This is a genomic window from Roseibium sp. AS2, from assembly GCF_038900065.1.
GTDB lineage: Bacteria > Pseudomonadota > Alphaproteobacteria > Rhizobiales > Stappiaceae > Roseibium.
This window is the reverse complement of the sequence record NZ_JBBMQN010000002.1, coordinates 682,545-738,913: the sequence shown is the minus strand read 5'-3', so window position 1 is coordinate 738,913 and position 56,369 is coordinate 682,545. Positions and strand designations below refer to the sequence as shown.

General features: G+C 60.6%; 59 protein-coding genes and 1 pseudogene (1 of these 60 only partly in view). 13 read left to right on the top strand and 47 right to left on the bottom strand.

Going from position 1 to position 56,369, the window contains the following annotated elements; translation table 11 throughout:
* Positions 1-41 precede the first annotated feature (41 nt).
* On the bottom strand, positions 42-2,054 hold the full coding sequence (locus tag WNZ15_RS08515) for an acetyl/propionyl/methylcrotonyl-CoA carboxylase subunit alpha (protein WP_342892518.1): 2,013 nt from the start codon (positions 2,052-2,054) through the stop codon (positions 42-44).
* Between the two features lie 192 nt (positions 2,055-2,246).
* On the opposite strand from WNZ15_RS08515, the gene WNZ15_RS08510 reads away from it, so the two are divergent.
* From WNZ15_RS08510 to WNZ15_RS08500, 3 genes are all read left to right on the top strand, one after another.
* Positions 2,247-2,723, top strand: a complete 477-nt coding sequence (locus WNZ15_RS08510) for a hypothetical protein (RefSeq protein ID WP_342892517.1) — start codon at positions 2,247-2,249, stop codon at positions 2,721-2,723.
* A gap of 121 nt (positions 2,724-2,844) precedes the next feature.
* Positions 2,845-3,315 carry a hypothetical protein gene (locus WNZ15_RS08505; protein ID WP_342892516.1) on the top strand — a complete coding sequence of 157 codons (471 nt, stop codon included), beginning with the start codon at positions 2,845-2,847 and terminating at the stop codon, positions 3,313-3,315.
* A 157-nt stretch (positions 3,316-3,472) separates the two neighbouring features.
* Positions 3,473-3,787 (top strand): hypothetical protein, encoded by a 315-nt coding sequence (locus WNZ15_RS08500; protein ID WP_342892515.1) that lies wholly within the window; start codon positions 3,473-3,475, stop codon positions 3,785-3,787.
* 66 nt (positions 3,788-3,853) lie between these two features.
* On the opposite strand, the gene WNZ15_RS08495 is transcribed toward WNZ15_RS08500, so the two are convergent.
* Complete coding sequence (locus tag WNZ15_RS08495; RefSeq protein ID WP_342892514.1) at positions 3,854-5,386, bottom strand: acyl-CoA carboxylase subunit beta; 1,533 nt, start codon at positions 5,384-5,386, stop codon at positions 3,854-3,856.
* A 437-nt stretch (positions 5,387-5,823) separates the two neighbouring features.
* Between WNZ15_RS08495 and WNZ15_RS08490 the strand changes: the two genes are divergently transcribed.
* The 6 genes from WNZ15_RS08490 to WNZ15_RS08465 all read left to right on the top strand — a co-directional run bounded on the left by WNZ15_RS08490 (position 5,824) and on the right by WNZ15_RS08465 (position 12,108).
* A complete protein-coding gene (locus WNZ15_RS08490) occupies positions 5,824-7,248 on the top strand; it encodes a circularly permuted type 2 ATP-grasp protein (RefSeq protein ID WP_342892513.1) in 1,425 nt (474 codons plus the stop codon).
* Between the two features lie 168 nt (positions 7,249-7,416).
* Positions 7,417-8,367: an alpha-E domain-containing protein gene (locus WNZ15_RS08485; RefSeq protein WP_342892512.1), complete on the top strand. Its 951-nt coding sequence runs from the start codon at positions 7,417-7,419 to the stop codon at positions 8,365-8,367.
* A 187-nt stretch (positions 8,368-8,554) separates the two neighbouring features.
* Positions 8,555-9,376: a transglutaminase family protein gene (locus WNZ15_RS08480; protein WP_342892511.1), complete on the top strand. Its 822-nt coding sequence runs from the start codon at positions 8,555-8,557 to the stop codon at positions 9,374-9,376.
* Between the two features lie 74 nt (positions 9,377-9,450).
* Positions 9,451-10,182 carry a proteasome-type protease gene (locus tag WNZ15_RS08475; RefSeq protein ID WP_342892510.1) on the top strand — a complete coding sequence of 244 codons (732 nt, stop codon included), beginning with the start codon at positions 9,451-9,453 and terminating at the stop codon, positions 10,180-10,182.
* Between the two features lie 77 nt (positions 10,183-10,259).
* Positions 10,260-11,684, top strand: a complete 1,425-nt coding sequence (gene mgtE / locus WNZ15_RS08470; protein WP_342892509.1) for a magnesium transporter — start codon at positions 10,260-10,262, stop codon at positions 11,682-11,684.
* A 118-nt stretch (positions 11,685-11,802) separates the two neighbouring features.
* Positions 11,803-12,108: a GIY-YIG nuclease family protein gene (locus WNZ15_RS08465; RefSeq protein ID WP_342892508.1), complete on the top strand. Its 306-nt coding sequence runs from the start codon at positions 11,803-11,805 to the stop codon at positions 12,106-12,108.
* A 96-nt stretch (positions 12,109-12,204) separates the two neighbouring features.
* Here the strand turns inward: WNZ15_RS08465 and WNZ15_RS08460 are convergent, their stop codons facing one another.
* Both WNZ15_RS08460 and WNZ15_RS08455 read right to left on the bottom strand, forming a co-directional pair.
* Positions 12,205-12,978, bottom strand: a complete 774-nt coding sequence (locus WNZ15_RS08460; RefSeq protein WP_342892507.1) for an ATP12 family protein — start codon at positions 12,976-12,978, stop codon at positions 12,205-12,207.
* Positions 12,978-13,658 (bottom strand): HAD-IA family hydrolase, encoded by a 681-nt coding sequence (locus WNZ15_RS08455; protein WP_342892506.1) that lies wholly within the window; start codon positions 13,656-13,658, stop codon positions 12,978-12,980. Before WNZ15_RS08455 ends, WNZ15_RS08460 begins: the two co-directional genes overlap by 1 nt.
* Before the next feature lie 418 nt (positions 13,659-14,076).
* Here WNZ15_RS08455 and WNZ15_RS08450 point away from each other — a divergent pair, with 418 nt between their 5' ends.
* The 3 genes from WNZ15_RS08450 to WNZ15_RS08440 all read left to right on the top strand — a co-directional run bounded on the left by WNZ15_RS08450 (position 14,077) and on the right by WNZ15_RS08440 (position 16,146).
* Complete coding sequence (locus WNZ15_RS08450; RefSeq protein ID WP_342892505.1) at positions 14,077-15,357, top strand: DUF2778 domain-containing protein; 1,281 nt, start codon at positions 14,077-14,079, stop codon at positions 15,355-15,357.
* Positions 15,358-15,425: 68 nt separating this feature from the next.
* The gene (locus WNZ15_RS08445; RefSeq protein ID WP_342892504.1) at positions 15,426-15,596 is read left to right on the top strand and encodes a hypothetical protein; all 171 of its coding nucleotides are present in this window, start codon (positions 15,426-15,428) and stop codon (positions 15,594-15,596) included.
* 49 nt (positions 15,597-15,645) lie between these two features.
* On the top strand, positions 15,646-16,146 hold the full coding sequence (locus tag WNZ15_RS08440) for an ATP-binding protein (RefSeq protein WP_342892503.1): 501 nt from the start codon (positions 15,646-15,648) through the stop codon (positions 16,144-16,146).
* 21 nt (positions 16,147-16,167) lie between these two features.
* On the opposite strand, the gene WNZ15_RS08435 is transcribed toward WNZ15_RS08440, so the two are convergent.
* From WNZ15_RS08435 to WNZ15_RS08410, 6 genes are all read right to left on the bottom strand, one after another.
* Complete coding sequence (locus tag WNZ15_RS08435; protein ID WP_342892502.1) at positions 16,168-17,187, bottom strand: RluA family pseudouridine synthase; 1,020 nt, start codon at positions 17,185-17,187, stop codon at positions 16,168-16,170.
* Positions 17,188-17,317: 130 nt separating this feature from the next.
* A complete protein-coding gene (gene crcB, locus WNZ15_RS08430; protein WP_342892501.1) occupies positions 17,318-17,707 on the bottom strand; it encodes a fluoride efflux transporter CrcB in 390 nt (129 codons plus the stop codon).
* A gap of 287 nt (positions 17,708-17,994) precedes the next feature.
* Positions 17,995-18,783: a sterol desaturase family protein gene (locus WNZ15_RS08425; protein WP_342892500.1), complete on the bottom strand. Its 789-nt coding sequence runs from the start codon at positions 18,781-18,783 to the stop codon at positions 17,995-17,997.
* A 74-nt stretch (positions 18,784-18,857) separates the two neighbouring features.
* A complete protein-coding gene (locus tag WNZ15_RS08420) occupies positions 18,858-19,637 on the bottom strand; it encodes a sterol desaturase family protein (RefSeq protein ID WP_342892623.1) in 780 nt (259 codons plus the stop codon).
* Complete coding sequence (locus WNZ15_RS08415; RefSeq protein ID WP_342892499.1) at positions 19,637-20,416, bottom strand: sterol desaturase family protein; 780 nt, start codon at positions 20,414-20,416, stop codon at positions 19,637-19,639. Before WNZ15_RS08415 ends, WNZ15_RS08420 begins: the two co-directional genes overlap by 1 nt.
* A 101-nt stretch (positions 20,417-20,517) precedes the next feature.
* Entirely contained in the window at positions 20,518-22,911 is a 2,394-nt protein-coding gene (locus tag WNZ15_RS08410) for a patatin-like protein (protein WP_342892498.1), read from the bottom strand.
* Positions 22,912-23,386: 475 nt separating this feature from the next.
* On the opposite strand from WNZ15_RS08410, the pseudogene WNZ15_RS08405 reads away from it, so the two are divergent.
* Positions 23,387-24,223, top strand: a pseudogene (locus WNZ15_RS08405) (adenylate/guanylate cyclase domain-containing protein); the annotation flags it as partial.
* An 85-nt stretch (positions 24,224-24,308) separates the two neighbouring features.
* Here the strand turns inward: WNZ15_RS08405 and WNZ15_RS08400 are convergent.
* From WNZ15_RS08400 to rpoB, 37 genes are all read right to left on the bottom strand, one after another.
* Complete coding sequence (locus WNZ15_RS08400) at positions 24,309-25,613, bottom strand: replication-associated recombination protein A (protein ID WP_342892497.1); 1,305 nt, start codon at positions 25,611-25,613, stop codon at positions 24,309-24,311.
* A gap of 7 nt (positions 25,614-25,620) precedes the next feature.
* Positions 25,621-27,114, bottom strand: a complete 1,494-nt coding sequence (locus WNZ15_RS08395; RefSeq protein ID WP_342892496.1) for a DegQ family serine endoprotease — start codon at positions 27,112-27,114, stop codon at positions 25,621-25,623.
* A gap of 156 nt (positions 27,115-27,270) precedes the next feature.
* Entirely contained in the window at positions 27,271-29,334 is a 2,064-nt protein-coding gene (locus WNZ15_RS08390) for a methyl-accepting chemotaxis protein (protein WP_342892495.1), read from the bottom strand.
* Positions 29,335-29,633: 299 nt separating this feature from the next.
* Positions 29,634-30,059: a 50S ribosomal protein L17 gene (gene rplQ / locus WNZ15_RS08385; RefSeq protein ID WP_342892494.1), complete on the bottom strand. Its 426-nt coding sequence runs from the start codon at positions 30,057-30,059 to the stop codon at positions 29,634-29,636.
* Between the two features lie 77 nt (positions 30,060-30,136).
* Positions 30,137-31,159, bottom strand: coding sequence for a DNA-directed RNA polymerase subunit alpha (locus WNZ15_RS08380; protein ID WP_094071083.1), 1,023 nt, complete (start codon positions 31,157-31,159; stop codon positions 30,137-30,139).
* A gap of 90 nt (positions 31,160-31,249) precedes the next feature.
* Positions 31,250-31,639: a 30S ribosomal protein S11 gene (rpsK, locus tag WNZ15_RS08375; protein ID WP_153768601.1), complete on the bottom strand. Its 390-nt coding sequence runs from the start codon at positions 31,637-31,639 to the stop codon at positions 31,250-31,252.
* Between the two features lie 71 nt (positions 31,640-31,710).
* Complete coding sequence (gene rpsM, locus WNZ15_RS08370) at positions 31,711-32,079, bottom strand: 30S ribosomal protein S13 (RefSeq protein WP_342892622.1); 369 nt, start codon at positions 32,077-32,079, stop codon at positions 31,711-31,713.
* Between the two features lie 177 nt (positions 32,080-32,256).
* Positions 32,257-32,853 (bottom strand): adenylate kinase, encoded by a 597-nt coding sequence (locus tag WNZ15_RS08365; RefSeq protein ID WP_342892493.1) that lies wholly within the window; start codon positions 32,851-32,853, stop codon positions 32,257-32,259.
* Positions 32,850-34,181: a preprotein translocase subunit SecY gene (gene secY / locus WNZ15_RS08360; RefSeq protein WP_342892492.1), complete on the bottom strand. Its 1,332-nt coding sequence runs from the start codon at positions 34,179-34,181 to the stop codon at positions 32,850-32,852. Before secY ends, WNZ15_RS08365 begins: the two co-directional genes overlap by 4 nt.
* A 50-nt stretch (positions 34,182-34,231) precedes the next feature.
* Positions 34,232-34,699 carry a 50S ribosomal protein L15 gene (gene rplO, locus WNZ15_RS08355; RefSeq protein WP_342892491.1) on the bottom strand — a complete coding sequence of 156 codons (468 nt, stop codon included), beginning with the start codon at positions 34,697-34,699 and terminating at the stop codon, positions 34,232-34,234.
* A 22-nt stretch (positions 34,700-34,721) separates the two neighbouring features.
* Positions 34,722-34,919, bottom strand: coding sequence for a 50S ribosomal protein L30 (gene rpmD / locus WNZ15_RS08350; protein ID WP_342892490.1), 198 nt, complete (start codon positions 34,917-34,919; stop codon positions 34,722-34,724).
* A 41-nt stretch (positions 34,920-34,960) separates the two neighbouring features.
* A complete protein-coding gene (gene rpsE / locus WNZ15_RS08345) occupies positions 34,961-35,527 on the bottom strand; it encodes a 30S ribosomal protein S5 (RefSeq protein ID WP_265962079.1) in 567 nt (188 codons plus the stop codon).
* Positions 35,528-35,568: 41 nt separating this feature from the next.
* On the bottom strand, positions 35,569-35,931 hold the full coding sequence (gene rplR, locus WNZ15_RS08340) for a 50S ribosomal protein L18 (protein ID WP_342892489.1): 363 nt from the start codon (positions 35,929-35,931) through the stop codon (positions 35,569-35,571).
* Between the two features lie 12 nt (positions 35,932-35,943).
* Positions 35,944-36,477, bottom strand: coding sequence for a 50S ribosomal protein L6 (gene rplF, locus WNZ15_RS08335; RefSeq protein ID WP_342892488.1), 534 nt, complete (start codon positions 36,475-36,477; stop codon positions 35,944-35,946).
* Positions 36,478-36,518: 41 nt separating this feature from the next.
* Positions 36,519-36,917, bottom strand: coding sequence for a 30S ribosomal protein S8 (gene rpsH, locus WNZ15_RS08330; protein WP_342892487.1), 399 nt, complete (start codon positions 36,915-36,917; stop codon positions 36,519-36,521).
* Positions 36,918-36,929: 12 nt separating this feature from the next.
* Positions 36,930-37,235 carry a 30S ribosomal protein S14 gene (gene rpsN / locus WNZ15_RS08325; RefSeq protein ID WP_342892486.1) on the bottom strand — a complete coding sequence of 102 codons (306 nt, stop codon included), beginning with the start codon at positions 37,233-37,235 and terminating at the stop codon, positions 36,930-36,932.
* Between the two features lie 21 nt (positions 37,236-37,256).
* Complete coding sequence (rplE, locus tag WNZ15_RS08320) at positions 37,257-37,814, bottom strand: 50S ribosomal protein L5 (RefSeq protein ID WP_342892485.1); 558 nt, start codon at positions 37,812-37,814, stop codon at positions 37,257-37,259.
* On the bottom strand, positions 37,807-38,124 hold the full coding sequence (gene rplX / locus WNZ15_RS08315; protein WP_342892484.1) for a 50S ribosomal protein L24: 318 nt from the start codon (positions 38,122-38,124) through the stop codon (positions 37,807-37,809). Before rplX ends, rplE begins: the two co-directional genes overlap by 8 nt.
* A complete protein-coding gene (rplN, locus tag WNZ15_RS08310; protein WP_068416160.1) occupies positions 38,124-38,492 on the bottom strand; it encodes a 50S ribosomal protein L14 in 369 nt (122 codons plus the stop codon). The genes rplX and rplN overlap by 1 nt, the downstream gene beginning before the upstream one ends.
* A gap of 68 nt (positions 38,493-38,560) precedes the next feature.
* On the bottom strand, positions 38,561-38,791 hold the full coding sequence (gene rpsQ, locus WNZ15_RS08305; protein ID WP_342892483.1) for a 30S ribosomal protein S17: 231 nt from the start codon (positions 38,789-38,791) through the stop codon (positions 38,561-38,563).
* Positions 38,792-38,801: 10 nt separating this feature from the next.
* On the bottom strand, positions 38,802-39,002 hold the full coding sequence (gene rpmC / locus WNZ15_RS08300) for a 50S ribosomal protein L29 (RefSeq protein ID WP_342892482.1): 201 nt from the start codon (positions 39,000-39,002) through the stop codon (positions 38,802-38,804).
* Positions 39,003-39,023: 21 nt separating this feature from the next.
* Positions 39,024-39,437, bottom strand: coding sequence for a 50S ribosomal protein L16 (gene rplP / locus WNZ15_RS08295; RefSeq protein ID WP_006936446.1), 414 nt, complete (start codon positions 39,435-39,437; stop codon positions 39,024-39,026).
* A 47-nt stretch (positions 39,438-39,484) separates the two neighbouring features.
* Positions 39,485-40,213: a 30S ribosomal protein S3 gene (gene rpsC / locus WNZ15_RS08290; protein WP_342892481.1), complete on the bottom strand. Its 729-nt coding sequence runs from the start codon at positions 40,211-40,213 to the stop codon at positions 39,485-39,487.
* Complete coding sequence (gene rplV / locus WNZ15_RS08285) at positions 40,213-40,593, bottom strand: 50S ribosomal protein L22 (RefSeq protein ID WP_342892480.1); 381 nt, start codon at positions 40,591-40,593, stop codon at positions 40,213-40,215. The genes rpsC and rplV overlap by 1 nt, the downstream gene beginning before the upstream one ends.
* Before the next feature lie 2 nt (positions 40,594-40,595).
* On the bottom strand, positions 40,596-40,874 hold the full coding sequence (gene rpsS, locus WNZ15_RS08280; RefSeq protein WP_342892479.1) for a 30S ribosomal protein S19: 279 nt from the start codon (positions 40,872-40,874) through the stop codon (positions 40,596-40,598).
* 12 nt (positions 40,875-40,886) lie between these two features.
* A complete protein-coding gene (gene rplB, locus WNZ15_RS08275) occupies positions 40,887-41,720 on the bottom strand; it encodes a 50S ribosomal protein L2 (protein WP_342892478.1) in 834 nt (277 codons plus the stop codon).
* 18 nt (positions 41,721-41,738) lie between these two features.
* The gene (locus WNZ15_RS08270) at positions 41,739-42,032 is read right to left on the bottom strand and encodes a 50S ribosomal protein L23 (protein ID WP_342892477.1); all 294 of its coding nucleotides are present in this window, start codon (positions 42,030-42,032) and stop codon (positions 41,739-41,741) included.
* Positions 42,029-42,649, bottom strand: a complete 621-nt coding sequence (gene rplD / locus WNZ15_RS08265) for a 50S ribosomal protein L4 (RefSeq protein WP_342892476.1) — start codon at positions 42,647-42,649, stop codon at positions 42,029-42,031. Before rplD ends, WNZ15_RS08270 begins: the two co-directional genes overlap by 4 nt.
* Complete coding sequence (gene rplC, locus WNZ15_RS08260) at positions 42,649-43,359, bottom strand: 50S ribosomal protein L3 (RefSeq protein ID WP_342892475.1); 711 nt, start codon at positions 43,357-43,359, stop codon at positions 42,649-42,651. The genes rplD and rplC overlap by 1 nt, the downstream gene beginning before the upstream one ends.
* A gap of 23 nt (positions 43,360-43,382) precedes the next feature.
* Positions 43,383-43,691: a 30S ribosomal protein S10 gene (gene rpsJ, locus WNZ15_RS08255; RefSeq protein ID WP_006936455.1), complete on the bottom strand. Its 309-nt coding sequence runs from the start codon at positions 43,689-43,691 to the stop codon at positions 43,383-43,385.
* 74 nt (positions 43,692-43,765) lie between these two features.
* The gene (gene tuf / locus WNZ15_RS08250) at positions 43,766-44,956 is read right to left on the bottom strand and encodes an elongation factor Tu (protein ID WP_342892463.1); all 1,191 of its coding nucleotides are present in this window, start codon (positions 44,954-44,956) and stop codon (positions 43,766-43,768) included.
* Between the two features lie 47 nt (positions 44,957-45,003).
* On the bottom strand, positions 45,004-47,079 hold the full coding sequence (gene fusA / locus WNZ15_RS08245; RefSeq protein WP_342892474.1) for an elongation factor G: 2,076 nt from the start codon (positions 47,077-47,079) through the stop codon (positions 45,004-45,006).
* Positions 47,080-47,104: 25 nt separating this feature from the next.
* Complete coding sequence (rpsG, locus tag WNZ15_RS08240) at positions 47,105-47,575, bottom strand: 30S ribosomal protein S7 (protein ID WP_342892473.1); 471 nt, start codon at positions 47,573-47,575, stop codon at positions 47,105-47,107.
* Between the two features lie 12 nt (positions 47,576-47,587).
* Positions 47,588-47,959: a 30S ribosomal protein S12 gene (rpsL, locus tag WNZ15_RS08235; RefSeq protein ID WP_006936459.1), complete on the bottom strand. Its 372-nt coding sequence runs from the start codon at positions 47,957-47,959 to the stop codon at positions 47,588-47,590.
* Between the two features lie 668 nt (positions 47,960-48,627).
* Complete coding sequence (locus tag WNZ15_RS08230; protein WP_342892472.1) at positions 48,628-48,921, bottom strand: regulator; 294 nt, start codon at positions 48,919-48,921, stop codon at positions 48,628-48,630.
* Positions 48,922-49,002: 81 nt separating this feature from the next.
* Positions 49,003-53,202: a DNA-directed RNA polymerase subunit beta' gene (gene rpoC, locus WNZ15_RS08225; RefSeq protein WP_342892471.1), complete on the bottom strand. Its 4,200-nt coding sequence runs from the start codon at positions 53,200-53,202 to the stop codon at positions 49,003-49,005.
* Between the two features lie 92 nt (positions 53,203-53,294).
* On the bottom strand, positions 53,295-56,369 hold the 3' portion of the coding sequence (rpoB, locus tag WNZ15_RS08220) for a DNA-directed RNA polymerase subunit beta (RefSeq protein WP_342892470.1). It continues 1,065 nt past the right edge of the window; 3,075 of the gene's 4,140 nt are visible here — the last part of the coding sequence; the start codon falls outside the window, past its right edge — the gene reads right to left on this strand; it ends in the stop codon at positions 53,295-53,297.

Below are 56,369 nucleotides of genomic sequence, written 5' to 3'. Positions count from 1 at the left end.
TTCTCGCCCGGCCGGTGTTTCTGATCGGCTAGGATGGGTGCTCAGGAAAATTCCATGATCACCGCATCCACGGCAAGGCTGTCGCCGGGGGTCGCCTTGATGGCCGTCACCGTGCAGTCCCGTTCGGCGCGCAAGACGTTTTCCATCTTCATGGCTTCCACCACCGCAAGCTGCTCGCCTGCCTTCACTTCCTGCCCTTCCGCGACGGCGATCGAAACCACAAGGCCCGGCATCGGACACAGCAGCAGCTTCGATGTGTCGGGGGGAAGTTTTTCCGGCATGAGCTGGTCCAGCTCTGCAATGCGCGGGGTCATGACTTTCGCGATCACCGAGAAGCCCTGCCAGTCGAGACGGTAGCCACCGCGCACGGGCCGCACCTGAACCGTGACCTGCCGGTTTCCGACCGTTCCGGACCACAGGGGATCCCCCGGGGCCCAGTCGGCCTCAACGGTCACGACAGGTCCATCGCCGATCGCTACGTCCATTTCCACGGGTGTGCCGGGATAGCCTGCAACCAGGCGGATCGGCACATAGGTCTTGTCCAGCTTGATCACCCAGTCCTCGCGGATGGCACCCGAATGCGGCCTCAGCCGTCCGGGCAGATGATCCAGCCGCTCGCGCTCCAGCGCGCCCATCGACAGCGTCACCGCCGCCAGGACCGAATAGGCGGCCGCGTCCGGCTGCGCCGGTGCGAACCCATCGGGATATTCATCGGCGATGAAACTGGTGGACAATTGTCCGGAGCGCCAGCGCGGATGGTTCATCAGCGCCGTCAGGAACGGCACGTTGTGCTGGATACCGTCGACGTAGAACGCGTCCAGCGCAGAACTCATCGCATCGATCGCCTCTGCGCGGGTCGGTGCATGCGTGACCAGCTTGGCGATCATCGGATCGTAGAACATGGAAATCTCCGACCCCTCGACGACACCCGTGTCGTTGCGGATCGTCACGCCGTCGCTGGCCGATTCCTCCGGTGGCCGATAGCGCACCAGCCGTCCGATCGACGGCAGGAAATTGCGGTAGGGATCTTCGGCATAGATCCGGCTTTCCACCGACCAGCCGTTCAGCTTCACATCGTCCTGCCTGATCTGCAGCGCCTCGCCCGCAGCCGACCGGATCATCTGTTCCACAAGATCCACCCCGGTGATCAGTTCGGTCACCGGGTGTTCGACCTGCAGCCGCGTGTTCATCTCCAGGAAGAAGAAACTCTTGTCCTGACCGGAAACGAATTCGACCGTTCCGGCGCTGTCGTAATCGACGGCTTTTGCCAGGGCGACCGCCTGTTCGCCCATCATCCGGCGGGTGTCCTCGTCGAGCAGCGGCGACGGCGCCTCTTCGATGACCTTCTGGTTGCGGCGCTGGATCGAGCATTCCCGTTCGCCCAGATAGATTGCATTGCCGTGCTTGTCGCCCAGAACCTGAATTTCGATGTGGCGCGGATTTTCAATGAACTTTTCGATGAAGACCCGATCGTCGCCGAAGGACGACGCGGCCTCCGATTTCGAGCGGACGTAGCCGTCGCGAACCTCTTCGGCGTTCCAGGCAACGCGCATGCCCTTGCCGCCACCGCCGGCCGACGCCTTGATCATCACCGGGTAGCCGATATCCTCGGCGATCTCGACCGCCTGGTCCGCCGATTCGATCACGCCGAGATAACCCGGGACAGTGCTGACATTGGCCTCGTTGGCGAACTTCTTGGATTCGATCTTGTCGCCCATGGCTTCGATGGCGCGCGGATTGGGACCGATCCAGACGATGCCCTCCTTTGCCAAAGCGGCCGGAAAACTCGCGCGTTCCGACAGGAACCCGTAGCCCGGATGGACCGCCTCGGCCCCGGTCTGCTTGCAGGCCGAGATGATCTTGTCGGCGACGAGATAGGACTCCGCCGCCGCCGCCGGCCCGATATGCACCGCTTCGTCCGCCATTTCCACATGCAGCGCATCGCGGTCCGCATCGGAATAGACAGCAACCGTACGGATGCCCATACGGCGCGCGGTCTTGATAACCCGGCACGCGATCTCACCCCGGTTGGCGACAAGAATTTTCGAAAACATGAATTTCCACCCGACTGGCCTGTTTTAAAAGTTGTAGGCCGCGCCAGATCGGCACGCAACTTATCCAAAGGGCGAGACGTGTTTTTGCGGAGCCTGCCGAAGAGCCGGTTCCGGGAGCGGTGACAGGATTGTAATTTATCCGAATATTAATAAACTTATTGCAGTAATTACTTGTGCAAACGAGGAATTCAGATGATCAGACGCGTGGCAGGCGCCCTTCTCGCCAGTATGCTGTTAGCGCCCGCAGCACTCGCCGCAAGCGCTGGCAAGTGGAACAGCGGCGAGGTCAACGGCTTTACACGCTACTGGACCACTAACAGTTCCGGGGCGAGTTTCGTTGTCTGGTGTCACCCTGAGCGCAAGGTCAACGGCACGCTTTTTCATATCCTGATAGACGGCAAGACTCCGGCGCCCAACACCCGGATCAAGCTGGTTCTGGACAAGGAAATTCTTGAACTTCCCGTCAACAATCAGGGCTATATCGACACCGGCTGCGCCACGTGTTCCGACAGTTTCGGCTACATCTGGCACCGCATGCGCGCCGCCCACTCCATGGCCGTCAAGTTCTATGACCAGCGCTATGCCGGTTTCTCGCTGAAAGGCGCTCCGGAGATCCTGCCGGGGCCGGTCTGCCCGACCGACTGGCAGAAGAAACAGCCGAACAGCTGATCCGCGCTTCAAACTCAGACGCCCACCGCACAAATTATCCCCTTCAGTGGAACACCTTGTTTCTTAAGGATTCCTTAGGCAGGCCTATGTAATTTTTCCAATGATTATTTGGACAGGTCTGATGAATCGGATTATTTTTCTACTGGGTGTCTGCCTGATGATTGGCGCATCGCCTGCCGGTGCTGCCGAGGCAGGCATCTGGCGCAGCGATACCGCGCATGGCTATGAGCGTTACTGGACCGAAAACAGGGACGGTGCCCGGTTTGCCATCTGGTGTCCGCCCAGCCACGATATCAAGGCGGCTCTTATCGGGATCGACATCAACGGCCGGTTGCCGGCCCCGGATACCGTCGTCCGGGTGGAACTGAACCGCAAGCTCATCAAGTTCAGGGTCGGTCACGACGGATACATCCACAACACCTGCGCCTCCTGCCCCGACAACCTGACCTATTTCTGGCACCAGATGCGTTCCGCCCCGAGAGTCATGGTTCTGTTCGACGACAAGCGATATGCGGGTTTTTCCCTCCGCGGCATCCAGAAGGCGACACCGCACTCCGTCTGCGCCAGCCAACTGTCCCGGAACACCCGGTAGAACGCGCAATCGGCCCATCCGTGCTCAGGGTCACATTTCAGCCCGCCTCCCCGGGTCATAATCCACACTCATTGGTACAAGAACCAGAGGAAGTCGCAGGAGCCGTGCGCGTACAGATGCCGGCGGCCGGGTGACTTCGGACCCTCAGGAGGCAGAAATGCGGAAGAACCACTTGCTTGCAACGGCGCTCGTCCTTGCAGGGCTCGGCATGTCCACGGCAGCACAGGCCCGGCCGGATCTTCGCCAGATGACCTGCGGACAGGCCCAGAACCTGGTCCGCCAGCACGGCGCCGTTGTGTTCACCACCGGCCGGCACACCTATTCCATGTTTGTCTCGAACCGCAGCTATTGCGACCGCAACCAGGTCCTGTTCACCCAGTTCGGACCGACCCGGGATCATCCCAAATGCCCGGTTGCCTTCGAATGCAGGGAACCCCTGTTCGAGCGCGGCCCCTTCAGACGCTGGAACTGACGCCGCCGGAAGGGCGCATCCGCCCGGCCGCCTTCCGCTCCGGTCACACCTGCACGGGCCCGTACCCTAAAGCGGAATATTGTCGTGTTTTTTCCACGGCATTTCGGCCTTCTTCGATCGCAGCAGCGCCAGAGCCTTGGCAACACGGCGCCGCGTCGAATGCGGCCGGATGACATCATCGATGTAGCCGCGCTCCGCGGCCACGAACGGATTGGCGAACCGGTCCTCGTATTCCCGGGTGCGCTCGGCGATCTTGTCCTTGTCGCCCAGTTCCGAGCGGTAAAGGATTTCAACGGCGCCCTTGGCCCCCATCACGGCGATTTCCGCGCTCGGCCAGGCATAGTTGATGTCGCCGCGAATGTGCTTTGAACTCATCACATCGTACGCGCCACCATAGGCCTTGCGCGTGATCACGGTGATCTTCGGCACGGTTGCCTCCGCATAGGCGAACAGAAGCTTGGCGCCATGCTTGATCAGGCCGCCATATTCCTGGGACGTGCCCGGCAGAAAGCCGGGAACATCGACAAAAGTCACCAGCGGGATGGAAAAACAGTCGCAGAAACGGACGAACCGGGCGGCCTTGCGGCTCGCATCCGAGTCCAGAACCCCGGCAAGCACCATCGGCTGATTGGCGATGATGCCGACGGTCCGGCCTTCCATCCGGCCGAACCCGGTCAGGATGTTTCCGGCAAAACTGCCCTGGATTTCATAGAAATCGCCTTCATCGACCGTCTTCAGGACAAGTTCCTTCATGTCGTAAGGCTTGTTCGGATTGTCCGGAATGAGAGTGTCGAGGCTGGTGTCGATCCGGTCCGGATCATCGAAGTGGGTCAGCTCCGGGAGATCCGACTGATTGTTCATCGGCAGAAAATCGATCAGCCGGCGCATCTCCTGAAGGGCTTCCACATCGTTGTCGAACGCACCGTCGGCGATGGAGGACTTGGTCGTGTGGATCGAGGCACCGCCCAGTTCTTCGGCGGTCACGGTTTCATTGGTCACCGTCTTCACGACATCCGGGCCGGTCACGAACATGTAGGACGTGTCCCGGACCATGAAGATGAAATCGGTCATGGCAGGAGAATAGACATCGCCGCCCGCGCAGGGTCCCATGATCAGGGAGATCTGCGGGATCACGCCGGAAGCCAGCACATTGCGCTGGAACACCTCGCCATAGCCGCCCAGCGCCGCCACACCTTCCTGGATGCGGGCACCGCCGGCATCGAACAGGCCGATGATCGGGGCACGGTTCTGCAAGGCCATGTCCTGCAGTTTGGTGATCTTTTCCGCATGGGTCTGTGACAGCGACCCGCCAAAAACGGTGAAGTCCTTGGAGAAAACATACACCGTCCGGCCGTTGACCGTGCCCCAGCCGGTGACCACACCGTCTCCCGGGATGTGCTGTTCTTCCATGCCGAAATCGGTGCAGCGGTGCTGCTTGAACATGTCGAACTCCTCGAAGGAGCCCTCGTCCAGCAGGATTTCGATCCGCTCGCGCGCCGTGAGCTTGCCCTTGGCGTGCTGCGCGTCGATCCGGCGCTGCCCGCCACCCAGGCGCGCCGTCTCCCGGCGCTGTTCCAATTCGGCCAGAACTTCTTTCATCCGGTCCTCCCAAAACTGCCAAACTCGTTGTCTTCATGCCGTATCATGGCCGCCTTTTGCAGGATAGTCAGCACAAGGGCCTATGGAAGCGGGGAAGCCTGCGGAAGACCTGCGGCTGAGCACCGGGTAAGGACGCTCGCGCATCCCTGTCCGCTGGACGCTGACACCGCTCCCGACCAGCGGCGCCACCGGCCACGGATTTGAGTTTTCTCAGGCCGGTCTACCGGCATCCGGGCGCCTCGGGCGGAAAAACACCGCCCCCGCCGACACAGGGACGCGACCCGAGAGACCGGAAAAATTGACGCTGCGTCCCGTTTTTTGGCGGCCGCCGATTTTCTGCCTAACTTGAAGGCACAGCCGCCGCGACATTGTTCTTTGACACCTTTCAGAAATTTGCCATCATTGCTCAAGAAGGTAGCATTGACGAAGGGGAGGCCATGTCGGACGAACGCACGTTCTTCAACGAAATGCTCGACGAGACCGGAGCGCCGCGGCAAGCCTATGCCAGGCTTGCGAACTGGCTTGAGGAAAAACCCGCGAATTTCCTGTCCCGCAAAAGCAGGGACGCTGAAACGATCTTCAAAAGGCTGGGCATCACCTTTGCGGTCTATGGCGCCGAGGATGCCACCGAACGTCTTATCCCCTTCGATCCGATCCCGCGTGTCATATCCGCTGCCGAGTGGCGCCGCCTGTCCGCCGGCATCGACCAGCGTGTGCGCGCCCTCAATGCCTTCCTGCATGACATCTATCACCGCCAGGAAATCCTGAAGGCCGGCCGGATCCCGGCAGATCTCATCCTGCAGAACGAAGCGTTCCTGCCGGAGATGGCCGGCTTCACACCGGCGCGCAAGGTATATGCCCATATTATCGGCACCGACCTGGTCCGCGTATCGGAAAACGAGTTCTACGTCCTGGAGGACAACACGCGCACACCGTCCGGTGTTTCCTACATGATGGAAAACCGGGAAATCATGATGCGGCTGTTCCCGGAGCTCTTCCAGAGCCACCATGTCGCTCCGGTGGAATATTATCCCGAAAACCTGCTGCAGACCCTGGAGAGTGTTGCGCCGGATCCGTCCAAGTCCAGCCAGACCATCGTCGTGCTGACCCCGGGCATCTACAATTCGGCTTATTTCGAGCACGCCTTCCTGGCCGATTCCATGGGTGTCGAGCTGGTCGAAGGCCGGGACCTGTTCGTTGACGCCGGTCATGTCTACATGCGCACGACGCGCGAACCGAAGCGGGTCGATGTGATCTACCGGCGCATCGACGATGCGTTTCTCGATCCCCTCACCTTCAATCCGGGCAGCATGCTCGGCGTCCCGGGCCTGTTCGACGCCTACCGGGCCGGAAACGTGACCATCTGCAACGCTCCGGGCACCGGCATTGCCGACGACAAGGCGATCTACGCCTATGTGCCGGACATCATCGAATTCTATACCGGCCAGAAGCCCATCTTGAACAACGTCCCGACCTGGAACTGCTCGCGCGAAGACGATCTCGCCTACGTGCTGGACAATCTGGCGGACATTGTCGTCAAGGAAGTGCACGGCTCCGGCGGCTACGGCATGCTGATCGGCCCGACCGCCTCCAAACGTGAAATCGCCGAATTCAGGAAGGTCCTGCAGTCCAACCCGTCCAACTACATCGCGCAGCCGACGCTGGCACTGTCCGCCTGCCCGACACACGTGGCCTCCGGAGTGGCGCCCCGCCATGTCGACCTGAGGCCGTTTGTCCTCATCGGCGACCAGGTGCGCATCACGCCGGGCGGCCTGACACGGGTCGCCTTGAAGAAAGGCTCCCTGGTCGTCAATTCCAGCCAGGGCGGCGGCACCAAGGACACCTGGGTCCTCGAGGACTGAGAACGGGAGGGTATCATGACGAGACTGAAGCGTTCCCCAGGCCGGTCAGGCCCGTTCGCAGGGAGTGATCCCGTCGCCGTGTGGCCAGTCCGGCCGTTGCCAGGTCCTCCGGCCTTGAGCGCATGCGTCTCCGGCAGAATGCTTCAACCCAACCACGACAGGCTCTAGATGCTCGGAAGAACCGCCTCCTCTCTGTTCTGGATGTCGCGCTACAACGAGCGCACCCAGAATGTCACCCGCCTCCTGGATGTCGCCTATCGCGGTGCCATCATGTCCCATTCGGGACAGGAGGACGGCGCCCACTGGACCTTCGCGCTCGCCAACGCCGGATGCGAGAGCGGCTACCAGGAAAAATACGACGAGCTGCACATCCGCCACATGATCGCCTACATGATCTTTTCCAAGGAAAACCCGACCAGCGTCCGCTCCTGCCTCGAACTGGCGCGCAACAACGCACGCGCCGTGCGGACCGGCATCACCGCGGAGCTGTGGGAAGCGATCAACACGACCTGGATCGAGTTCGTGGAAGTCAGCCCGCAATCCGTGACCCAGGACAAGCTTCCGGATTTCCTGGCCTGGGTGAACCAGCGCGGCCATCTGTTCCGGGGCGCGCTCCTGAACACGATCTTGCGCGATGACGGCTATTTCTTCAGCCAGATGGGCAATTTCGTGGAACGGGCCGACAACACCGCGCGCATCCTCGACACCCAGTACTGGTCTCTTCTGCCCGACAACACCATCATCGAGGACGGCGTGGCGGAACGCTATCAGTGGTCGGCCATTCTCAGGGCCCTGTCCAGCCGCCGCAGTTATCGGTTCGCCTATCCCAATTCCCGGCTGAACGCCTTCAACATCGCGGAATTCCTGATCCTCAGGTCCGAGATGCCGCGCTCGCTGGCCCATTGCTGCGACTGGATTGCGGACACCGCCGAGGACCTGGCACAGTTCTACGGCTCCCGCGAGCCGAGCCTCGACATGGCGGCGGACCTGACCCGTGAGCTGACCGAAAAACAGATGCATGAAATCTACCGGCAGGGACTGCACGAATTCCTGACGGACTTCATCGGGCGCAACAACCAGTTCGCCCATCAACTGTCATTGGATTACAATTTCGCCTAAGGTCTGTGGAGAACCGGAATTTGGTCGAGGTCCGAATGCAAACCAGTCAAGTCAACACGCACATTCATGGCCGCCGCGGCCCTTGCGCACGGCCGTCCGGAGCAGCCAGGACCGGATCTTGCCACCTGCCCCGACAGGACGCTGTTCCACATCAGACATTTCTCATTGACCCCTTGCCCGGTGCCGCATGCGATTAACCGTCCGTCATACCACCCGCTACCGTTATGAATCGCCGCTGGCCAACGCCATGCAGCAGCTTCGCCTGACGCCTGAAAGCGGCCCCGCCCAGAAAATCGTCGACTGGTCGATCGAGGCTCCCGGCATCGAACGGGCGACCACCTACAAGGATGCCTTCGGCAATCAGGTCCACATGGTGTCCCGGTCCGAACCTGTCGAGGACGTGGAAATCACCGCGACCGGAACCGTCGAGACATCCGACACCAGCGGGGTCATCGGCCATGAGCCCGATGCGGCCGCGCCGCCCCGGATCTACACGAGGGTCACCCCGCTCACACAGGCCAACCAGGCGATCCGCAAACTGGCGGCGAACGCGGAAGGCCATGACAAGATCGCCGGGTTTCACGACCTCATGCACGCGATCCGCGACAAGGTCGAGTACAAGGTCGGCGTGACCGAGACCCACGCGACCGCAACCGCCGTGCTTGCTGCTGGCGAAGGCGTCTGTCAGGACCATGCCCACATCTTCATCGCCGCAGCACGGTCGCTCGGCATGCCCGCGCGCTATGTTTCAGGATATCTGCTGCTGGAAGACGAGCAGGCCTCGGAAGCCCATCACGCCTGGGCGGAGGTGCTGATCAATGGCCTCGGATGGACCGGATTTGATATATCCAACGCTATGTGCCCGAACGATCGCTATATTCGCTTGACGGTGGGCCTGGATTCCCGTTCTGCTGCCCCGATCAGGGGGATCCGTTTCGGCGGTCTGGAGGAAAACCTGCGGGTTGAGGTTGATGTGGCGCAGGCCGCCTTCCAGCAACAGCAGCAATAAAAGTCATTCTTCCGACGCCGGCTCCGGACTTCTCCAGACGGATTGTTCCCGAACATTGCCTGAAGGGCTTGCGAATGACTTATTGTGTCGGCTTGAAACTGGATCGCGGACTTGTGTTTGCCTCCGACACGCGCACCAATGCCGGGGTCGACAACATTGCAACGTTCAAGAAAATGCACAGCTGGCAGGAGCCCGGCGAGCGGGTGATCACCCTGCTGTCCTCAGGCAACCTGGCCGTGACCCAGGCTGTCATTTCGTTGCTGACCGAACACATCACCTCGGCAGACGCAGATCGTGCCACCCTGATGACCGCCAAGACCATGTTTCAGGTGGCCCGGCTGGTCGGCAGCGCGGTGCGGGAAGTCAAGGCGATCGACGGCGAAGCCCTGGCGGCGAGCGCCGACAACTTTTTCGTCACCTTCATTCTGGGCGGCCAGATCAAGGGTGAGGAACCGCGCATGTTCCAGGTCTATGCCGCCGGCAACTTCATCGAAGTCTGCGAGGACACGCCGTTTCTTCAGATCGGCGAGCACAAATACGGCAAACCGATTCTGGATCGCGTTACCCGCGCCGACATGCGTCTTGGCGAAGCCGCCAAACTGGTGCTTCTGTCCTTCGACAGCACCGTGCGTTCCAACCTGTCGGTCGGCATGCCCATCGACATGCTGCTCTACAACACCGACAGTTTTTCCACCGAGCGTCAGGTGCGAATCCAGCAGGACGACCCCTATTTCCAGAAACTGTCGAACGGCTGGTCCGAAAAGCTCCGTCAGGCCTTTGCCGAAATTGAAGAATTCGAAGTCTGATCCCGACCGGGGCTGTCAGCGCAACGTCACAAACGGACGATAGAAGCGGACCGGTCCCTTCCGCAAAGTGAGCATTCATGACCACGTCCAGCGCCGTTACCGAGCCTGACACCGTCTCCTGGACCCGGGAGCCGGCGCAAGAGCCGCTTGACGAAAACGATGCCGCGCTGAAGGTGGTCCGCGACATGATCAAGGCGGGCAAGCGGGCCCCGCTCGTGGACATGCTCAAACGCTGGGATCCGGTTGACGTCATGCAGCTGCTCACACGGCTCAGGCTGAAACAGGCCCGCAAGCTGTTCCAGTGGCTGCCGGCCAATCCGTCGATCAAGGTGGTTGCGGAACTGCGCCCCGAGTTCCGCTCCATCCTGATGGAGGAATCGACGCTCGAGCAGTTTCGCGACATTCTTGCCGGACTTGACCCGGAAGACGCGGTCGAGATCCTCAACGAGTTTCCCGACGACGTTGCCGAGGAACTGATCGCCCGCCTCCGCGACGTGGAGGACATCGGTACGCGCGGATCCTATGCCGACGACACGGCCGGCCGGGTGATGGCCCAGAAATTCGTTGCCCTGCCCGAGGATTGCACGGCCGATGAAGCCGTGTCGCAGATGCGCGAGCAGGCCGACCGGATCCGCAAGGTCTTCACGGTCTACGTCACCGACACGTCGGGCAAACTCGTCGGCACGGTGGAAGTCGGCAAGCTTCTGCTGGCGCCGCACGACACACCGCTCGGAAAAATCATGAACAGGGACGTGATTGCGGTCTCTGCAGATACCGACCAGGAAGAGGTTCTTCGCCTTGCCCGGAAGCGCGACATGCGCACGGTTCCTGTCGTCAGCGGAGACGGTCATCTGCTCGGCCGGATCACGCCGAAGCAATTGACCCGGATTGCGTCGGACGAGGCCAATGAGGACATGCTGCTGATGAGCGGCGTCTCCGCGGAAGCCCGCTCGGACGACACGGTCCTGAGGATCGTCAGGGGCCGTCTGCCCTGGCTGCTGGCCGGACTTGTCGGCGCCAGCGTCGCCGCGACCGTCGTCGGCTCCTATGAGGACCAGCTCGCCGAAGCCGCGATCCTGGCCGCCTTCATCCCCGTCACCATGTCCATGGCCGGCAATGCCGGTCTCCAGGCGTCCGCGGTCGCGGTTCAGGGGATCGCCACCGGAGCGCTATGGTCGGGCGACATCTTCTACAGGCTCCTGAAGGAAATGATGGCCGCGCTGTTCAACGGAGCTGTCGCCGGGATCATCCTGGGCTGCCTCGTGCTGCTGGCCTCCCTCGTGGTGCCGCTGGAAGCCCCGGAGCGTCTGGCCCTGGCCACGTCCCTGTCGCTCCTGTGCGTCACCACCCTGGCTGCAACAGTCGGCGCGAGCGTCCCGATCATCCTGGACAAGATCGGCGTCGACCCGGCCATGGCCATCGGCGTCTTCATCACGTCCTCCAACGACGTCCTCGGCGTGCTCATCTTCTTCCTGATGGCGACCACGTTCTATCTGGGGTGAAGGCGGCTTAAATACGCGGTGGTGTTTTCAGATACAGTCTATGAAGTTTCCTGGGTCCCCGCTTTCGCGGGGATGACAAACTGTCTAATGTCTGCGTCACAATCGAAAATGACGGCGCATGCGACGACATTCCTATTTTACGTATATACTTGCCAGCAAAGCGGGTGGCACCCTTTACGTCGGTGTAACGAACGATTTGGTTCGAAGAACCATGCAACACCGAGAGGGTTCAGCCAGCAGCTTCACAAGGCGCTATAAAGTCCACAGGCTGGTCTATTTCGAAGCACACACGGATGTTGAATATGCAATCAAGCGCGAGAAGAATATCAAGAAATGGAAACGCGCATGGAAGATTGAGCTCATTTCCAAATCCAATCCGGATTGGCACGATCTTTTGCCTGGTTTGCTAAGGTCGGGTGACTGACAAAATCCTTGTCATCCCCGCGAAAGCGGGGACCCAGGAAACTTCATAAGCCGCAATTTCAGGAAGGCCGCTCCCGCAATTCTCTCGCGAACGCCTTCACCCTTCCCGCAGGATCAGCACCGCGGCATCGAATTCCGTGCGCTTGTAGGCGCGCAGGCGGGTTGCTTCGGCGTCTTCGCCCCAGCGTTCGATGTTGAAGTCCTCTTCCACGTGGGCGGCGGACCAGACGCTGTCCGGATCGAGATGGCCTTCGGCAAGGGCAAGGGCAAGCAGGGCCGAGCCGGTCAGGCTGGTGACGGTGTGCAACGCGGCCAGGCTCAGGGGGCTTCGCGTATCGATCCGCTGCCGATAGGCGGTAAGAAGAGCGTCGGGCTGCGGTGCGTGTATCAGTCCCTCGATCAGGACGAAGCGCCCGCCGAGCAGACTGCCGGCCCAGTCGACAACGGGGTCCCAGAGGCGGTGCTGCGTCTCGACCAGGCTTTCGGGATCATCGGCGCGATAACAAAGCGCATCGTTTCCGGCGAACCGCGTCACCTCATCGGCGACTTCGGCGAAGCGGACGCTGACCGCGTCCTGGGCCGAATTGGCAAGCCGGGTCAAAGGCATGACAGCCGGGTTGATTTCCTTTTCCTGTGCTTCCCATTCGGCGGCGACAGCCGCGCCGAGCGTTACGCTGGGCAGCAGCAGCGTCGCCTTGCCGGGGGTCTTGACCGGGCGGCCGTCAAGATGGATGGCATAGCCGCCATCGACCCCAACATGCGCCGCTTCCTTGTAGAACCGCTTGGGAAGTTCGCGCCTGGACAGGTCCCGCGCGCGCTGTTCGGGATCCCTGGCAGCGTCTTCCTGCAAGACTTCAATAAAGTCACGCATCAGATTGTTTCCTCGTTGAACTTCAACATTTCCGAGACCGCCGCATCCAGCTCGCCGTAATGATGGACAAGACGGTCCGCTCCGGTTTCGTTCAGCCGGCTGTGGTCGTGATAGCCCCAGGTGACGCCGAGCGCATGCGCGCCGGCAGCCTTGGCCATGGCCATGTCGAAGCCGGTGTCGCCGATCATCAGCGTCCGCTCCGGATCGGCCCCCGTCTCCGCCATGGCCCTCAGCAGCATGTCGGGATGCGGCTTGGAGGGCGACGTGTCCGCGGTCTGGAAGGTCACGAACCGGCCGGACAAATCGTGGATCTCCAGCATGTGGCTGACCCCGCGCATGGCCTTGCCAGTGGCAATCCCGAGCAGAACGTCCTCTCTGGCGTGGAGCCTGTCGATCGCCTCCCGGGCGCCCGGGTACAGGGGATCGACGTCAAGCCCCTGCTGACGGCGCGCGACCTTCGACTGTCGGTAGGCCTCGGCCATGGCCGGCACCTTGTCCAGGCCGGACGGGCCGACAAGATCGGAAAACGCGTTCTCAAGCGACCGGCCAACGATCGACAAGGCCGTTTCCCGATCCGGCATGCCAAGCCCGACTGCGTCGAAGCCCACCTGCAATCCGTGCAGGATCGTGTTCTGGCTGTCCACCAGCGTGCCATCGACGTCAAATACGATCAGGTACATTGAGGGCCTATCGGAAGACTGGAAATTGCGGTTCCGCATGTGCCGGGTTTTGACCCAAGCGTCAAGGCCCGCCGTCCGTTTCGCTGCGCGCGCAGGCAATTCCCGAGAAATTCCGGGTCCCCTTAAGCAGTTTCAACGATAGGCAAGGACTTCCCTGCTGCTCGGCAAAGTGACCCGCAATCTTTGGATATCGCGAAAATTGGAAAAGCGCCTGAAAATTGCCCCTTTATTCTTGCAATCGAGCGCTCACCCGGCACTTAGGATCTTGTTAACCATGTTTCTAAACACACTGGTCACCATGATCGACGACAATCCCTGATGTGGGTGGGCAGGATCGTCTGGCGCAAGATGGCTGCCGGTAGATTTGAATTTGGGACCGCGGCCGGTACGGCCGGCGCGACAGAGTGGTTTTGTCTGCATGCAACGCAACAGCAATTCAACCGGCCGGAACAGGCTCACCGGGGACAGCAAGAGCGGCCGCGCGTTTTATACCGTGCTTGCCGGTGCCACCCTTTTGATCTCGAGCTTCGCGGTGACGGTTGCGCATCTGGGAACGTCGCTGACATCGGCCCACTTTGCCTCCGACTCGCGAACCGCCGGGCAACTGACACTCTCGCAGGCCGGACCTGACAAGGCCCTCCCCTTGCCTGCACTATCCGGACCCGCGCCCCGAGCGGTCGCGAACGTCAAGGTAACAGCGCTGTCTTTTCAGCCGCCGCACGACAGCGCACACGCAAGCATATCCATCGATCTGGCTGACGTGCGCAAGATGGCGGCCGCGACCGGACAGCTCAAGGCCCGGCAAGCCGCAAAGGCGGCTCTGGCACGGAAGCTCGCACGTCTGAAACTGGCCCGCACACTGCTTGCCGCACAGACCCGTTCCACGTCCGGATCCGAATTCGGACTCGCGGAAACCGGAACGCAAGCCGCCGGTTCGACCATTTCTGTTGCCATTGCCGTGAACCAGAGCGTGGGTACGGGCGCGATCGCGGACACCGATATCATCGCCAATTCCGCACCGGCCGTCATGGCAAGCCTGGCAACGCCGACCATCGGCAGGCCGGGCGCGATCCTGCCACCGGCGCCCGACACAAAGCCCGCCGCTCCGCGCAGGACGTCAGCCACAGCCCAGCCCCGCCGAACCGCGCCGCCGGAAGAAACCGCGCCGGTCCTTGCCTACGCACGGCCGGGCAATCCCGAGGACGATGAGAGCGGCGTCTTCGGCGGGCTCGGCAAACTCTTCGGCGGCCCGAAGGGCGGCCTGCCCGGACCGGCCAGCAAGGTCGCGGTCTACGACATCAGCTCCGCCACCGTGCATATGCCGGACGGCACCAAGCTGGAAGCCCATTCGGGCATCGGCCACCGCATGGACAATCCGAAATACGCCTATGTGAAGAATTACGGCCCGACACCGCCGAACGTCTACCGGCTGCGCATGCGCGAGCGGCGCTTCCATGGTGTCGAGGCCATCCGCATGCTGCCGCTTGACCGGGCCGCCATGAAGGGCCGTGACGGCATGCTGACCCACACCCGCCTGCTGCGCCGCTCGGTCGGGTCCCACGGCTGTGTCGCCTTCAAGGACTACAACAAGTTCCTGAATGCCTTCAAACGCGGCAAGGTCAAGACACTGATCGTCGTTCCGTCCATGGAAAAACTGCCGACCTACTACGCCCAGCACCGCAGAAGCACCGGCGCCTAAAGCACTCGACTCCGGTGGTGGCAAAGGCTATGTGAAACGGCCACGCCAATCACCTTCCGGATCCGCACTTGACCAAGGTCCTTATTCTTCTGCTTTTTCTGGTTGCCGCGATCCAGGTGATCAAACCGCTCGGCTGGCCGGGTTTGAAGAAACGTTCCGACGCCTGGAAACTGGTCGCCGGTGTTGTCGCCGTCACCTTCGCCTCGGTGATCCTGACTGCACTGTTTCACGGGCTGTAAGACCCGTTCCCGGCGCAGTTCCATCGAACGAGACACGCTCCCGGCCGCAATGACGACACCCTCTCAAACCACACTTCATCTGCTTTGCGGCAAAGTCGCATCCGGCAAGTCGACGCTGGCCGGACAGCTTGCTTCGCCCCCCTGCACCCTTCTCCTGAGCGAGGATGCCTGGCTCTCCGGTCTGTATTCCGGCGAGCTCCGCACACTCGCGGACTATGTGCGATATTCCGCCCGTTTGAGACAGACGATTGCGCCACATGTCATCGAGTTGCTGCGGAACGGGACGTCGGTGGTTCTCGACTTCCAGGCCAACACGCGGAACAGCAGACTTTGGATGCGCCGCCTCGTCAACGAGGCACAATGCCATCATCAGCTTCACTACCTCGACGCCCCCGATGAGATCTGCAAGGCACGGCTTCTCCTGCGCAATGCTGAAGGCACCCATGATTTCAATGTGACCGAGGCACAGTTCGACAAGGTGACGGCTCATTTCGAGCCGCCTTCCGCGGACGAAGGCTTCAACCTGACGCGCTACGAAACCATCCCCTGAACGCCGGCGGGATCATCGAGGCTAGCGCTTGTTGAGCGCGTCGTCCGGATCGTCCGTTTCCGGATCGTAGTCCGAGGCATCGAACCCCAGAAGGTTCCAGGTCTGCTGCATGTGGGGCGGCAGCGGCGCCGAGACGTCGATCTGGCCGTGGCCTGAAGGGTGCGGGATCACGATCCGGCGGGCGAGCAGATGCAGCCGGTTCTGGATACCGCCCGGCAGCTCCCAGTTCTCGATGTTGAAATACTTGTCGTCGCCGATGATCGGAGTGCCGATATGGGCGGCATGGGCCCTGAGCTGATGCGTCCGTCCGGTGACCGGTTTCAAGGTCACCCAGGACAGTTTCTGCGCGGACTGCTCGAACACCGAGTAAAGCGAGACGGCGTGCTGCGCCTCGTCGTCGCCCTGACGGGCCACCCGCATGCGCTCTTCTTCCTCGTCGCGTGCCAGGAAGGTCGAGATACGGCCCTGCTTGGGCTTGGGCACGCCGGCCAGCATCGCCCAATAGATCTTGCGGGTGTTGCGGTGCCGGAACGCCTTGGTCAGTTCCTGCGCCGCCTTGCGCGTCCGCGCCACCAGAATGATGCCGGACGTCTCCCGGTCGAGCCGGTGGACCAGACGCGGTTTGTCGCCTTTCTGGTCGGTGAAGGCCTCCAGCATGCCGTCCAGATGGCGCTTGAGCCCGGAGCCCCCCTGCACCGCCAGTCCGGCGGGCTTGTTGAGAACCATCACCTGACTGTCCTCGAACAGCAGCATGTCCTCGATGGCCTTGCGGTCGTCGTCGATCAGCTTGGTGGATTTCGGCCGGGCATTCCTTTTGTCGTTGGCGGGCAACTCGACGCCGAGCGGCGGAATGCGCACCATCTGACCCTTGGCGATGCGCGTGCTTGCCTCCACACGCTTGCCGTCAACCCGCACCTGGCCCGTGCGCAGCAGTTTCTGCAGGCGGCCGAAGCCCAGCCCCGGATAGTGGGCCTTGAACCAACGGTCGAGGCGCATGCCCGCCTCATCGGCGGTCACATGTTTCTGTTCAATCGCGGACATGTTGTTCTCAATTTTGGCGGCAGGGGATTTTTGCGGTCCCGCGCGGTCCAGGGCCCCGCGCCTGAAGGCGCCGGAGCGAAAAATCGTTCCGGAGCGTATAGGCGCAATTGCCGTCAAAGGGAAGGGAAAGTTAGGAACCGACCTGGCGCATGATCATCAGTCCGGCGAAGACCGCGGTGATCGACAGCAGCACCGATGCGGCGACATACATGAGCGCAAGGTGGGTATCGCCCCGTTCCCACAGAACGGCGGTATCGAGGGAAAAGGCCGAGAACGTTGTAAAACCGCCGAGTATGCCGGTTGCGAAGAAATAGCGCAGCGACTGAAGACCGCCGGTTGCGGTCTCGTGCTTGACCAGCCAGCCGATAAAGAGCCCCATGACCAGCGATCCGATGATATTGACGCTGAGCGTGCCGAGAGGAAATCCCGGTCCGAACAGCCTGAGCATCGTCATCGACACCAGATGCCGTCCACCGGCACCGATACCACCGCCGAGCATTACAAGAAGAAGATGGTTCAAATCCTGGCCCCATTCGACGGAGAGATTTTACGGCGGGCGCCCATGCCACCGGATCATTCACCGGGCCAGACACCGGATCTGTCGCCAGCTCTGGCACCGACTTCCTTACGCCGCCGCCCCGGACGTGCGTCGAACCTGCTGAAGGTCATCCCGACTGGTCCGGATCAGGGTGCCGGACCCCGGTCTCGGGTGACCGGCAGACCCGGATTGTTCCTTCAGAAAAGCCTTTGCAGTGCGGCGGGTCAATCCGTCATTTGACGGCCCCGAACTGGACCATGACACGGGGTCTATTCGCCCGGAGCCGGGGTTTTGGCATCCTTGTCCTCACCCATGTGCTCGAACACCTTGACCTGATCGTCATATTTCGGATCGATGGTGCCGCAAACCCGGTCCCAGAACGAAAAGAAATTGGCGAAATTGTAGCGGAACCGGGAATGATGCTGGTCATGGAAAGTCACGCAGACCATCGGCGACGGCATCCGCGACATCGGAGACGCCCAGAACTCAAATCCGGAATGACCGATGGTTCCGTTGAAGTGATCCCACAGGCGGTGAACGATCAGAACCGGGATCGCGATCGGCAGGAAGATCACGATCCACAGGTAGTAGCTCTGCATCACGAAGGCATCGACCAGATCGTCGGAATAGGTGCTCCACACCGTCGGTGCGACGGACCGGTGGTGCTCGGCGTGAAACCGGTACATCACCTTGGTGTGCATGAACCGGTGCGCCCAGTAGAACCAGGTGTCGTAAGCGACGATGGAGACCACGAACATCAGGATGACGGACCACCAGGACAGCTCCAGCGGCGACACCAGCGTCCAGCCCTTGAGCGACAGGAAGATGCCACCCGCGAGACAGCCCGCGGTCACCGTCAGCGACAGCACGCTTGCGCGGATTTCCTTCCACATGCGCTTTTCGCCGCGCCGGTTCTGCTGAATGCGCCGCTCGGGATGCCGGTTCTGGATCTGCACCAGCACCCAGCCGGTGGCGAAATACAGGAACACGTTGATCACGTAGACGGCCGCATAAATCGGCAGAAATTCCAGCAGAACGGTCAGTGCCTGATTCAGCATGATTTTCCTTAAATTCCAATCGGTCGGTTGGCTGGCACAACGAGAACGCACATGAGGCGAAAAAATGTGCGGGCTTACCCGGTTGCCTTGATTTTTGTGTCTTCCGTTTCCGGAATCTCGCCGGTTTCTTCCATCGAGCGCACCAGCGCATCGTATTTGGGATGAACCGTACCGCAGAACCGGTCCCAGAAAGAAAAGAAGTTACCGTAGTTATAGTGGAATTGCGAATGATGCAGATCATGGAACGTCGTGCAGATCAGCGGCGAAGGAAACCGTGACGACCTTGATGCGAAATATTCGAATCCGGAATGGCCGACCATTCCGGAGATCTGGTCGAACAGACGCAGCGCGAACACGCTGAGCGCGGGAACCGGCAGAACGAACCAGACCAGAAAATAGAAAAAGTGCTCGATCAAGGTATCGACCGTGGTCGAGCTGTCATTGCTCCAGACGGTCGGCGCTATCGAGCGGTGATGCGGCACATGGTACTTGTAGAGCGCCGGCAGGTGCAGCAGCCGGTGGCCCCAGTAGAACCAGGCATCGAACAGCACGAAGCAGACCGCGAACATCAGCGGGAACGACCACCAGGAAAGTTCCAGCGGCGCGAACAGCGTCCAGCCCTGGGTCTGCGCGAAGAAACCGGCGGACAGGAGCGCGGACGAGGTCGCGAGCGCCGACATGGACGCGCGGATTTCCTCCCGCTGACGCTTGAGGCCGTCGCGGTGCTTCTGGATACGCCGGTCCGGATGGGACGCGTTGATCGCCAGCACGGCAAACCCGGTGGCGAAATAGACCGCCACCATCGCCAGGTAAGTCAGTGCGAACACCGTGAGATAGTCGATCAGAAGATCCATCACGCCTGATCCTGCTTGCCCGCATAGAGCGCTTCGAAGCCCTCCACCTTGTCGTCATAGGTCGGATGGATCGTGCCGCAGTACCGGTCCCAGAAGGAGAAGTAGTTGGCGTAATTATAGACGAAATACTGGTGATGCTGATCGTGGTAGAGCGTGCACAGCAACGGCCACGGCTTGCGCGCGCTACGGCTGGCGAAATGTTCGTAGCCGCAATGGCCGATGGCCGCGGAAACCTGGTCGAACAGGCGGTGTCCGAGGAACACGAGCGGCGGCATCGGAACCACGAACAGAACCAGGGCATAGTAGGAATGCGCGAAGATCGTATCCACACTGGAGCCGGCATCGTTGGACCAGACGGTCGGCGTAACCGTCATGTGGTGCGGCTTGTGAAACCGGTAGAACAGCTTCGTATGCAGGATCCGGTGCCCCCAGTAGAACCAGGTGTCGTGAAGCGCGAGCGACACGACGAAGAACAGGGGCACGGACCACCAGGACAGGGCAACCGGCGCGAACAGGGTCCAGCCGCGCATCTGCGCGTAGAGACCGATGGACAGGCAGATGCTGGTGATCGCCAGTTGCCCCATGGAGGACCTGATGTCCCTGAGAGCATCGTGGGTCGGCTGCCGTTTCTGAATTTTCCGGTCGGGATGGCGCTTGTTCAGCGCCGTCATCGTCAGCCCGGTCGTGAACAGCACGCACAGGCTCATGACGTAAAGCCCCGCGAACAGGGCAAAAAATGCCCCGGCTCCCGTCCCGATGATCGAAATTACAAAATCCATGAAGTCCCTGGTCCGTCCGGTTGGCGCCCACGCCTCCTGTGGTTAGCCAAACAGCGGACCTCGCGTCAAGGAAACACTTGCCGATTTGTCGGCCCGTCCGCCTAAACCTCTTCGGCAACATGTTCGAAATCAGGGAAGATGGAACGGACCAGCTTGTCGATCCGCTCGATTTCTTCCGGAATTTCAGTGAGTTTGCTCCGTTCCTCTTCCAGGATCGCTAGAAAGATGCAGGCCCTGGCCTGATTGACCTGAGGCTGCGGCAAAGTGCCTTCCCCGGCTGCGGACAGAACAATGCTGACCAGCCGGTCGGCAGCGTTCAACCGTCCCCAGAGGTAATCGTGCTCGCGCCAGCCGCGATTGAAGAAGGCGCCGAAGGTATTCAGCGACTTGCCCTTGAGATCGAACCCTTCCGTATAGAGGCTGGCGGCATCCGTCGGGCTGATCCGGTCGACCAGGATTTCCGTCACCTCGGAAAAATCATTGCGCTGCAGGACAGGAAACGTGATCAGGTCGAAAAAGCCGAACCCGATATAGGAGCGCATCAGCGACAGGTGACGGTCCCGGTCGAGCAGACTACGCGCCGTTTCCGAAAACATCTCATCCTGCAGTCTGTCCAGATCGGCCAGCCCCATTCTGTCCGTGAAGGACGCGAGCAGCGGCGCGACATGCGCACCGGCGGTGCTGGCACCTGCCTCCACGTCGCGCAGAAAAGCGGCGGCCAGTTCACGGCTGTTCGCGCCGAAGAACGGCTCTTTCCAGCGCCAGCCCAGATGATCGATCTGCTCGTAAAGAAGACCCTTGAGATGATCGAGCGCCTCCGTGTCGGGGCGCGCGACCGTGCCGTCGCGCTTGTGCTGGTAAAAACCGTTGAGCTTGCGGATGGCAAAACGCAGCCGGCGGATCCTGTAGTCAATATCCAGTCCGCGCAGCAGGCCCACGATGACCGGGTCGGTCCTGCCCAGCACATCCCCGCTTTGCGCGACCAGAGCGTTGAAGTGATCCGATATCAGCCCCAGCAGCGTTTCTTCATGATTGCGCGCCTCGTCCGGCCCGCTCAGCCGGACGGTCAGCCGCGCCAGCCGTTCGGCCAGCGAATGCAGTTTCAGCGACTGATAGTTCAAAAACGCGAAGCCGGCCTGTTCGAAAGCCGCCACCGTGGCCTGCCTGCGGCACCTGGACAACAGTTCGGGCGTCACCTTCCGGCGCCGTGGGAGGAGGCCGGACACCGCCTGATCGACCGCCGGTCCGGCGGAATCGATCAACTGGGACAGCCAGCGGCTGCGCCGGTTGTTCTGTTCCAGTTCCTTCAGGTCGTCGCCAATCGGTTCGTTGCGGGGAATATGGGCGAGCGAGGCCAGGATCACCCGGAAGAATCCCGGCAGTTCGCTCACTCCGGCACCGCCTTGCGTGTGCTCGACCGGCGCCGGATCGACATAGATCAGACGCCGGGCGACTTCGCGCGCCGCCGGTTTGTCCTGGATGACGTCCAGCACCGGAGCGAACGGTTTGTTCATCACCACACTGCCGTCGACGAAACAGTGCCGGGCGGCCGTGTCGGCATCGAGCTGGAATCCCCGGGCAAGAAAGGCATCCCGGTTGCGCCAGCTCTGCTTGAGACCGGCCAGAACCCGCTCCATCTCCGCGACCGTCGCCGGCGGAAAAGCGCCGGGAAAAGAGGAGGTCGCCCGCGCCGCGAACACAAGATCGGGAATGTTGTCGCTATCGAACTGGCTGTTGACAGAACCCGGCATGCGATGGTCCGCGCGGAAATTCAGGATCCGCCGATGATCCCATTCCTCCACGAAATCAGGGTCGTCCAGGTGAATCCGCCGCCTGACACCATTGTAATCGGTGATGGTGACGAAGAGATCCAGCGTCTGGCCCCGCGGAATGAGGCTCTGGCCAGCCACGGCATCCTTTTCCATCTCCCGGCAGGCATCGAGCATCCAGCTGATGAAGCGCTCGCCGGAAAACGGTGGCGAGAACCAGCGCGCCTGCATGAACAATCGCAGCTTTTCTCGGGTTTCCGGGCTTTCTATCTGCTTCTTGAGCCGAGACGAAATCATCTGGTCCAGCATTGGTGAAATCGAGATCTTCAGATAGCGGGACAGACCGGATTGAGGCCGCGCCAATCGGGTGACATCGGCATTTTCGAGCCACATCCGGCTGTGGCTGTCGAGGGGCAGGTCGTGGGTGATCGCCCGCGCCAGCATGATGCCGTTGACCCCGCCGGCCGAAGCGCCTGCGATGGCATCGACCACGACCCGGATGTCAGCCACCGGTGACAGCAGATCGAGAAGATCGTGGAAGGCGTGCTGTACCGGCGTCAGATCCCGCTCGCCGGTCTCCGGCGGCGCCTTGCGCGCCTTCCGATCGAGCCGGATACTTGAAGCCCGGACCAGATTCAGGACCTCGCGACTGACACCGTGCATGTAAATGGCCAGGGAAACACCGCCATAAAGCACAAGCGCAAGTCTGAGTTCTATTTCCTTCATGCAATCACCGCAATCCTGTCGGTCCGGCACGTGGCCCGGTACCTGTCGACAACTGTCAGGTCCGAAATCACGCGTATTCGCGAGGTACAAAACGCACCGCGAATTCATGCTGCCCTACGTCAATTCCAGCCGAACCGTGTGCGAAGCTTGTCCGGTATGGAACTTCCTTGCCTTGAAAATCGTTTTTTTGATCGTCCACAGGGAATATGAGGCTAGGATAGTCACTACTTTTACGGCTGATTCTTAAACAATCGAGACTATAAGCCGACCAACTGGCCCGATCACAACATCGCAGACTGAAATGGCAGAGAGTAATAACAAATTGGTGCGACACTCGGCTGCGAACAAGACTTCCGCGGACCCTGCCCCTCTTGACGTCCTTGAGGAAGAAAACGCGTATCTGAGATCCGAACTTGAGGATCTCCGCCTTCTGTACGAGGCCACCATCGAACATGGCGAAGCTGTCGAAGATCAGCTCGCCAACCAGTCCAGTCGTCTTGAGGATCTGTCCAGGCAACTCGCCAAGTATCTGTCGCCGCAAGTCTACAAGTCGATCTTCGACGGTCGCCAGGAAGTCAAGATTGCCGCGACACGCAAGAAGCTCACCGTCTTCTTTTCCGATATCGCGGATTTCACCGAGACCGCCGACAGGCTGGAATCGGAAGAACTGACCTCGATCCTCAATCAGTATCTGACCGAAATGTCGCATATCGCGCTCAAGCACGGTGCGACGATCGACAAATATGTCGGCGATGCCATCCTGATCTTTTTCGGGGACCCGGAGTCGCGCGGGGTGCCCGAGGACGCGCTGGCCTGCGTGCGCATGGCCATCGAAATGCAGGAGCGCATGACGCAGCTCCAGGATGTCTGGCGCGCGGCCGGCATCTCCAGGCCGCTCAAGTGCCGCATGGGCATCCACACCGACTATTGCACTGTCGGCAACTTCGGCAGCGACACCCGGCTCGACTACACGATCATCGGCCGCGGCGTGAACACCGCTTCCAGACTGGAAAGCCTGTCGACACCGGGCTCGATCCTGACCTCCTTCGAGACCTATTCCCAGGTCAAGGATCACATCAGCTGTGTCGAAAACGGCGAGATCACGATCAAGGGCATCGCCTATCCGGTCACCACATATGAAGTGATCGGCCTGAAAGAGCCCGCGGCGGTCCGGCAGACACCCGATCTGCCTGCCATAACCCGGCAGCTTGGCGATCTTGCCGTGGGCCTGCCGGACTCCATCAGCCCGCAGGACCGCGACAACCTGAAGAAATCCCTCCAAAACGCTCTGGACCGCCTGAAAGCGGACTGAGCCGCAGTCCAGAAGACCGCCCGTTCTTCCCCCGTCCGACCCGTCGGCCTGGCTCCTGAAGCATCCGCTTCAATGCAGAGGTCCTTCAGCCGCGCTCCTTGCGCAGCTTGTCCCAGTATTCCAGGCGTTTTTTCAGATCCCGCTCGAAACCGCGCTGCGGTGGATCGTAGTAGCTCTTGCGGCCCATTTTCTCGGGAAAATAGTCCTGGCCGGAAAACCCGTCCGGAGCGTCGTGGTCGTACTGATAGCCCGTCCCGTAGCCTTCTTCCTTCATCAGCTTGGTCGGCGCGTTCAGGATATGCTTGGGCGGCAGCAGCGACCCGCTGGACTTGGCATCGCGCATGGCCGCCTTGTAGGCCACATAGGCCCCGTTGGACTTGGGAGCCGTCGCCAGATAGATGACCGATTGCGCGAGCGCCAGTTCACCTTCCGGTGAGCCGAGCATCTGGTAGGCGTCGCGGGCGGCGTTGGCCTGCACCAGGGCATTGGGGTCCGCAAGACCGATATCCTCGACCGCCATGCGAATAAGGCGGCGCGCCAGATACATCGGATCCTCGCCACCATCGAGCATGCGGCAATACCAGTACAGCGCGGCATCGGGATCGGACCCGCGCACGGACTTGTGCAGGGCCGAGATCAGATTGTAGTGGCCGTCGGCGCCCTTGTCGTAGATCGGCGCGCGCCTTTGCACGATTTGCTGCAGACGCTCCGCATCGAATATCTCGTCATCGTCCGCCGCCCGCCAGACATCCTCTGCCAGCGTCAACGCGGACCGTCCATCGCCGTCGGCCATCCGCACCAGCACCTGCCGCGCCTCCGCGTCCAGAGGCAGCGAACGCTCCTCGGTCTCCTCCGCCCGGCTCAGCAGACTGTCGATCGCTTCCCGGGACAGGGAATGAAACGTCATCACGTGCGAGCGCGACAGCAGAGCCGCATTCAGCTCGAAGGACGGGTTCTCGGTCGTGGCGCCGACCAGCGTGATCGTGCCATCCTCCATCACCGGCAGGAAACTGTCCTGCTGGGCCCGGTTGAACCGATGGATCTCGTCAACGAAAAGCAGCGTCGCACGGCCACTCATCCGCCGGGCCCTGGCCGCTTCGAACATCTTCTTGAGATCGGCGACCCCCGAGAAGATTGCCGAGATCTGCTCGAAGGCAAGATCGGTTTCCGTGGCCAGCAGACGGGCAATGGTGGTTTTGCCCGTTCCGGGCGGCCCCCAGAAGATCAGCGAGCCGAGCGTGCGCGTTTTAAGCATCCGCGTGAGTGTGCCGTCCGCACCCAGCAGGTGATCCTGCCCGACCACGTCCGCAAGACGCGTCGGGCGCATCCGGTCCGCAAGCGGTCTCGGTCCGGCCGTGCTCAATCCGGATGCTTCGAAGAGATCGCTCACCCGGCCCTCAACCCCGCAAGGTGATCTGGGACACCTTGCCGTCGCGCTCGATGTCGAGGCGCCACACGCGCGGCGGCGTTTTGGTGATCGTCTCGAGCATCCGGGTCGTTTCGACGGACTGACGGTTGATGGTGCGGATGATATCGCCCGGACGCAGACCCACACGATCCGCCGCGCTTCCGCGCCGCACTTCCGAGATCACGACCCCTTCATACAAACCCTCAAGGCCGAGTTCCTCGGCGACCGCCGGAGACAGGTTCATCACCGTGGCGCCTTCGAACGGCGAATAGTCGGTGAGTTCGCGTTTGTCCCGTGGAACCGTTTCCGGTGCAGCAACAAGGGGCACCGTCAGCGTGACTTCCCTGTTCTCGCGCAGAACGACGAATTCAGTGGTTCCACCGGTCATTTTCGTGGCGAAGCGATAGCCGAAGGAATTGGGGTCGGTCACTTCCTTGCCGTCAACCGCGATCACCAGATCGCTCACCTGCAAGCCAGCCTCAAGCGCCGGCGATCCTTCATGCACCGACGTCACCAGCACGCCCCGGGGACGTTCAAGCGACAGCGCTTCGGCAATCTCCGCGCTGACCAACTGCACCCTGGCGCCCAGCCAGGGCCTTTGGACCTTGCCGCCCTGGTCCGCCGCCCTGGCCACGAAACGGGCCATGTGCGCCGGGATCGCGAAACCGATGCCGTTGGATCCGCCGGAACGCGAGAATATCGCCGTGTTGATGCCGACAAGCTTGCCGGTCATGTCGACGAGCGCGCCCCCGGAATTGCCCGGATTGATCGCGGCATCCGTCTGGATGAAGAACTGGAAATCGGTGACCCCGACCTGGGTGCGCGCGGTCGCCGACACGATGCCCTGGGTGACTGTCTGTCCGACACCGAACGGATTGCCGATCGCCAGCACGATATCACCGACCTCAAGGCTGTCGGATTCGGCGAAGGCCGCATGTTCAAAAGGCCCCTCGCCGCGGATCTTGAGCACCGCCAGATCGGTGCGCTCATCCAGCAGCACGATGTCGGCATCGAACTCGCGCCGGTCATTCAGCGCCACCCGGACCTCGTCCGCATTCTTGATAACGTGGTGATTGGTGATCACGGTGCCGTCGGCCGAAATGATCACACCCGATCCGAGCGAGGATTCAACGCGCTGCCGCGGGCGGTTGAAGCCGCCGCCCGGCTGACCGAAAAAACGGCGGAAAAAGGGATCATCGAAAAACGGCGAGGTCTGCTGCTGCTGGACCACCTTGCGGCTGGCATAGACATTGACCACTGCCGGCGCGACGGCTTTCACGATCGGCGCGAAGGACAGCTTGATCTGGGCTTCGCTTTGCGGGACCAGGCGCAGGTCCTCGGTAGAAGATTGCGCGGATGCGGCGGTGGCGCCGAGGAGGCCGGCGAGGCCCACGACGAGCCCCGCGACGAAACTGGAGCGCAAAGTGCCGTATTTTGCCGGACGCATGGCGGATGCCTTTTCTTCGATTCTACTCATGTTCATGGCGATACATGGCAGATAGGGAGGAATGGAGGCAAATACAAAAAACAACGGGCCGCCGAATTACCGGCGGCCCGTTCCTTCAGCCGAAACCCGGCTGTGGATCGCGGGAGGCGTGACCGGAAACGGTCTAGCCTCCCAATGTGTGCGAACGTCGTCCTAGGCCGAACGCACCTGAGTCAGGAAGCTGCGGACCTCCTGATCGAGTTCGTCGGCCTGGTTGGCCATGTCGGCCGCTTCTTCGGTGAAGTTCTGGGCCGCCATGTTGGTGTCGTTGGACAACGCCGAAACATTGCGAATGTCTTCGGTCACCTTGGAGGTGCCTCCGGCCGCCCGCTGGGTGTTTTCGGCGATCCCCTGAGTGGCATAGCTCTGCTCGGTCACGGCAGCCGCGACATCGCTCACCGACTTCGTGATCTCGTCGATGGTCTTCTGGATATCGCCGATGGCATCCACCGCGTCGTCCGTGGCACCGCGGATCGCGTCGATCTGCTGCTGGATCTCGCCGGTGGCCTTGCCGGTCTGCGCGGCCAGGTCCTTGACCTCGGACGCAACGACCGCGAAGCCCTTGCCTGCCTCACCTGCCCGCGCCGCCTCGATGGTGGCGTTCAGAGCGAGAAGGTTGGTCTGGTCCGCGATATCCGAAATCAGCGTGACAACCTCCCCGATCCGGTTGGCTGCTTCCGCAAGCGACCTGACGGTGTCGTTGGTGGTCTCGGCGCGCTTTGTCGCCTCGGCCGCCACACTGGAGGAGCGCTCGATCAGGTTGGAGATTTCCTGGATCGAACTGGACAGTTGATCGGAGGCAACCGCGATCGATTCGACTTCCGCCAGGGTTTCTTCCGACATCGTCGCGGCATTGGCCGAGGTCTCGCCCGCGGTGTCTGTCATGGTGCGCATGGAGGTTGCGGATTCCCGCAGCTTGGCAGCGGACCGAGCGACCTTGTCGACCACGGTGCCCACCGTAGCTTCGAAGTCGCCCGCCAGGCTTGCCAGCATTTCCTGACGCTGGTCGGCCTGCTGCCGGGCGGCATCGGCTTCCTCGGCAGCGCGCCGCTCGTTATCATCCGCAGCATTCTGACGGATCTGCAGCACGGCGCGGCCGATGTCACCGATTTCATCCTTGCGGCTGGCAGCCTTGATCTCCGCGCCCAGGTTCCCCGAGGCAATCGCGTTGAGCGCGCCCACCAAAGTGGTCAGGGGACCGGTTATGGAGCGCGAGAACAAGAGGGCGATGACGGCAGCGACCGCAATCGTGGCCAGGGACCACATGAACATCTGGTCGCGCATGTTGGTGACCGCGGAAAGCGTTTCCTCGACACTCTTCTCGGCGACGACCGCCCATGTCTGCCCCTGGAATTCGAGCGGCCTTGCGACCACAAGATTCTCGGTTCCGTTCATGCCTGTAACGATACCGGCGGCATCCGTTCCGGCCGCCGCGGTCAGCACAGGCGCGGCGGTGGTGGTGGCGACGAGGGAAGTCGGTTCGCTGGCCAGAGGCATGTCAGTCAGCAGAAGCCCGTCCGCATTGGTGACATAAACCTGCCCCGTTTTTCCCAGGTCTTCGCGGCCTCCCACGACATTGTCGAGAAATTCTGAATCAAGCCTGACCACTGCGACACCGCTCAGGCTGATGGTGCCGAAGGAATTCATGAACACCGGCGAGGCCAGGAACAGGGAGCCGCTGTCTCCGGCCGGAGCGTAGGACTGGAAGTTGCTGGAAACGATTTCACCGATCTGAAGATCCTTGGCCTGGTTGTAGACCGTCTCCAGGGCTGTGCCCTCGGCGATGCTGCCCTCGCCCAGCTTGGACAGGAATTCGTTCCCCTTGGTGACACTATAGAGGATCAGGCCCTCGGGATCGATCAGATAGATATCGGCATAACCGCCGCTCTTCCAGACGTTGTAGAGAGCCGGATGCGCCTCGGTATGGCGCCACGCATACATCGTCTTCTGTTCCTTGCCGGTCAATTCGGCGCGCTCCTCAGGCGTCTGAGGCGACTGGAACAGAGCAAGGATCTCATCCTTTTCCTTGGCGATGTTCATGGTGGCATTGCCAAGATTGCTGAGCGGATCGGAGACGCTCGAAGCAAGGTTGACCACTTCATCTTCCGCGGCGCTCAGAACCGACTGCAACAGCGCCGATCTGGCCGCGATGACCATGTCGAGTTCGGCTTTCGCCGCCTTTTCCAGCCCGTCCCGACCGGTAAGGTATCCAATCACCCCAACCGCCGCACAGGCTGCGACTGTCACGACGATCATGAGTGTCGGGATGATGAACGAAAGGCGAAGAGAAAGCCCACGCTTCCGCCCAGCGGAATTCTTTTTACCAATCACGATAATACTCCCCAGCGTCTGGCACCCCTTTCCGAGGCACAGTGGGACCCTAGGCAGTTTTCCTTAATTCATTGATAATTGGAAACGACAAGTTGCAAGTGCCTTGCGATTGACAACCGGTTTTCCGGACACAAAAAAGGCGGGCAAATCGCCCGCCTTTCCAATTTCTTTCGAAGCGACAAAACTTACGCTGCGTTCTCTGCGGCTGCCTCGGCTTCGACGCGGGCGCGGTCTTCGGCGCCACGCGCTTCCGGGTCCCGGTCGACCAGCTCGATGACGGCCAATGCGGCATTGTCACCATAGCGGAAACCGGCTTTCAGAACGCGGGAATACCCGCCGGCACGGTCCTTGTAGCGCTCGCCGAGCGTATCGAACAGCTTGGCGACCATGGCCGCATCGCGAATCTGCGAAATGGCCTGGCGGCGTGCATGAAGACCACCGCGTTTGCCCAAGGTGATGAGCTTGTCGATGATCGGCTTCATTTCTTTGGCCTTGGGCAGCGTCGTCACGATCTGTTCGTGTTTGATCAGCGATGCTGCCATGTTCGCGAACATAGCCTTGCGGTGGCTAGAGGTCCGGTTGAGCTTGCGGCCGGATTTACCGTGGCGCATGGCGCTCTCCTTTTCCTATCGGGCAGTCTGCACTTTCGGCACTTTCCCGGTTGAGCTGATAGGGACGCGTACGTCCCTTAGTACTGATGGTCTTCGTAGCGCTTGGCGAGATCGTCGATGTTCTCCGGCGGCCAGTTGGCCACTTCCATGCCGAGATGGAGACCCATCTGGGCGAGAACTTCCTTGATCTCGTTCAGCGACTTGCGGCCGAAATTCGGAGTCCGCAGCATTTCTGCTTCGGTCTTCTGGATGAGATCGCCAATATACACGATATTGTCGTTCTTCAGGCAGTTTGCAGACCGGACAGACAGTTCCAGTTCGTCGACTTTCTTCAGAAGCGCAGGGTTGAAAGCCAGTTCCGGGACAGTGTCCTCGGCGACTTCGCGCTGCGGCTCTTCGAAATTGACGAAGATGGACAGCTGATCCTGCAGAATGCGCGCTGCGAAAGCCACAGCATCATCCGGCTTGACGGAACCGTCGGTTTCGACGGTCAGGGTCAGCTTGTCGTAGTCAAGAACCTGGCCTTCACGGGTGTTTTCCACCTTGTAGGAGACCTTCTTGACGGGCGAATACAGGCTGTCGACCGGGATCAGGCCGATCGGAGCATCTTCGGGGCGGTTGCGGTCCGAAGAATGGTAGCCCTTGCCGGTGTTGACGGTGAACTCCATGCGGATTTCAGCGCCTTCATCGAGCGTGCAGAGCACCAGTTCCGGGTTGAGCACTTCCACGTCGCCGACGGTCTGAATGTCACCTGCGGTCACAACACCCGGCCCCTGCTTGCGCACGACCATGCGCTTGGGTCCTTCGCCTTCCATGCGGATGGCGATTTCCTTGATGTTGAGCACGATGTCGGTGACATCTTCCCGGACACCCGGGATCGACGAGAACTCGTGGAGAACGCCGTCGATCTGAACCGCGGTCACGGCCGCCCCCTGCAGGGAAGACAACAGAATGCGGCGCAGGGCATTGCCCAGGGTCAGCCCGTAGCCACGCTCGAGCGGCTCGGCAACAACGGTTGCCAAGAAGCGCGGGTCCTCACCCGGCTTGATCTCGAGTTTGGTCGGCTTGATCAGTTCCTGCCAGTTCTTTTGAATGGTCACGTTTTCGTCCCTTCGGCTATCCCGCCCGGCCCATTCAAGCCGGGCAATTCCTTGCCATTTGGAGAAACAGGTACGTAAAGCTGGAAAGCCTTAGACGCGGCGACGCTTGCGCGGACGGCAGCCATTGTGCGGGATCGGCGTCACGTCACGGATGGACGTGATGAGGAAACCGGCAGCCTGGAGCGCACGCAGCGCGGACTCACGACCCGACCCCGGACCACGGACTTCGACTTCGAGGGTGCGCATACCATGCTCGGACGCTTTCTTCGCGGCATCTTCAGCGGCAACCTGCGCGGCGTACGGCGTGGACTTTCGCGAGCCCTTGAAGCCGAGTGCGCCGGCGGACGACCATGAGATCGTGTTGCCCTGGGCATCGGTGATCGTGATCATGGTGTTGTTGAACGTGGAGTTCACATGCGCGACACCCGAAGAAATGTTCTTGCGTTCGCGGCGACGCACGCGCGTCGTTTCTTTAGCCATTCTTTAGTCCTTTTATTGATCTCGTCACTGCCGTAATGCCGGCAGCTCCACCACCAATCGCGGGTCGATGATTATTTCTTCTTGCCTGCGATCGGTTTCGCCGGACCCTTGCGGGTGCGGGCATTGGTATGCGTGCGCTGACCGCGAACCGGAAGGCCGCGACGGTGACGCAGGCCGCGGTAACAGCCAAGGTCCATAAGACGTTTGATGTTCATCGCGGTGTCACGGCGAAGGTCACCTTCAACCATGTAGTCGCGGTCAATGGTCTCGCGGATGGACAGAACTTCCGAGTCGGAAAGTTCGTTCACACGGCGGGCAGCGTCGATATTGTTCTTTTCGACGATTTCCTGCGCGAACTTCGCACCGATACCATGAATATACTGAAGCGCGATAACCACGCGCTTGTTCGTCGGGATGTTAACGCCAGCAATACGTGCCACGTTGGTCTCCATGTTGAGCGGCGGATGCACCATCCGGCCGCAGTGAATATGCCCGCGTCCGGTGGAGTCCGGCCCTTGCGGGTACGAAAATGCCGGGGCATGCCCGGCACAGAGAATGCCGGCCCCACTCAGGTGGAACCGGCGAAACTGTAAGGTAGAGCGCGTCGTTTAACGACTCTAAACCTTTTCGTCAAGTCCTTGCAGAACGGAATCTATCGATGCCTTGACGTCTTCGATGGACTGCATTCCGTCGATAACCGAAAGCAGGCCCGTCTTCTCGTAATACGGCACCACGACGGCGGTATCCCGATTGTATGCCTCGAGGCGCTGCTTGAAGACTTCCGGGTCGTCGTCCTTGCGCACGGGTTGCCCCGCGGCCTTGGCCTCTTCCGCCCGTTTGATGATCCGGTCGACAAGCTTGGACTGGTCGACGCGCAGTTCAACAACCGCGTTCAGCTTCAGTCCGTTGGCAACAAGCATCTCGTCGAGCGCTTCCGCCTGCGCGAGCGTGCGTGGAAATCCGTCCAGGATGAAACCCGTTTTGGCATCATCCTCGGCAATCCGGTCCCGGATGATGCCGACCACGATCTCGTCCGAGACAAGACCGCCTGAATCCATGACTTCCTTGGCCTTCAGACCCACAGGGGTCTTGGCGGCGACCGCTGCCCGCAGCATGTCCCCGGTGGACAGCTGCGGAATTCCGTATTTCGTAACGAGGTGAGCGGCCTGTGTTCCCTTCCCCGCTCCTGGTGGTCCTACCAGAATGAGCCTCATCGACGTTTCCCCCTGAGCTTCGCTTTTTTCACCAGACCTTCATATTGGTGTGCAAGCAAGTGGCCCTGGATCTGCGACACGGTATCCATGGTAACACTCACCACAATCAACAATGAAGTGCCTCCGAAATAGAACGGAACGCCCGTCGCCGAAATGAGGAATTCGGGTAATAGACAAACGATGGTGATGTATATCGCACCGACCACCGTAATGCGTGTCAGCACATAGTCAATATACTGGGCTGTGCGCTCGCCCGGACGGATGCCCGGAATGAAGCCGCCATGCTTCTTCAAATTGTCCGCAGTATCGCCCGGATTGAACACGATCGCGGTGTAGAAGAAACAGAAGAAGATGATCATCGCCGCATAGAAAATCATGAACAGGGGCTGGCCGTGACCGAGTGCCGCGGTGATGTAGGTCAGCCATTCATTGCCCGATCCCTGACCGAATCCGGACAATGTGGCCGGAACCAGCAGCAGCGAAGACGCGAAAATCGGCGGGATCACGCCGGCCGTGTTGAGCTTCAGCGGCAGGAACGAGGTGTTGCCCTCGAACATGCGATTGCCCATCTGGCGCTTCGGATACTGGATCAGGAGCCGGCGCTGCGCCCGCTCCATGAACACGATGAACCCGATCACGGCCACAGCCAGGATGATCACGGCAAGGATGATCCAGGTCGCAAGCGATCCCTGACGGCCCAGTTCGAGCGTCTGGATGACGGCCGAAGGCAGACCGGCGACGATACCGGCGAAGATGATCAGCGAGATGCCGTTGCCGATGCCGCGCGAGGTGATCTGTTCACCCAGCCACATCAGGAACATGGTGCCGCCGACAAGCGTGATCACGGTCGACGCACGGAAGAACCAGCCTGTCTCGGTGACGACATTGGTCGCCCCCTCGAGACCGACGGCAATGCCGTAGGCCTGGAATGCAGCCAGAATCACGGTGCCGTAGCGGGTGTACTGGTTGATGACCTTGCGACCCTGCTCCCCTTCCTTCTTCATCTGCTCGAGCGACGGCACGACAGTCGTCATCAGCTGCATGATGATGGAAGCGGAAATATACGGCATGATGCCGAGGGCGAAGATCGCCATGCGCTCGACGGCACCGCCGGAGAACATGTTGAACATGCCGATGATGCCGGACTGGGCCTGGTTAAAGGCCTGCGCGAAGGCTTCCGGATTGATGCCGGGCAGCGGAATGTAAGTGCCCAGTCGATAAACCAAAAGCGCCCCCAGTGTGAACCAGATGCGCTTTTTGAGTTCTTCAGCCTTGGCGAAAGCTGAGAAATTGAGATTTGACGCCAGTTGCTCGGCGGCCGATGCCATGCCCTACTCCGCTCACATGCTTGCCCAGAAAATGGGTGAAACCCAGGCTGTTAAGCCTGGGCTCCGAGAACGGCAACCTTGCCGCCTGCTTTTTCAATCGCTTCGACTGCGCTCTTGGACGCGCCGGCGACTTCGAACGTTACCGCCGAAGTGATCTCGCCATTGGCGACGATACGCACGCCGTCACGGATCCGCTTGACCACACCGGCATCCTGCAGCGCCTTGACGGTAACCGTCTCGCTTGCATTCAGCTTGCCGGCATCGATCGCCTTTTGAACGCGGCCGATCGACACCGTGTTGTAGTCGTTCGCAAAGATGTTCGTGAAACCGCGCTTCGGCAGCCGGCGATGAAGCGGCATCTGACCGCCTTCAAAGCCTTTGATGGCAACACCGGAGCGGGATTTCTGACCTTTGACACCACGGCCACCGGTCTTGCCCTTGCCAGAGCCGATGCCGCGACCGACGCGGGTGCGGTCTTTCACGGCGCCTTCGTTGTCACGAAGTTCGTTGAGCTTCATGTCTTTTCTCCTCACCCCGGCCTTAAGCGTTGTCTTCGACGACGCGGACGAGATGCTGGACCTTGCTGATCATGCCGCGCACTTCGGGAGTGTCCTTCAGTGTGGAACGGCGGTGCATCTTATTCAGGCCGAGGCCGACAAGCGTCGCGCGCTGGTCCTTCGGACGGCGCAGCGGGCTGCCGGTCTGTTCGACCGTAACAGTCTTTTCGGTGTTCGCCATGGAACTTACCTTCTCTCAGCTGGGGACCGGAGCCGCCAAGGTCAAGCCTCGGCAGCAGCCGGAGCCGCTTCATCGGTGTTGTCACGACGCCGCGACTGCAAAACCGAGACCTTCAGGCCACGGCGGGCAGCGACGGAACGCGGGCTGTCTTCCTTGGTCAGCGCTGCAAATGTTGCACGAACCATGTTGTAGGGGTTCGAAGTCCCCAGAGACTTGGCCACAACGTCCTGAACGCCGAGTGTTTCGAAAACGGCACGCATCGGGCCGCCTGCGATGATACCCGTACCTGCGGGAGCGGCACGCAGCAGCACCTTGCCGGCACCGTGACGGCCTTCCACATCGTGATGCAGGGTCCGGCCTTCACGCAGAGGCACACGAATCATCGTGCGCTTCGCAGCTTCCGTTGCCTTCCGGATGGCTTCCGGCACTTCCCGTGCCTTGCCATGACCGAAGCCGACCCGGCCCTTCTGATCACCAACCACTACCAGGGCGGCGAAGCCGAAACGACGGCCACCCTTGACCACCTTGGCAACGCGGTTGATGTGAACGAGCTTGTCGACGAATTCGCTGTCTCGCTCGTCGCGATCGCGATTATCCTGTCTCGCCATATTATCTGTCTTCCGTTCTTAAGAGCGCCAACGCGCGCTGGTCAGAATTCAAGTCCACCTTCGCGGGCCGCGTCAGCGAGCGCCTTGATGCGCCCATGAAACATGTACCCGCCCCGGTCGAACACGACCTGCTTGACGCCAGCGGCAACCGCGCGCTCGGCCACAAGCTTGCCAACGGCTGCAGCGGCAGCAACGTCGGCGCCTGTTTTCAGGCCGCCTTTGACATCGTTTTCGATCGTAGAGGCAGAGGCGATCGTATGCCCCTGCGCATCGTCGATGATCTGGGCATAGATCTGCTTCGACGACCGGAAGATAGAAAGGCGCGGACGACCGTTCGCGGCTTTCTTGATCGAACGGCGCACGCGATCGCGGCGGCGCTCGAAAGCTTGTTTGCTGTTCGCCATGATCCTGATCCGTTACTTCTTCTTGCCTTCTTTGCGAACGATGAATTCGTCCGCATAACGAACGCCTTTGCCCTTGTAGGGCTCCGGCGGGCGGAAATCCCGGATTTCAGCAGCTACCTGCCCGACACGCTGTTTGTCGGTGCCGGCGATGCTGATTTCCGTCGGTTTCGCGCACACGATGTCGATGCCTTCCGGGATCGGATAGACAACATCGTGGGAGAAACCGAGAGCCAGCTGAAGGTTCTTACCCTGGACCTGTGCGCGGTAACCGACACCGGTGATGGCAAGGTCTTTCTTGAAGCCTTCCGTCACCCCGGTGATCAGGTTCGACACCATGGTCCGGCTCATGCCCCACATGGAGCGGGCCGGCTTGGTGGTGTTGCGCGGATCAATCTTGATTCCGTCATCAGTCATTTCGGCCAGAACAAGATCATTGAGCACGAAGGACTTTTCACCCTTCGGACCCTTGATCGTAACCGTCTGACCGTCGATCGATGCCGTTACCCCGCTTGGCACGGGGACTGGCTTTTTGCCAATACGAGACATGTGACCAACCTTGTCGTTGTTTCAAAGGCGAGGCTGCCGCATCAGAAGACGCGGCAGAGAACCTCACCACCTACATTTTCATCCCGCGCCTGATGGTCGCTCATGACGCCGCGCGGGGTCGAGATGATCGACACGCCCAGGCCATTGGAGACATGCGGGATGTTACGCACCGAGGAGTACACCCGGCGGCCCGGCTTGGATACGCGCTCAATCGTGCGGATCACAGGCTCGCCGTCGAAATACTTCAGTTCGATTTCCAACTCGGACTTGCCGCCCTCGTATTCAACCGTGGTGTAGCCACGGATGTAACCCTCTTTGGCGAGCACATCAAGTACGTGCGCGCGCAATTTGGAATTTGGTGAATTGACCTTGTTCTTGCGACGCATCTGCGCGTTGCGAATCCGGGTCAGCATATCCCCCAACGGATCAGAAATTGCCATCGGAGTTTCTCCTTACCAGCTCGACTTGACCAGGCCCGGGATCTTGCCCAGGGAGCCCAGTTCACGAAGCGCAATACGCGACATCCTCAACTTGCGGTAATAACCGCGCGGACGGCCGGACACTTCGCAACGGTTGCGAACGCGGTTCGGCGCGGAGTTCCGCGGCAGTTTCGCCAGTTTCAGACGGGCATTGTAGCGCTCTTCCAGGGTCAGGCTTTCGTCTTTAGCCATCGCCTTCAGAGCACCGCGCTTCTCTGCATATTTCTTGACAAGCTTCTCGCGGCGCTTGTTTTTCTCGATTGCGCTTTTCTTCGCCATCGTCGTTCCCTTCCTTGCCCGTTACTTCGTGAACGGGAAGTTGAACGCGCGCAGCAGCTCGCGCGCTTCGTCATCCGTCGGCGCCGTCGTGCAAACGATCACGTCCATGCCCCAGATCTGGTCGACCTTGTCGTACTCGATTTCCGGAAACACGATGTGTTCCTTGATGCCCATGGCGTAGTTGCCGCGACCGTCAAAGCTCTTCGGATTCAGGCCCCGGAAGTCACGCACGCGCGGCAGCGCGATGGTGATCAGACGGTCCATGAATTCGAACATCTGCTGGCGGCGCAGGGTCACCTTGACACCAAGCGGCATGCCCTCACGGACCTTGAAGGTCGCAATGGACTTTTTCGCCTTGGTGATGACCGGCTTCTGACCGGCAATTGCCGCCAGGTCTTCAGCTGCGATACGCGCCTTCTTGGAGTCGCTTACCGCCTCACCGACACCGATGTTGAGGACGATCTTTTCCAGCTGCGGAACCTGCATGACGTTCTTGTACTGGAACTTCTCGAGAAGCTGCTTGCGCACGACTTCATCGTAATGCGTCTTCAGACGCGGGACGTTTGTGGTCTCAGCCATCGATCAGGTCTCCCGAGCGCTTGGCCACACGGACCTTGGTACCATCGTCCTGCACCTTGAAGCCGACACGGGTCGCCTTGCCGTCGGTGGGATCGATCAGCGCGAGATTGGAAAGGTGGATCGGAGCTTCCTTAGCAACGATACCAGCTTCCTGGTTCTGCGACTGTTTCTGGTGGCGGCGGACCATGTTGATCCCGCGAACCAGGGCCTTGTTGTCGGCTGTCACCATCTGGATGACTTCGCCTGACTTGCCCTTGTCACGGCCGGTCAGTACGACCACCGTGTCGCCTTTTTTAATTTTCGCAGCCATCAGAGCACCTCCGGCGCGAGCGAAATGATCTTCATATGGTTCTTTGCGCGGAGTTCACGCGGCACTGGTCCGAAAATACGGGTGCCGACCGGCTCCTTGTTGTTGTTCACCAGCACGGCCGCATTGCGGTCGAACCGGATCACGCTGCCATCGGGACGGCGGATATCCTTAGCCGTGCGCACGACGACAGCCTTCATCACGTCGCCCTTTTTGACGCGCCCCCGCGGAATTGCCTCTTTGACGGACACGACAATGATGTCGCCGACCTTGGCATATTTACGCTTGGAGCCGCCGAGCACTTTGATGCACATGACACGACGCGCGCCGGAATTATCGGCGACGTCGAGGTTTGTTTGCATCTGAATCATGACTGGCTGCCTTGTTCTTCTATCGGCGCACGGGTCACGGGCGCCTGATGCTCACTCATGAACAGAGGTCACTGGGTGACCACGGTCCAACGTTTGTTTTTCGAAATCGGCGAGCACTCTTCAATCTGAACAGAGTCGCCGACCTTGTACTGGTTTGCTTCGTCATGCGCACGGTACTTCTTGGTCCGGCGCACAGTCTTCTTCAGCAGCGGGTGTGTGAAGCGACGCTCCACATTCACCGTTACCGTCTTGTCATTGGCGTCGCTGACAACGGTGCCCTGCAGGATACGCTTCGGCATGGCCGTCTCCTTACGCGTTCGCCGTCACGCGCTTTTCGCGCATGATCGTCTGGATACGCGCGATGTCGCGGCGGATTTGCCGGACTCGCGCAGTGTTTTCAAGCTGACCCGTTGCCCTCTGGAAGCGCAGGTTGAACTGCTCTTTCTTCAGGCCCTCGAGCTCACTGCGGAGCTCGTCGGGGGTCTTGGCCCGTACATCGGTCGCCTTCATGGCTCTAACTCCTAGCGTGCCTTACTCGCCGATACGCTGAACGAAACGGCACTTGATCGGCAGCTTGGCGGCAGCAAGACGCATGGCTTCACGCGCAATGTCTTCCGGCACGCCGTCAATTTCAAACATGATCCGGCCTGGCTTGACGCGGCAAGCCCAGTAGTCCGGAGAACCCTTACCCTTACCCATACGGACTTCAGCAGGTTTCGAGGAAACCGGCACGTCCGGGAAGATCCGGATCCAAACCCGACCCGCACGTTTCATGTGACGGGTCATAGCACGACGGGCCGCTTCGATCTGACGCGCCGTAACACGCTCCGGCTCCATAGCCTTCAGACCGAATGCGCCGAAGTTGAGGTCAGTGCCCCCCTTCGACAAGCCGTGAATGCGGCCTTTGTGCTGCTTGCGGAACTTTGTGCGCTTCGGTTGCAGCATCGTTCTTCTCTCGTCTTTCTGTTCTTACGAGCGGCAGGCAGCTTGAATTAAGCTGCGCGCTCGCGGCCCCGATCCCGGCGTCCGCCGCGATCACCCTGATGTCCTTCGGAAGCAGCGGTCGCACGGCGTTCGGACGCCATCGGGTCGTGCTCCAGAATTTCACCCTTGAAGATCCAGACCTTCACACCGCACACGCCGTAAGCCGTATGCGCGCTTGCCACACCGTAGTCGATGTCGGCACGAAGGGTATGAAGCGGCACGCGGCCTTCGCGGTACCATTCGATACGTGCGATTTCCGCGCCGCCGAGACGGCCGCCGCAGTTGATCCGAATGCCCTGGGCACCGAGACGCATGGCGGACTGGACAGCCCGCTTCATGGCGCGGCGGAAGGCAACACGGCGCTCAAGCTGCTGAGCGATCGAAGCGGCAACCAGGGTCGCATCAACTTCCGGCTTGCGCACTTCAACGATGTTGAGATGCACTTCCGAATTGGTGATTTCGGCGATCTTCTTGCGAAGACGCTCGATGTCCGCACCCTTCTTGCCGATGACCACACCCGGACGACCGGAATGGATGGACACGCGGCACTTCTTGTGCGGGCGCTCGATGACGACCTTGGACACAGCAGCCTGCTTGAGTTCCTTGAGCAGGAACTCACGGATGCGGAAATCCTCGTGCAGAAGATCACCGTATTCGTTCTTGTTCGCGAACCAGCGCGAATCCCAGGTGCGGTTGATCCCGAGGCGCATGCCGATCGGGTTTGTCTTGTGTCCCATCAGGCAGTCTCCTCAAGTTCACGCACAACGATGGTCAGGTTCGAGAAAGGTTTCTCGATCCGGCCGACACGTCCGCGTGCACGGGCCTGGAACCGCTTGATGACAAAAGCCTTGCCAACATGAGCTTCGGCAACCACGAGGTTGTCGATGTCCAGGTCATGATTGTTTTCCGCGTTTGCGACGGCTGACATCAAAGTCTTCTTGACGTCATCAGAAATACGCTTGCGGGAGAATGTCAGGTCCGCAATCGCGGATCCGACCTTTTTTCCGCGGATCGAAGCCGCAACGAGGTTCAGCTTGCGCGGCGAAACGCGCAGCATGCGGGTCATTGCCCGAGCCTCGTTGTCAGCGAGCGTCCGCTCACGCTTCGGCTTGCCCATCGTTACTTCCTCTTCGCCTTCTTGTCGGCGCCGTGTCCGTAATAGGTCCTGCTGGGCGAAAACTCGCCGAGCTTGTGACCGATCATGTCTTCAGACACCAGCACCGGAACGTGCTTTTGACCGTTGTAGACGCCGAAGGTCAAACCGACGAACTGCGGCAGGACGGTCGAGCGGCGGCTCCAGGTCTTGATGACCTCGTTCCGGCCGGACTCACGTACCTTGTCCGCTTTCTTCAGCAGATACCCGTCGACAAACGGACCTTTCCAGATCGAACGTGCCACGATCCTTGTCCTTTACTTCTTGCGCGCGTGACGGCTGCGGACGATATACTTATCGGTCTGCTTGTTGCGCCGCGTGCGCTTGCCTTTGGTCGGTTTACCCCAGGGAGTAACCGGATGACGTCCACCGGAAGTCCGGCCTTCACCACCGCCATGCGGGTGGTCGATCGGGTTCATGGCAACACCGCGTGTGTGCGGACGAATGCCAAGCCAGCGGGAACGGCCTGCCTTGCCGAGGTTCACATTGGAGTGGTCCGGGTTGGACACGGCGCCAATGGTGGCCATGCAGGTGCCGAGAACACGGCGCTGCTCGCCTGACATCAGGCGCAGAGTTGTGTAGCCCTGGTCGCGACCGACGATCTGGACGAACGCACCGGCAGAACGAGCGATCTGGGCGCCCTTGCCCGGCTTCAGCTCGATGTTGTGCACGATCGTACCGACCGGAATGCGTGACAGCGGCGCGGCATTGCCAGGCTTCACGTCGACGCTTTCACCGGCGACAACCGCGTCGCCGACAGCCAGGCGCTGCGGCGCCAGGATGTAGCTCAGCTCGCCGTCTTCGTAACGGATCAGAGCGATGAATGCGGTCCGGTTCGGATCGTATTCGAGACGCTCGACCGTTGCCGGCACATCCCACTTGCGACGCTTGAAGTCGACAAGACGGTAAGTCCGCTTGTGACCGCCGCCGCGGTTCGGAGACGTCAGACGGCCGGTGTTGTTACGACCGCCGCTTTTGGACAGACCCTCGGTAAGGGTCTTGACCGGCTTGCCCTTCCACAGACCTGCGCGATCAACTTGAACAAGCTGACGGCGGCCTGGGGACGTTGGGTTGAATGTCTTAAGTGCCATTTTCTTAAAGTCCCCGCCTTAGAGCCCGGTGGTCACGTCGATGCCGTGACCTTCCTGCAGCGTTACGACGGCCTTCTTGAAGTCGGACTGACGGCCAAGACGTCCACGGAAGCGCTTGACCTTGCCCTTGCGGACCAGGGTGTTCACAGCCGTGACCTTGACACCGAACAACGCTTCGATTGCGGCCTTGATTTCCGGCTTCGTCGCATCATTTGCAACTTTGAAGACAACCTTGTTCTCTTCGGAAGCCATCGTCGACTTTTCGGTGATTACCGGGCCGACGATCTTGTCGTAGTGAGGAAGATTGCTCATTTGAAGCGCTCCTCGAGTGCCGACAGCGCTGCCTTGGTCAACACCAGGGTGTTGGCCCGCAGGATGTCGTAAACGTTGATGCCCTGAACCGGCAGCACATCCAGATGCGGAATGTTGCGCGAGGCCAGTGCGAAGTTGGTGTCAACCTCGGCGCCGTCGATCACCAGAGCACTTGTCAGTCCGAGCTTTTCGAGCTGGGCCTTGAGTGCCTTGGTCTTCGCTTCGGCTGCCTTGGCATCCTCGACAACAACGATGCTGTCCGCCCGGGCTTTCGCCGACAGGACATGCTTCAGGCCGAGGGCGCGAACCTTCTTGGGCAGCTCATGGCCATGATCGCGAACGACCGGACCGAATGCTCTGCCGCCACCGCGGAACTGCGGGGCCTTCTTGTTGCCGTGACGCGCGCCGCCGGAGCCTTTCTGACGGACGAATTTCTTCGTCGTGCCGGAAACTTCCGAACGGCCAAGCGTCTTGTGGGTGCCGGCCTGGCGTTTCGCCAGCTGCCAGCGCACCACACGGTGGATCAAATCGGTGCGCGGCTCGAGACCGAAGATCTCGTCAGACACCGTGATCGAACCGGCCGCCCCACCTGCGAGGGTCTTGACCTGGAGTTCCATCACTCACTCTCCTTCCCGGCGGCCGCAGTCGCTTCGGATGCCTTGAATGCACCCGGAACCGGAACGTTTTCCGGCAGCGCCTTTTTGATCGCGTCGCGGACCTGGATCCAGCCGCCCTTGGCGCCCGGAACAGAGCCCTCGACCATGATCAGGCCACGCTCAACATCAGTGCGCACAACCTTGAGGTTCTGCGTGGTCACGCGGGCATCGCCCATGTGACCGGCCATCTTCTTGCCCTTGAACACGCGGCCCGGGTCCTGACACTGACCGGTTGAACCGTGTGCACGGTGCGAGATCGAGTTACCGTGCGTCGCACGGCCGCCACCGAAGTTGTGACGCTTCATCGCACCGGCAAAACCCTTACCGATGGATGTGCCCGTCACGTCGACGAACTGGCCCTCGACGTAGTGATCGGCGGTCAGCTCTGAGCCGACGTCGATCAGGTTGTCCGCGGTGACGCGGAATTCAACCACGGTCCGCTTCGGCTCGACCTTTGCAACGGCAAAGTGGCCGCGCAACGCCTTCGGCGTGTTTTTGACTTTACGGGTACCGGCACCGAGTTGCAGTGCAGTGTAACCATTTTTTTCGTCAGTCCGGTGGGCTACCACCTGGCAATTTTCCAGCCGCAGAACGGTGACCGGAACATGCTCGCCTGCATCATTATAGATGCGGGTCATGCCCACTTTCTGAGCGATCACTCCAGAACGCATGGATGTGTTCCCTTCGACCCGGCTTAAAGCTTGATCTCGACGTCGACACCAGCGGCGAGGTCGAGCTTCATGAGCGCGTCCACGGTCTGGGGCGTCGGATCAACGATGTCGAGAAGACGCTTATGCGTGCGCATCTCGAACTGATCGCGGCTTTTCTTATCGATATGCGGTCCGCGAAGCACAGTGTACTTCTCGATCCGCGTCGGCAGTGGCACGGGACCCCGTACCTGAGCACCGGTCCGCTTGGCCGTATTGACGATCTCCTTGGTGGAGGCGTCCAGAATACGGTGGTCAAACGCCTTGAGGCGGATCCGGATATTCTGACCGTTCATTGTTATTGTTCCCAATAAGACTGCGGGCCTGCCCGCGTAACATGTTCAGTTCTGCCGGCAGGCCCGGCGGTCGATTACTCGATGATCGATGCGACGACGCCGGCGCCGACGGTACGGCCGCCTTCGCGGATCGCGAAACGCAGGCCTTCTTCCATGGCGATCGGAACGATCAGTTCAACGTCGACGGAGACGTTGTCGCCCGGCATAACCATTTCCGTGCCTTCCGGCAGCGACACCACACCGGTCACGTCCGTCGTACGGAAGTAGAACTGCGGACGGTAGTTGGTGAAGAACGGAGTATGACGGCCGCCTTCTTCCTTGGTGAGGATGTAAGCCTCGGCCTTGAACTTCGTGTGCGGGGTCACAGAACCCGGCTTGCACAGAACCTGGCCGCGCTCCACGTCTTCACGGGCAACACCGCGGATCAGCGCGCCGATGTTGTCGCCCGCTTCACCGCTGTCCAGCAGCTTGCGGAACATTTCAACGCCGGTAACCGTCGTCTTCGTGGTGTCCTTGATGCCGACAATCTCGACTTCCTCGCCAACCTTGACGATGCCGCGCTCGACACGGCCGGTCACGACGGTGCCGCGGCCGGAGATCGAGAACACGTCTTCGATCGGCATCAGGAACGGCATGTCCTTCGGACGTTCCGGGGTCGGGATGTAGGCGTCGACCTGAGCCATCAGTTCGCGGATCGCGTCACGGCCGATGGCCGGATCGCGGTTTTCCACGGCTGCCAGCGCCGAGCCCTTGACGATCGGAATGTCGTCGCCAGGATACTCGTAGGAGGACAGAAGTTCGCGGATTTCCATTTCGACGAGCTCGAGAAGCTCTTCGTCGTCGACCTGGTCAACCTTGTTCATGAACACCACAAGTGCCGGAACGCCGACCTGACGGGCAAGCAGGATGTGCTCGCGGGTCTGCGGCATCGGGCCGTCTGCGGAAGACACCACAAGGATGCCGCCGTCCATCTGCGCGGCGCCCGTGATCATGTTCTTCACATAGTCGGCGTGGCCAGGGCAATCAACGTGAGCATAGTGACGGTTTTCCGTCTCGTACTCGACATGCGCCGTGGAGATCGTGATCCCGCGCGCCTTTTCTTCAGGCGCACCATCGATCTCGTCGTAGGCTTTTGCTTCGGCTCCACCGCTTTCCGCAAGCGTCATCGTGATCGCTGCGGTCAACGTCGTCTTGCCATGGTCAACGTGGCCAATCGTGCCAATGTTAACGTGCGGCTTCGTGCGCTCAAATTTTGCTTTCGCCATCGGATTACTCCGTTTCTCTATTTCTTTATGACTTCAAGAGGTCGGGGTCAGGCGTATTTCGCCTGAACCTCTTCGGCGACCGCCTGCGGCACCTGTTCGTAGTGATCGAAAACCATCGAATACTGGGCACGGCCCTGGGACATCGACCGCAAGTTGTTCACGTAGCCAAACATGTTGGCCAGCGGGACCATTGCAGTAATGACCGTGACAACGCCGCGGTTTTCCGTTCCGGCAATCTGGCCGCGACGGGAATTCAAGTCGCCGATCACGTCACCCATGTAGTCTTCAGGGGTGACGACCTCGACCTTCATGATCGGCTCGAGCAGTTTCGGACCGGCCTTCTGGATACCTTCGCGGAAACCGGCACGACCGGCGATTTCGAAGGCGAGAACGGACGAGTCAACGTCATGATAGGCGCCGTCGATCAGGGTTGCCTTGATGTCGAGCATCGGGAACCCGGCGATCGGACCGGAAGACATGACACTTTCAATACCCTTGGTGACACCCGGAATGTATTCTTTCGGGATGTTGCCGCCAACGATCTTGCTCTCGAAGACGTAGCCTGCGTTCGGCTCGGCCGGCTCGAGGACCAGCTTGATACGGGCGAACTGGCCGGAACCACCGGACTGCTTCTTGTGGGTGTAATCCACTTCAGCCAACTTGGTGATGGTTTCGCGGTAAGCCACCTGAGGTGCGCCGATATTCGCTTCGACCTTGAACTCGCGCTTCATGCGATCGACGATGATGTCCAGGTGCAGCTCGCCCATGCCGGCGATGATGGTCTGACCGGATTCTTCATCAGTCTTGACGCGGAAGGACGGATCCTCGGCTGCCAGACGGTTGAGCGCGAGGCCCATTTTTTCCTGGTCGCTCTTGGTCTTCGGCTCGACGGCGATCTCGATCACCGGCTCGGGGAATTCCATGCGCTCCAGGATCACCGGCTTCAGCGGGTCACACAGGGTGTCGCCGGTCGTGGTGTCCTTGAGACCCGCGATAGCCACGATGTCGCCGGCATAGGCCACATCGATGTCTTCACGCGAGTTGGAGTGCATCTGCATCATCCGGCCGACGCGCTCACGCTTGTCTTTCACGGTGTTGAGCAGGGACGTGCCCTTGTTCAGAACACCGGAATAGATGCGGCAGAACGTCAGCGAACCGACAAACGGATCGTTTGCGATCTTGAAGGCCAACAGACCGAGCGGCTCTTCATCGGAAGACTTGCGGATGATTTCGCCGTCGGTCTTCGGATCGATGCCCTTGATGTCCGGAACTTCAATCGGGCTCGGCAGGTAGTCGACAACAGCATCAAGCAGCGGCTGAACGCCCTTGTTCTTGAATGCAGAACCGCAGAAAACCGGAACGAACTCGGTGCTGATCGTACCCTTGCGGATCAATTTCTTGATCGTGTCCAGGTCCGGCTCTTCACCTTCCAGGTAGGCTTCCATGACGGCTTCGTCAATTTCGACAACCGTTTCGATCAGTGCATCGCGCGCTTCCTGAGCACGGTCGACGAGATCGGCCGGGATATCGACCACATCCCATGCGGCGCCGAGATTTTCGGACTGCCAGATGAGGGCCTTCATCTCGAGAACGTCGACGAGACCGGCAAATTCGCTTTCCGCACCGACCGGGATCTGCATGACCAGCGGCTTCGCACCGAGGCGATCCTTGATCATCTTCACGCAGCGATCGAAATCGGCGCCCAGCTTGTCCATCTTGTTGACGAAGATCATCCGCGGGACGTGATATTTGTCGGCCTGGCGCCAGACAGTCTCGGTCTGAGGCTCGACGCCGGCATTTGCGTCCAGAAGGGCGACGGCACCGTCGAGCACACGCAGGGACCGCTCAACTTCAATGGTGAAGTCGACGTGGCCAGGGGTGTCGATGATGTTCAGGCGCTTTTCTTTCCAGAAAGCGGTCGTTGCAGCAGACGTGATCGTGATGCCACGCTCCTGCTCCTGCTCCATCCAGTCCATGGTGGCTGCGCCGTCATGAACTTCGCCGATCTTGTGGCTCTTACCGGTGTAGTAGAGGATCCGCTCCGTCGTGGTGGTCTTCCCTGCATCGATGTGAGCCATGATGCCGAAGTTGCGGTAGTCCTCGATATTATGCGTGCGCGACATAGCGTCAGCCCTTCGAAGTCACAAATTACCAGCGATAGTGCGAGAACGCGCGGTTGGCGTCTGCCATCCGGTGCGTGTCTTCGCGCTTCTTGACTGCGGTACCACGGCCGTTTGCCGCATCGAGCAGTTCGCCGGACAGGCGATCGACCATCGTGGTCTCGTTGCGATTGCGCGCGGCCGTGATCAGCCAGCGGATCGCAAGTGCCTGACGACGCTCGACACGAACCTCGACAGGAACCTGGTAGGTCGCACCGCCGACGCGGCGGGAGCGAACTTCCACCTGCGGCATTACGTTCTCAAGAGCCGCATGGAACACCTCGATCGGGTTCTCGCGAGCCTTGTTCTCGACAACGTCGAAGGCACCGTAGACGATGCGCTCGGCTGCGGACTTCTTGCCGTCGTACATGATCGAGTTCATGAACTTGGTGACGACAGTGTCCCCGAATTTCGGATCCGGGTTGATTTCGCGTTTTTCAGCGCGGTGACGACGGGACATCTTGTGTGCTCCTTACTTCGGCCGCTTGGCGCCGTATTTCGAACGACGCTGCTTACGATCCTTGACGCCCTGGGTATCGAGCACACCACGGATGATGTGGTAGCGCACACCCGGCAAATCCTTGACGCGGCCGCCACGGATCATCACCACCGAGTGTTCCTGAAGGTTGTGACCTTCACCCGGGATGTAGCCGATGACTTCGAAGCCGTTGGTCAGGCGGATCTTGGCCACCTTACGCAGAGCCGAGTTCGGCTTCTTCGGAGTCGTCGTGTAGACGCGGGTGCAAACACCACGCTTCTGAGGGCAGGCCTCCATGGCCGGCACCTTGTTCCGCTTCGGCGGATCTTTCCGCGGCTTGCGGATCAACTGGTTGATGGTCGGCATTCTTTGCCCTTTACCTTGTCCATCCAAAAATTCGTATGCAACTGCAGTCCCCGCTGACCTTGCTGCCCGACAAGACATGCAAAATCGCGCCCGCGCGCTCTCGAAAGAGCGGCCGGCGCTGCGAAAAACCAGAGGACCACGAGTTGCCCCGCAGTCATGCAATCGACGCGTATTCGCCTATGTAACCCGGCAGCGTTTAAGAGGATTGGGTCCTGCGCCTTGGTCAGCGCTGGACGGGTTCACTCTTACCGCCTGCCCTTGGGATGCGCGGAAACTACTCATATGCACCCATTGCGTCAAGTGCTTTGTCGAAAAAACCGCGCTTCTGCGCATCAGGCCAGGTCGCCCTCATTTTCCGCAATGTTTCCGGCAACATATGATGCGTCTGTGCGTGTTTGTGACGGGCTTTTTGTAATTTTGTTTCACGCCCGTCATCACCGTCCCGTCCGAAACTGAATCGGATGTTAAGAGGGTGAGTCAAAACGGGGCGCCCGGGCTTCCAACGGCGCACCAGAATCGTCCGACTGCCCCTGTGCGCAACTGATTCCGCTAGCCTCCATCGCTCCCCCGGCTCCGCCGCGACGAGGGACCGGTACGAAAGCCCCCTTCCCCGCCGGGTCCGGTTGAGCCCCTCCCGGCACCGGCTTGGTGCCGGCGGTCGTCCGGACTCAGTCGGAAATCGTGACGATGGCCACATTGCCGGACAGCGCATCCTGGTAGGCGCTTTCATACACCGGATCGTCCGGTTCCCCGTCCATCACGCCGATCTGTTCCAGCTCCGCTTCGGCAAACCCTTGCGAGGAAAGCGACTCCAGGGTCTTGCGGACCGCATCGTCTTCATCCGGTGCCTTCAGCAGCGCATGAACGGTGATCGCGTCCTCGGGCGAGGCCTCTTCGTTTTCCCAGACCCGGCCGATGACGATGTAGACCACCGGATCCAGTTCGAGTTCATTGTCATTCATGTTTCCGGCCTCCTGTTGCGACCATTCTAAAAGAAAGGCCGCCCGGAGGCGGCCTTTTTCGATCGTTTGTCGGAGCACCGGTTACTCGGCCGCTCCGCTCATGTCCTCCAGAAGCCCTTCCGCGGCGCTGTCCGAAGACTGCTGACGTTGTGCTTCCTGGATCAGGTCGTCGCGGTGAGACGCGATCTTACGGATCCGCTTCATCACCCCGCCGGTACCGGCAGGGATCAGACGTCCGACGATGACATTCTCCTTGAGGCCGACCAGCGGGTCGGTCTTGCCGTTGACAGCCGCATCGGTCAGGACGCGTGTCGTCTCCTGGAAGGAGGCGGCGGAGAAGAACGACCGGGTCTGCAGGGACGCCTTGGTGATCCCGAGCAGGACCGGGCTGCCCTTGGCCGGGTCGCGCGCATTGTCGACCGCCTTGCGGTTGGCCTCTTCAAAGTCGAGCTTGTCGACCTGCTCACCCGAGAAGAACTCGGTTTCGCCAGGATCGGTGATCTCGATCTTCTGCAGCATCTGCCGGACAATCACCTCGATGTGCTTGTCGTTGATGGTCACGCCCTGCAGACGGTAGACTTCCTGGATCTCGTTGACGAGATAGGCGGCGAGCGCTTCCACGCCCTTCACGGCCAGAATGTCATGCGGTGCCGGGTTGCCGTCGAGGATATACTCCCCCTTCTCGATGGCATCGCCTTCCTGAAGATGGAAGTGCTTGCCTTTCGGGATGAGGTATTCGACGGGCTCGGCACCCTCCTCGGACGGCTCGATGATGACGCGGCGCTTGTTCTTGTAATCCCGGCCGAACCGGATCGTGCCATCGATTTCGGCGATGATCGCATGATCCTTGGGACGGCGGGCCTCGAACAGTTCCGCAACACGCGGCAGACCACCGGTGATGTCCTTCGTCTTGGCGCTTTCCAGGGGAATACGCGCCAGAACGTCACCGGCCTTGACCACGGAGCCGGGCTGCACGGACAGAACCGCGTCGACCGACAGCATCAGCCGGGCGTCCGAGCCACGCTGGTTTTTCTGAATCGCACCCTTGTCGTCCTTGACGACAATGGCAGGTTTCAGATCGGCGCCGCGCGGTGTGGACCGCCAGTCGATGACGATACGTTTGGTGATGCCGGTCGCCTCGTCGGCGGTTTCCTGCATGGAAGCACCGTCGACCAGGTCCTCGAAGTCCACGACACCGTCGACTTCCGCGAGCATCGGCCGTGTGTACGGATCCCACTCGGCAATCCGCTGGCCGCGCTTGACCGCATCGCCCTCGTCGACATGCAGCCTGGAACCATAGGCAACCCGGTGCACGGCACGCTCGTTGTCGTCGCTGTCGATGACAACGATGGACATGTTGCGGACCATGGCAATCAGGTTTCCGTCAGAGTCCCGCTGAACCGACCGGTTGCGGATCTTGATGGTTCCGTCGACATTGGACTCGATGAACGAGCTGTCGACGACCTGCGCCGTACCGCCGATGTGGAACGTCCGCATCGTCAGCTGGGTGCCGGGCTCACCGATGGACTGCGCGGCAATGACGCCAACGGCCTCACCAAGGTTGACCGGTGTCCCGCGGGCAAGGTCACGACCGTAGCAGGTCCCGCACACGCCGGTTTCCGTCTCACAGGTCAGAACCGAACGGATCTTGATCTGCTGAACCTTGGCTGCCTCGATGACTTCAACGTCCTTCTCGTCGATCAGCGTGCCTCTGGCAACGATGAGCTCGCCGGTCTGGTTGTTGAAGACATCCTCAGCAGTCGTACGACCGAGAACGCGCATGCCCAGGGAGGCGATGACGTTACCGGCATCGACGATCGGTGCGACGGTAATGCCGCGTGTCGAACCGCAGTCCGGCTCCAGGATGATCGAATCCTGCGCGACATCCACCAGACGGCGGGTCAGGTAACCTGAGTTCGCCGTCTTCAGGGCGGTATCGGCCAGACCCTTACGGGCACCGTGGGTGGAGTTGAAGTACTCCAGAACCGACAGGCCTTCCTTGAAGTTCGAGATGATCGGGTTCTCGATGATCGATCCGTCCGGCTTGGCCATCAGGCCACGCATGCCGGCCAGCTGTTTCATCTGCTGGGGCGAACCACGGGCACCGGAGTGAGACATCATGTAGACCGAGTTCATCGGTTTCTGACGCCCAGTCTCCTCATTGATCTGGACCGCCTTGATGCGGGCCATCATCTCGTCGGCAATCTTGTCGGTGCATTTCGCCCAGGCGTCGACGACCTTGTTGTACTTCTCGCCCTGGGTGATCAGGCCGTCATTGTACTGCTGCTCGTATTCGGTCGCCAGCGCGGATGTTTCCGCCACCAGGTTCTGCTTGGTGTCCGGGATGACCATGTCGTCCATGCCGAAGGAAATGCCGGCGTTACAGGCATTCTTGAAGCCAAGCTGCATGATCCGGTCACAGAAGATGACCGTCTCCTTCTGACCGCAGGCCCGATAGACCGTGTCGATCATCTTGGAGATGTCTTTCTTGGTCATCAGCTTGTTGCAGGCGTCGAAAGGCACCTCGAAATGCTTCGGCAGCAGTTCCGCGATCAGCATCCGGCCCGGGGTCGTCTCGAAGATCTCCGAGGTCGGATTGCCGTCCGCATCAATGGACTTGAACCGTCCCTTGATCTTGGAATGCAGCGTGATGACCTTGTTGGCCAGCGCATGATGGATCTCGCCGATGTCGCCGAAGGCCATGCCTTCACCCGGCTCCTTCTCCGCCATGATGGAGAGGTAGTAGAGACCCAGAACAATATCCTGCGAAGGCACGATGATCGGGCCACCGTTTGCCGGGTGCAGGATGTTGTTGGTCGACATCATCAGCGTGCGTGCTTCCAGCTGGGCTTCCAGCGAAAGCGGCACGTGAACAGCCATCTGGTCACCGTCGAAGTCGGCGTTGAAGGCCGAACAGACGAGCGGATGCAACTGGATGGCCTTGCCCTCGATCAGCGTCGGCTCGAAGGCCTGAATGCCGAGACGGTGCAGGGTCGGAGCGCGGTTCAGGAGAACCGGATGCTCGCGGATGACCTCGTCGAGGATGTCCCAGACTTCCGGACGCTCCTTCTCGACCAGTTTCTTGGCCTGCTTGACCGTCGAGGAAAAGCCCTTGGCGTCGAGGCGCGAATAGATGAACGGCTTGAACAGTTCAAGCGCCATCTTCTTCGGCAAGCCGCACTGATGCAGCTTCAGTTCCGGACCCACGGTGATCACCGAACGGCCGGAATAGTCGACGCGCTTGCCGAGCAGGTTCTGCCGGAAGCGGCCCTGCTTGCCCTTGAGCATGTCGGACAGGGACTTCAGCGGACGCTTGTTGGCACCGGTGATGACCCGGCCGCGGCGGCCGTTGTCGAACAGGGCGTCAACGGACTCCTGCAGCATGCGCTTTTCGTTCCGGATGATGATGTCCGGAGCACGCAGTTCCATCAGGCGGCGCAGACGGTTGTTCCGGTTGATCACGCGGCGGTACAGATCGTTCAGATCCGACGTCGCGAACCGGCCACCATCCAGGGGCACGAGCGGGCGCAGATCCGGCGGTATAACCGGAACCACGGTCATGATCATCCATTCGGGCCGGTTGCCCGACTCCATGAATGCTTCGATGACCTTGAGACGCTTGGCCAGCTTCTTCGGCTTCAGTTCGGTTGTCGCCTCGGCGATTTCCTGACGCAGCTTTTCGCTTTCGCGCTCCAGATCCATGCTCATCAGGATCTCGCGGATCGCCTCTGCGCCGATCATCGCGGTGAAGGCATCCTCACCGTATTCGTCCTGGGCGGCGACGAAATCTTCTTCCGAGAGCAACTGATGCTGCTTGAGCGGGGTCAGGCCCGGCTCGAGCACCACGTAGTTCTCGAAATAAAGAACGCGTTCCAGATCCTTCAGCGTCATGTCGAGCAGCAACCCGATGCGGCTCGGCAGGGACTTCAGGAACCAGATATGCGCGACCGGAGCCGCCAGTTCGATATGGCCCATGCGTTCACGGCGGACCCGCGACAGGGTGACTTCAACGCCACACTTTTCGCAGATGACGCCCTTGTACTTCATGCGCTTGTACTTGCCGCAAAGACATTCGTAGTCCTTGATCGGGCCGAAGATGCGTGCGCAGAACAGGCCGTCGCGTTCCGGCTTGAACGTGCGGTAGTTGATGGTCTCCGGCTTTTTGATTTCGCCGAACGACCAGGACAGGATCTTTTCCGGGCTCGCCAGCGAGATCCGGATATTGTCGAAGGTCTGTGCGGGAGCCTGCTGATTGAACAGGTTCATGACCTCATGATTCATGATCATCTCCTTCGATGCGCGGCCGGGGAGCGGGCGTTGTTGCCCCTCCCCGCGACCGGCATACCAAGTCATTTGTGGTCCGTTGGCGGGGGTTACTCTGCGGCGTCCGCAGTGTCTTCCTCGCCAATCGCGGGTACATCGGTCCGTTGCAGTTCAACGTTCAGACCCAGGGACCGCATTTCCTTCACAAGCACGTTGAAGCTTTCCGGAATGCCCGCCTCGAACGTGTCGTCGCCGCGGACAATGGCCTCATAGACCTTGGTCCGGCCAGCCACGTCATCCGACTTGACGGTGAGCATTTCCTGCAGCGTGTAGGCCGCACCGTAAGCTTCGAGCGCCCAGACCTCCATTTCGCCGAAGCGCTGGCCACCGAACTGTGCCTTGCCGCCCAGCGGCTGCTGGGTAACAAGCGAGTACGGGCCGATCGAACGGGCATGGATCTTGTCATCGACCAGGTGGTGAAGCTTGAGCATGTAGATATAGCCCACGGTCACCTTGCGGTCGAATTCCTCGCCGGTCCGTCCGTCATACAGAACGGACTGTCCGCTCGGATCGTAGCCGGCGACATTGAGCGCCTCGACAACGTCCGGCTCACGGGCACCGTCAAAGACCGGCGTCGCGATCGAAACGCCCTTCTTCAACTGATCCGCAAGACGTTCAATGCCTTCGTCGTCAAACTCCTGGACAGGGTCGCCCTTGAGATTGTCGCCGTAGATCTCGACGATCTTGCCGCGCAGCTCTCCGATTTCACCGGACTTGCGGTACTCGTCGTAGAGTTCGCCGATCCGGTTGCCCATGCCCCGGCAGGCCCAGCCCAGATGTGTCTCCAGGATCTGGCCGACGTTCATGCGCGACGGCACGCCGAGCGGGTTGAGCACGATATCGACATGGGTGCCGTCCGCCAGGAACGGCATGTCCTCGCACGGGTTGATCTTGGACACCACGCCCTTGTTGCCGTGACGGCCGGCCATCTTGTCGCCCGGCTGCAGCTTGCGCTTCACCGCGACGAAGACCTTGACCATCTTCATGACACCAGGCGGCAGTTCGTCACCGCGCTGCAGCTTCTCGACCTTGTCGATGAACCGCTGCTCGAGACGCTTGCGGCTGTCGTCGTACTGACCGCGCAGAGCCTCGATTTCAGACATGAACTTCTCGTCGTCGCTGGCGAACTGCCACCACTGCGACCGCGGGAAGTCGTTCAGGATATCTCCGGTCAGGACTGCGTCCTTCTTGAAGCCCTTCGGGCCGGCAACAGCGGTCTTGTCCATCAGCATCTCGGCCAGACGGCCATAGACGTTGCGGTCAAGGATCGCCTGTTCGTCGTCCCGGTCCTTTGCCAGACGTTCGATTTCCTCGCGCTCGATCGCCATCGCGCGCTCGTCCTTTTCAACGCCGTGGCGGTTGAAGACGCGCACTTCGACAACGGTGCCCGCGACACCCGGCGGCAGGCGCAGGGAAGTATCACGGACGTCGGACGCCTTCTCGCCGAAGATGGCGCGCAGAAGCTTTTCTTCCGGCGTCATCGGGCTTTCGCCCTTCGGCGTGATCTTGCCGACCAGGATGTCGCCCGGGTTCAGCTCGGCACCGATATAGACAATGCCGGCTTCATCGAGGTTCTTCAGCGCTTCTTCCGAGACGTTCGGAATGTCGCGGGTGATTTCCTCCGGACCAAGCTTGGTATCACGTGCCATCACTTCGAATTCCTCGAGGTGAATGGAGGTGAAGACATCGTCGGAGACGATGCGCTCGGACAAGAGGATGGAATCCTCGAAGTTGTAGCCGTTCCAGGGCATGAACGCGACGAGCACGTTCCGGCCGAGCGCCAGATCGCCGAGATCTGTCGAGGGACCATCCGCGATGATGTCGGTCTTGTGAACCCGGTCACCGACACGCACCAGCGGACGCTGGTTGATGCAGGTGTTCTGGTTGGATCGCTGGAACTTCTGCAGGCGGTAGATATCGACGCCGGACTTGCCCGGATCGAGGTCTTCCGTTGCCCGGATCACGATACGGGTCGCATCGACCTGATCGACGATACCGGCGCGGCGGGCACCAATGGCGGCGCCGGAGTCGCGGGCCACGATCGGCTCCATGCCGGTGCCGACAAACGGTGCCTCGGCGCGAACCAGCGGGACCGCCTGACGCTGCATGTTCGAACCCATCAGCGCGCGGTTGGCGTCATCGTTTTCCAGGAACGGAATGAGCGCCGCGGCGACCGAGACAAGCTGCTTCGGCGACACATCCATGAGGTCGACCTTGTCGGACGGCACCATCATGTTTTCACCGGCGTGACGGCAGGTGATCAGCTCCTCGGTGAAGTGACCCTCTTCGTTGTAGACCGCGTTGGACTGCGCCACATAGTGCTTGGCTTCTTCCATGGCGGAGAGATAGACGACGTCGCTGGAAACGGTGCCGTCCTTCACCTTGCGGTACGGGCTTTCGATGAAGCCGTACTTGTTGACACGCGCGAAGGTCGCCAGGGAGTTGATCAGACCGATGTTCGGGCCTTCCGGCGTTTCGATCGGGCAGATGCGGCCGTAATGGGTCGGGTGAACGTCGCGGACCTCGAAGCCTGCACGTTCACGGGTAAGACCACCCGGGCCAAGCGCCGACAGGCGGCGTTTGTGCGTGACTTCCGACAGCGGGTTGGTCTGATCCATGAACTGCGACAGCTGCGAGGAGCCGAAGAATTCACGAACCGCGGCCGCGGCCGGTTTCGCGTTGATCAGATCCTGCGGCATCACGGTATCGATCTCGACGGAGCTCATCCGCTCCTTGATCGCCCGTTCCATGCGCAGCAGGCCGACGCGGTACTGGTTTTCCATCAACTCGCCGACCGACCGGACACGGCGGTTGCCGAGATTGTCGATGTCGTCGATTTCGCCCTTGCCGTCACGCAGTTGCAGAAGCACCCGGATGACTTCCAGGATGTCTTCCTTGCGCAGGGTCCGGACGGTGTCCTCGCACTCCACGTCGAGACGCATGTTCATCTTGACCCGGCCGACAGCGGACAGGTCGTAGCGCTCTCCGTCGAAGAACAGCGACTGGAACATCGCTTCGGCGGTGTCGATGGTGGGCGGCTCGCCCGGACGCATCACGCGGTAGATGTCGAACAGCGCATCTTCGCGGGACTCGTTCTTGTCGACGGCCAGCGTGTTGCGGATGTA

Coding starts and splice junctions, on each gene's coding strand:
- WNZ15_RS08475 (WP_342892510.1), top strand. CDS start 9,451: ATGACTTATTGTGTCGGCTTGAAACTGGATCGCGGACTTGTGTTTGCC.
- WNZ15_RS08270 (WP_342892477.1), bottom strand. CDS start 42,032: ATGAGCAATCTTCCTCACTACGACAAGATCGTCGGCCCGGTAATCACC.
- rpsG (WP_342892473.1), bottom strand. CDS start 47,575: ATGTCCCGTCGTCACCGCGCTGAAAAACGCGAAATCAACCCGGATCCG.
- WNZ15_RS08440 (WP_342892503.1), top strand. CDS start 15,646: ATGACGACACCCTCTCAAACCACACTTCATCTGCTTTGCGGCAAAGTC.
- rpsL (WP_006936459.1), bottom strand. CDS start 47,959: ATGCCGACCATCAACCAGTTGATCCGCAAGCCGCGGAAAGATCCGCCG.
- WNZ15_RS08495 (WP_342892514.1), bottom strand. CDS start 5,386: ATGAAAGAAGTTCTGGCCGAATTGGAACAGCGCCGGGAGACGGCGCGC.
- WNZ15_RS08455 (WP_342892506.1), bottom strand. CDS start 13,658: ATGTACCTGATCGTATTTGACGTCGATGGCACGCTGGTGGACAGCCAG.
- WNZ15_RS08365 (WP_342892493.1), bottom strand. CDS start 32,853: ATGAGGCTCATTCTGGTAGGACCACCAGGAGCGGGGAAGGGAACACAG.
- WNZ15_RS08465 (WP_342892508.1), top strand. CDS start 11,803: ATGCGACGACATTCCTATTTTACGTATATACTTGCCAGCAAAGCGGGT.
- secY (WP_342892492.1), bottom strand. CDS start 34,181: ATGGCATCGGCCGCCGAGCAACTGGCGTCAAATCTCAATTTCTCAGCT.
- rplV (WP_342892480.1), bottom strand. CDS start 40,593: ATGGGCAAGCCGAAGCGTGAGCGGACGCTCGCTGACAACGAGGCTCGG.
- WNZ15_RS08435 (WP_342892502.1), bottom strand. CDS start 17,187: ATGTCCGCGATTGAACAGAAACATGTGACCGCCGATGAGGCGGGCATG.
- rplR (WP_342892489.1), bottom strand. CDS start 35,931: ATGGCGAACAGCAAACAAGCTTTCGAGCGCCGCCGCGATCGCGTGCGC.
- rpsE (WP_265962079.1), bottom strand. CDS start 35,527: ATGGCGAGACAGGATAATCGCGATCGCGACGAGCGAGACAGCGAATTC.
- WNZ15_RS08395 (WP_342892496.1), bottom strand. CDS start 27,114: ATGAACATGAGTAGAATCGAAGAAAAGGCATCCGCCATGCGTCCGGCA.
- WNZ15_RS08515 (WP_342892518.1), bottom strand. CDS start 2,054: ATGTTTTCGAAAATTCTTGTCGCCAACCGGGGTGAGATCGCGTGCCGG.
- rplE (WP_342892485.1), bottom strand. CDS start 37,814: ATGGCTGAGACCACAAACGTCCCGCGTCTGAAGACGCATTACGATGAA.
- rplQ (WP_342892494.1), bottom strand. CDS start 30,059: ATGCGCCACGGTAAATCCGGCCGCAAGCTCAACCGGACCTCTAGCCAC.
- rplX (WP_342892484.1), bottom strand. CDS start 38,124: ATGGCTGCGAAAATTAAAAAAGGCGACACGGTGGTCGTACTGACCGGC.
- WNZ15_RS08425 (WP_342892500.1), bottom strand. CDS start 18,783: ATGCTGAATCAGGCACTGACCGTTCTGCTGGAATTTCTGCCGATTTAT.
- WNZ15_RS08505 (WP_342892516.1), top strand. CDS start 2,845: ATGAATCGGATTATTTTTCTACTGGGTGTCTGCCTGATGATTGGCGCA.
- rpsN (WP_342892486.1), bottom strand. CDS start 37,235: ATGGCGAAGAAAAGCGCAATCGAGAAAAACAAGCGCCGCGAGAAGCTT.
- WNZ15_RS08490 (WP_342892513.1), top strand. CDS start 5,824: ATGTCGGACGAACGCACGTTCTTCAACGAAATGCTCGACGAGACCGGA.
- tuf (WP_342892463.1), bottom strand. CDS start 44,956: ATGGCGAAAGCAAAATTTGAGCGCACGAAGCCGCACGTTAACATTGGC.
- rpmC (WP_342892482.1), bottom strand. CDS start 39,002: ATGAAGGCGACCGATGTACGGGCCAAGACCCCCGACGAGCTCCGCAGT.
- rplD (WP_342892476.1), bottom strand. CDS start 42,649: ATGGAACTCCAGGTCAAGACCCTCGCAGGTGGGGCGGCCGGTTCGATC.
- rplO (WP_342892491.1), bottom strand. CDS start 34,699: ATGAAGCTCAACGAACTTCGTGACAACGAAGGCGCCGTGAAAGACCGC.
- WNZ15_RS08485 (WP_342892512.1), top strand. CDS start 7,417: ATGCTCGGAAGAACCGCCTCCTCTCTGTTCTGGATGTCGCGCTACAAC.
- WNZ15_RS08415 (WP_342892499.1), bottom strand. CDS start 20,416: ATGGATTTTGTAATTTCGATCATCGGGACGGGAGCCGGGGCATTTTTT.
- WNZ15_RS08460 (WP_342892507.1), bottom strand. CDS start 12,978: ATGCGTGACTTTATTGAAGTCTTGCAGGAAGACGCTGCCAGGGATCCC.
- rplC (WP_342892475.1), bottom strand. CDS start 43,359: ATGCGTTCTGGAGTGATCGCTCAGAAAGTGGGCATGACCCGCATCTAT.
- rpoC (WP_342892471.1), bottom strand. CDS start 53,202: ATGAATCATGAGGTCATGAACCTGTTCAATCAGCAGGCTCCCGCACAG.
- rpsH (WP_342892487.1), bottom strand. CDS start 36,917: ATGGCAATTTCTGATCCGTTGGGGGATATGCTGACCCGGATTCGCAAC.
- rpmD (WP_342892490.1), bottom strand. CDS start 34,919: ATGGCGAACACCGAAAAGACTGTTACGGTCGAACAGACCGGCAGCCCG.
- rpsQ (WP_342892483.1), bottom strand. CDS start 38,791: ATGCCGAAGCGTATCCTGCAGGGCACCGTTGTCAGCGACGCCAATGAC.
- rplP (WP_006936446.1), bottom strand. CDS start 39,437: ATGCTGCAACCGAAGCGCACAAAGTTCCGCAAGCAGCACAAAGGCCGC.
- rplF (WP_342892488.1), bottom strand. CDS start 36,477: ATGTCTCGTATTGGCAAAAAGCCAGTCCCCGTGCCAAGCGGGGTAACG.
- rplB (WP_342892478.1), bottom strand. CDS start 41,720: ATGGCACTTAAGACATTCAACCCAACGTCCCCAGGCCGCCGTCAGCTT.
- rpsC (WP_342892481.1), bottom strand. CDS start 40,213: ATGGGACACAAGACAAACCCGATCGGCATGCGCCTCGGGATCAACCGC.
- rpsK (WP_153768601.1), bottom strand. CDS start 31,639: ATGGCTAAAGAAACGACGCGCGTGCGTCGCCGCGAACGCAAGAACATT.
- rpsJ (WP_006936455.1), bottom strand. CDS start 43,691: ATGAACGGTCAGAATATCCGGATCCGCCTCAAGGCGTTTGACCACCGT.
- WNZ15_RS08500 (WP_342892515.1), top strand. CDS start 3,473: ATGCGGAAGAACCACTTGCTTGCAACGGCGCTCGTCCTTGCAGGGCTC.
- mgtE (WP_342892509.1), top strand. CDS start 10,260: ATGACCACGTCCAGCGCCGTTACCGAGCCTGACACCGTCTCCTGGACC.
- WNZ15_RS08410 (WP_342892498.1), bottom strand. CDS start 22,911: ATGAAGGAAATAGAACTCAGACTTGCGCTTGTGCTTTATGGCGGTGTT.
- WNZ15_RS08420 (WP_342892623.1), bottom strand. CDS start 19,637: ATGGATCTTCTGATCGACTATCTCACGGTGTTCGCACTGACTTACCTG.
- WNZ15_RS08450 (WP_342892505.1), top strand. CDS start 14,077: ATGCAACGCAACAGCAATTCAACCGGCCGGAACAGGCTCACCGGGGAC.
- fusA (WP_342892474.1), bottom strand. CDS start 47,079: ATGTCGCGCACGCATAATATCGAGGACTACCGCAACTTCGGCATCATG.
- rplN (WP_068416160.1), bottom strand. CDS start 38,492: ATGATTCAGATGCAAACAAACCTCGACGTCGCCGATAATTCCGGCGCG.
- WNZ15_RS08480 (WP_342892511.1), top strand. CDS start 8,555: ATGCGATTAACCGTCCGTCATACCACCCGCTACCGTTATGAATCGCCG.
- WNZ15_RS08510 (WP_342892517.1), top strand. CDS start 2,247: ATGATCAGACGCGTGGCAGGCGCCCTTCTCGCCAGTATGCTGTTAGCG.
- WNZ15_RS08230 (WP_342892472.1), bottom strand. CDS start 48,921: ATGAATGACAATGAACTCGAACTGGATCCGGTGGTCTACATCGTCATC.